This window comes from Microbispora sp. NPDC088329 (genome assembly GCF_040685655.1).
Lineage (GTDB): Bacteria > Actinomycetota > Actinomycetes > Streptosporangiales > Streptosporangiaceae > Microbispora.
In genome coordinates, this window is the sequence record NZ_JBFBIP010000027.1 from 1 (window position 1) to 55498 (window position 55498).

The 55498-nt window shown below is 72.7% G+C and carries 53 protein-coding genes and 1 pseudogene (1 of these 54 cut by a window edge); 28 read left to right on the top strand and 26 right to left on the bottom strand.

Annotated features, from left to right (window positions below; all coding sequences use genetic code 11):
- Positions 1-549 precede the first annotated feature (549 nt).
- From AB0O28_RS34530 to AB0O28_RS34545, 4 genes and pseudogenes are all read right to left on the bottom strand, one after another.
- The gene (locus AB0O28_RS34530; protein ID WP_363646777.1) at positions 550-1764 is read right to left on the bottom strand and encodes a Dyp-type peroxidase; all 1215 of its coding nucleotides are present in this window, start codon (positions 1762-1764) and stop codon (positions 550-552) included.
- Positions 1757-2299 carry a copper chaperone PCu(A)C gene (locus AB0O28_RS34535; protein WP_363646778.1) on the bottom strand — a complete coding sequence of 181 codons (543 nt, stop codon included), beginning with the start codon at positions 2297-2299 and terminating at the stop codon, positions 1757-1759. The genes AB0O28_RS34530 and AB0O28_RS34535 overlap by 8 nt, the downstream gene beginning before the upstream one ends.
- A 218-nt stretch (positions 2300-2517) precedes the next feature.
- Entirely contained in the window at positions 2518-3084 is a 567-nt protein-coding gene (locus tag AB0O28_RS34540) for an MFS transporter (protein WP_363646779.1), read from the bottom strand.
- Between the two features lie 190 nt (positions 3085-3274).
- Positions 3275-3451 (bottom strand): annotated as a pseudogene (locus AB0O28_RS34545) (cupin domain-containing protein); the annotation flags it as partial.
- Between the two features lie 428 nt (positions 3452-3879).
- Here AB0O28_RS34545 and AB0O28_RS34550 point away from each other — a divergent pair.
- The 9 genes from AB0O28_RS34550 (at position 3880) to AB0O28_RS34590 (ending at position 13523) form a co-directional block, all read left to right on the top strand.
- On the top strand, positions 3880-4104 hold the full coding sequence (locus tag AB0O28_RS34550) for a hypothetical protein (protein ID WP_363646780.1): 225 nt from the start codon (positions 3880-3882) through the stop codon (positions 4102-4104).
- An 84-nt stretch (positions 4105-4188) separates the two neighbouring features.
- Positions 4189-5187, top strand: coding sequence for a BadF/BadG/BcrA/BcrD ATPase family protein (locus AB0O28_RS34555; RefSeq protein WP_363646781.1), 999 nt, complete (start codon positions 4189-4191; stop codon positions 5185-5187).
- Positions 5184-6647 carry a glycoside hydrolase family 3 N-terminal domain-containing protein gene (locus tag AB0O28_RS34560; protein ID WP_363646782.1) on the top strand — a complete coding sequence of 488 codons (1464 nt, stop codon included), beginning with the start codon at positions 5184-5186 and terminating at the stop codon, positions 6645-6647. Before AB0O28_RS34555 ends, AB0O28_RS34560 begins: the two co-directional genes overlap by 4 nt.
- A gap of 149 nt (positions 6648-6796) precedes the next feature.
- Positions 6797-8617: an ABC transporter substrate-binding protein gene (locus AB0O28_RS34565; RefSeq protein ID WP_363646783.1), complete on the top strand. Its 1821-nt coding sequence runs from the start codon at positions 6797-6799 to the stop codon at positions 8615-8617.
- Positions 8614-9648, top strand: coding sequence for an ABC transporter permease (locus tag AB0O28_RS34570; protein ID WP_363646784.1), 1035 nt, complete (start codon positions 8614-8616; stop codon positions 9646-9648). The genes AB0O28_RS34565 and AB0O28_RS34570 overlap by 4 nt, the downstream gene beginning before the upstream one ends.
- Positions 9645-10577 (top strand): ABC transporter permease, encoded by a 933-nt coding sequence (locus AB0O28_RS34575; protein WP_363646785.1) that lies wholly within the window; start codon positions 9645-9647, stop codon positions 10575-10577. The genes AB0O28_RS34570 and AB0O28_RS34575 overlap by 4 nt, the downstream gene beginning before the upstream one ends.
- A gap of 5 nt (positions 10578-10582) precedes the next feature.
- On the top strand, positions 10583-11611 hold the full coding sequence (locus AB0O28_RS34580) for an ABC transporter ATP-binding protein (RefSeq protein ID WP_363646786.1): 1029 nt from the start codon (positions 10583-10585) through the stop codon (positions 11609-11611).
- The gene (locus AB0O28_RS34585) at positions 11608-12615 is read left to right on the top strand and encodes an ABC transporter ATP-binding protein (protein WP_363646787.1); all 1008 of its coding nucleotides are present in this window, start codon (positions 11608-11610) and stop codon (positions 12613-12615) included. Before AB0O28_RS34580 ends, AB0O28_RS34585 begins: the two co-directional genes overlap by 4 nt.
- Complete coding sequence (locus AB0O28_RS34590; protein WP_363646788.1) at positions 12612-13523, top strand: GNAT family N-acetyltransferase; 912 nt, start codon at positions 12612-12614, stop codon at positions 13521-13523. Before AB0O28_RS34585 ends, AB0O28_RS34590 begins: the two co-directional genes overlap by 4 nt.
- Before the next feature lie 2 nt (positions 13524-13525).
- On the opposite strand, the gene AB0O28_RS34595 is transcribed toward AB0O28_RS34590, so the two are convergent.
- On the bottom strand, positions 13526-14632 hold the full coding sequence (locus tag AB0O28_RS34595; protein WP_363646789.1) for a DUF1343 domain-containing protein: 1107 nt from the start codon (positions 14630-14632) through the stop codon (positions 13526-13528).
- Between the two features lie 24 nt (positions 14633-14656).
- Between AB0O28_RS34595 and murQ the strand changes: the two genes are divergently transcribed.
- The 3 genes from murQ to AB0O28_RS34610 all read left to right on the top strand — a co-directional run bounded on the left by murQ (position 14657) and on the right by AB0O28_RS34610 (position 17495).
- Complete coding sequence (murQ, locus tag AB0O28_RS34600) at positions 14657-15559, top strand: N-acetylmuramic acid 6-phosphate etherase (protein WP_363646790.1); 903 nt, start codon at positions 14657-14659, stop codon at positions 15557-15559.
- A gap of 7 nt (positions 15560-15566) precedes the next feature.
- The gene (locus tag AB0O28_RS34605; RefSeq protein WP_363646791.1) at positions 15567-16604 is read left to right on the top strand and encodes a serine hydrolase domain-containing protein; all 1038 of its coding nucleotides are present in this window, start codon (positions 15567-15569) and stop codon (positions 16602-16604) included.
- Between the two features lie 78 nt (positions 16605-16682).
- Positions 16683-17495, top strand: a complete 813-nt coding sequence (locus AB0O28_RS34610; protein ID WP_363646792.1) for a DUF1206 domain-containing protein — start codon at positions 16683-16685, stop codon at positions 17493-17495.
- 16 nt (positions 17496-17511) lie between these two features.
- On the opposite strand, the gene AB0O28_RS34615 is transcribed toward AB0O28_RS34610, so the two are convergent.
- Positions 17512-18099: a helix-turn-helix domain-containing protein gene (locus AB0O28_RS34615; RefSeq protein ID WP_363646793.1), complete on the bottom strand. Its 588-nt coding sequence runs from the start codon at positions 18097-18099 to the stop codon at positions 17512-17514.
- A gap of 154 nt (positions 18100-18253) precedes the next feature.
- On the opposite strand from AB0O28_RS34615, the gene AB0O28_RS34620 reads away from it, so the two are divergent.
- Entirely contained in the window at positions 18254-19198 is a 945-nt protein-coding gene (locus AB0O28_RS34620; protein ID WP_363646794.1) for an SDR family NAD(P)-dependent oxidoreductase, read from the top strand.
- Positions 19199-19229: 31 nt separating this feature from the next.
- On the opposite strand, the gene AB0O28_RS34625 is transcribed toward AB0O28_RS34620, so the two are convergent.
- Positions 19230-20222 (bottom strand): helix-turn-helix domain-containing protein, encoded by a 993-nt coding sequence (locus AB0O28_RS34625; protein ID WP_363646795.1) that lies wholly within the window; start codon positions 20220-20222, stop codon positions 19230-19232.
- Between the two features lie 185 nt (positions 20223-20407).
- Between AB0O28_RS34625 and AB0O28_RS34630 the strand changes: the two genes are divergently transcribed.
- The 3 genes from AB0O28_RS34630 to AB0O28_RS34640 all read left to right on the top strand — a co-directional run bounded on the left by AB0O28_RS34630 (position 20408) and on the right by AB0O28_RS34640 (position 24118).
- Positions 20408-20956: a helix-turn-helix domain-containing protein gene (locus tag AB0O28_RS34630; RefSeq protein WP_363646796.1), complete on the top strand. Its 549-nt coding sequence runs from the start codon at positions 20408-20410 to the stop codon at positions 20954-20956.
- A gap of 23 nt (positions 20957-20979) precedes the next feature.
- Positions 20980-23139: an MMPL family transporter gene (locus tag AB0O28_RS34635; protein WP_363646797.1), complete on the top strand. Its 2160-nt coding sequence runs from the start codon at positions 20980-20982 to the stop codon at positions 23137-23139.
- A gap of 118 nt (positions 23140-23257) precedes the next feature.
- Positions 23258-24118 carry a universal stress protein gene (locus AB0O28_RS34640; protein ID WP_363646798.1) on the top strand — a complete coding sequence of 287 codons (861 nt, stop codon included), beginning with the start codon at positions 23258-23260 and terminating at the stop codon, positions 24116-24118.
- 111 nt (positions 24119-24229) lie between these two features.
- Here the strand turns inward: AB0O28_RS34640 and AB0O28_RS34645 are convergent, their stop codons facing one another.
- From AB0O28_RS34645 to AB0O28_RS34665, 5 genes are all read right to left on the bottom strand, one after another.
- On the bottom strand, positions 24230-24574 hold the full coding sequence (locus AB0O28_RS34645) for an RNA polymerase-binding protein RbpA (RefSeq protein ID WP_030509898.1): 345 nt from the start codon (positions 24572-24574) through the stop codon (positions 24230-24232).
- 126 nt (positions 24575-24700) lie between these two features.
- Positions 24701-26050, bottom strand: a complete 1350-nt coding sequence (locus tag AB0O28_RS34650) for an MFS transporter (protein ID WP_363646799.1) — start codon at positions 26048-26050, stop codon at positions 24701-24703.
- Positions 26051-26115: 65 nt separating this feature from the next.
- A complete protein-coding gene (locus AB0O28_RS34655; RefSeq protein ID WP_363646800.1) occupies positions 26116-26913 on the bottom strand; it encodes a glycerophosphodiester phosphodiesterase in 798 nt (265 codons plus the stop codon).
- A 73-nt stretch (positions 26914-26986) separates the two neighbouring features.
- On the bottom strand, positions 26987-27982 hold the full coding sequence (locus AB0O28_RS34660) for an AMP-binding protein (protein ID WP_363646876.1): 996 nt from the start codon (positions 27980-27982) through the stop codon (positions 26987-26989).
- A gap of 39 nt (positions 27983-28021) precedes the next feature.
- Positions 28022-28651 (bottom strand): SDR family oxidoreductase, encoded by a 630-nt coding sequence (locus AB0O28_RS34665; protein ID WP_363646801.1) that lies wholly within the window; start codon positions 28649-28651, stop codon positions 28022-28024.
- A gap of 97 nt (positions 28652-28748) precedes the next feature.
- On the opposite strand from AB0O28_RS34665, the gene AB0O28_RS34670 reads away from it, so the two are divergent.
- Positions 28749-29312, top strand: coding sequence for an EF-hand domain-containing protein (locus AB0O28_RS34670; protein WP_363646802.1), 564 nt, complete (start codon positions 28749-28751; stop codon positions 29310-29312).
- A gap of 18 nt (positions 29313-29330) precedes the next feature.
- Here AB0O28_RS34670 and AB0O28_RS34675 read toward each other — a convergent pair whose 3' ends face one another.
- Both AB0O28_RS34675 and AB0O28_RS34680 read right to left on the bottom strand, forming a co-directional pair.
- Positions 29331-29882 carry a TrmH family RNA methyltransferase gene (locus AB0O28_RS34675; protein ID WP_363646803.1) on the bottom strand — a complete coding sequence of 184 codons (552 nt, stop codon included), beginning with the start codon at positions 29880-29882 and terminating at the stop codon, positions 29331-29333.
- Positions 29883-29905: 23 nt separating this feature from the next.
- The gene (locus tag AB0O28_RS34680) at positions 29906-30523 is read right to left on the bottom strand and encodes a methyltransferase (RefSeq protein WP_363646804.1); all 618 of its coding nucleotides are present in this window, start codon (positions 30521-30523) and stop codon (positions 29906-29908) included.
- Positions 30524-30651: 128 nt separating this feature from the next.
- Between AB0O28_RS34680 and AB0O28_RS34685 the strand changes: the two genes are divergently transcribed.
- The 3 genes from AB0O28_RS34685 to AB0O28_RS34695 all read left to right on the top strand — a co-directional run bounded on the left by AB0O28_RS34685 (position 30652) and on the right by AB0O28_RS34695 (position 33866).
- Entirely contained in the window at positions 30652-31212 is a 561-nt protein-coding gene (locus tag AB0O28_RS34685; protein ID WP_363646805.1) for an RNA polymerase sigma factor, read from the top strand.
- A complete protein-coding gene (locus AB0O28_RS34690) occupies positions 31212-32090 on the top strand; it encodes a hypothetical protein (RefSeq protein WP_363646806.1) in 879 nt (292 codons plus the stop codon). The genes AB0O28_RS34685 and AB0O28_RS34690 overlap by 1 nt, the downstream gene beginning before the upstream one ends.
- A gap of 282 nt (positions 32091-32372) precedes the next feature.
- The gene (locus AB0O28_RS34695; protein ID WP_363646807.1) at positions 32373-33866 is read left to right on the top strand and encodes a hypothetical protein; all 1494 of its coding nucleotides are present in this window, start codon (positions 32373-32375) and stop codon (positions 33864-33866) included.
- Here AB0O28_RS34695 and AB0O28_RS34700 read toward each other — a convergent pair.
- Genes AB0O28_RS34700 through AB0O28_RS34710 form a run of 3 tightly spaced genes read right to left on the bottom strand, consistent with a single transcriptional unit; the run spans position 33781 to position 36685 of the window.
- Positions 33781-34728: a VWA domain-containing protein gene (locus tag AB0O28_RS34700; protein WP_363646808.1), complete on the bottom strand. Its 948-nt coding sequence runs from the start codon at positions 34726-34728 to the stop codon at positions 33781-33783. The two genes, AB0O28_RS34695 and AB0O28_RS34700, sit on opposite strands and share 86 nt — an antisense overlap.
- Positions 34725-35645 (bottom strand): DUF58 domain-containing protein, encoded by a 921-nt coding sequence (locus AB0O28_RS34705; protein WP_363646809.1) that lies wholly within the window; start codon positions 35643-35645, stop codon positions 34725-34727. Before AB0O28_RS34705 ends, AB0O28_RS34700 begins: the two co-directional genes overlap by 4 nt.
- On the bottom strand, positions 35642-36685 hold the full coding sequence (locus tag AB0O28_RS34710) for an AAA family ATPase (RefSeq protein ID WP_363646810.1): 1044 nt from the start codon (positions 36683-36685) through the stop codon (positions 35642-35644). Before AB0O28_RS34710 ends, AB0O28_RS34705 begins: the two co-directional genes overlap by 4 nt.
- A gap of 125 nt (positions 36686-36810) precedes the next feature.
- Between AB0O28_RS34710 and AB0O28_RS34715 the strand changes: the two genes are divergently transcribed.
- Entirely contained in the window at positions 36811-37587 is a 777-nt protein-coding gene (locus tag AB0O28_RS34715; RefSeq protein ID WP_363646811.1) for a hypothetical protein, read from the top strand.
- A 60-nt stretch (positions 37588-37647) separates the two neighbouring features.
- Here AB0O28_RS34715 and AB0O28_RS34720 read toward each other — a convergent pair whose 3' ends face one another.
- Positions 37648-38871: a beta-ketoacyl-[acyl-carrier-protein] synthase family protein gene (locus AB0O28_RS34720; RefSeq protein ID WP_363646877.1), complete on the bottom strand. Its 1224-nt coding sequence runs from the start codon at positions 38869-38871 to the stop codon at positions 37648-37650.
- Positions 38872-39093: 222 nt separating this feature from the next.
- Between AB0O28_RS34720 and AB0O28_RS34725 the strand changes: the two genes are divergently transcribed.
- Positions 39094-39390: a hypothetical protein gene (locus AB0O28_RS34725; RefSeq protein ID WP_363646812.1), complete on the top strand. Its 297-nt coding sequence runs from the start codon at positions 39094-39096 to the stop codon at positions 39388-39390.
- A gap of 615 nt (positions 39391-40005) precedes the next feature.
- Here the strand turns inward: AB0O28_RS34725 and AB0O28_RS34730 are convergent.
- Both AB0O28_RS34730 and AB0O28_RS34735 read right to left on the bottom strand, forming a co-directional pair.
- Complete coding sequence (locus tag AB0O28_RS34730) at positions 40006-40935, bottom strand: AfsR/SARP family transcriptional regulator (RefSeq protein WP_363646813.1); 930 nt, start codon at positions 40933-40935, stop codon at positions 40006-40008.
- 28 nt (positions 40936-40963) lie between these two features.
- Positions 40964-41626 carry a hypothetical protein gene (locus tag AB0O28_RS34735; RefSeq protein ID WP_363646814.1) on the bottom strand — a complete coding sequence of 221 codons (663 nt, stop codon included), beginning with the start codon at positions 41624-41626 and terminating at the stop codon, positions 40964-40966.
- Between the two features lie 177 nt (positions 41627-41803).
- Here AB0O28_RS34735 and AB0O28_RS34740 point away from each other — a divergent pair, with 177 nt between their 5' ends.
- Entirely contained in the window at positions 41804-43924 is a 2121-nt protein-coding gene (locus AB0O28_RS34740; protein ID WP_363646815.1) for a histidine kinase, read from the top strand.
- Positions 43914-44570 (top strand): response regulator transcription factor, encoded by a 657-nt coding sequence (locus AB0O28_RS34745; protein ID WP_363646816.1) that lies wholly within the window; start codon positions 43914-43916, stop codon positions 44568-44570. Before AB0O28_RS34740 ends, AB0O28_RS34745 begins: the two co-directional genes overlap by 11 nt.
- A gap of 42 nt (positions 44571-44612) precedes the next feature.
- Here AB0O28_RS34745 and AB0O28_RS34750 read toward each other — a convergent pair whose 3' ends face one another.
- A complete protein-coding gene (locus tag AB0O28_RS34750; protein ID WP_363646817.1) occupies positions 44613-45944 on the bottom strand; it encodes an alpha-amylase family protein in 1332 nt (443 codons plus the stop codon).
- Positions 45945-45972: 28 nt separating this feature from the next.
- A complete protein-coding gene (locus tag AB0O28_RS34755; RefSeq protein ID WP_363646818.1) occupies positions 45973-46131 on the bottom strand; it encodes a hypothetical protein in 159 nt (52 codons plus the stop codon).
- 81 nt (positions 46132-46212) lie between these two features.
- Between AB0O28_RS34755 and AB0O28_RS34760 the strand changes: the two genes are divergently transcribed.
- Complete coding sequence (locus AB0O28_RS34760; RefSeq protein WP_363646819.1) at positions 46213-47097, top strand: DUF2268 domain-containing putative Zn-dependent protease; 885 nt, start codon at positions 46213-46215, stop codon at positions 47095-47097.
- 50 nt (positions 47098-47147) lie between these two features.
- Positions 47148-47915: a TSUP family transporter gene (locus AB0O28_RS34765; protein WP_363646820.1), complete on the top strand. Its 768-nt coding sequence runs from the start codon at positions 47148-47150 to the stop codon at positions 47913-47915.
- Positions 47916-49764: 1849 nt separating this feature from the next.
- Here the strand turns inward: AB0O28_RS34765 and AB0O28_RS34770 are convergent.
- From AB0O28_RS34770 to AB0O28_RS34785, 4 genes are all read right to left on the bottom strand, one after another.
- On the bottom strand, positions 49765-50799 hold the full coding sequence (locus tag AB0O28_RS34770) for an alcohol dehydrogenase catalytic domain-containing protein (protein WP_363646821.1): 1035 nt from the start codon (positions 50797-50799) through the stop codon (positions 49765-49767).
- A gap of 90 nt (positions 50800-50889) precedes the next feature.
- The gene (locus tag AB0O28_RS34775) at positions 50890-51573 is read right to left on the bottom strand and encodes a DUF3618 domain-containing protein (RefSeq protein WP_363646822.1); all 684 of its coding nucleotides are present in this window, start codon (positions 51571-51573) and stop codon (positions 50890-50892) included.
- Positions 51549-51947, bottom strand: a complete 399-nt coding sequence (locus tag AB0O28_RS34780; protein ID WP_079319590.1) for a phage holin family protein — start codon at positions 51945-51947, stop codon at positions 51549-51551. Before AB0O28_RS34780 ends, AB0O28_RS34775 begins: the two co-directional genes overlap by 25 nt.
- Positions 51944-52942 carry a hypothetical protein gene (locus tag AB0O28_RS34785; protein ID WP_363646824.1) on the bottom strand — a complete coding sequence of 333 codons (999 nt, stop codon included), beginning with the start codon at positions 52940-52942 and terminating at the stop codon, positions 51944-51946. The genes AB0O28_RS34780 and AB0O28_RS34785 overlap by 4 nt, the downstream gene beginning before the upstream one ends.
- A 669-nt stretch (positions 52943-53611) precedes the next feature.
- Between AB0O28_RS34785 and AB0O28_RS34790 the strand changes: the two genes are divergently transcribed.
- Positions 53612-54931: an extracellular solute-binding protein gene (locus AB0O28_RS34790; protein ID WP_363646825.1), complete on the top strand. Its 1320-nt coding sequence runs from the start codon at positions 53612-53614 to the stop codon at positions 54929-54931.
- Between the two features lie 269 nt (positions 54932-55200).
- On the top strand, positions 55201-55498 hold the start of the coding sequence (locus tag AB0O28_RS34795) for a sugar ABC transporter permease (protein ID WP_363646826.1). It continues 710 nt past the right edge of the window; only the first 298 of its 1008 coding nucleotides appear in the window; the start codon lies at positions 55201-55203; its stop codon lies beyond the right edge, outside the window.

Here is a 55498-nt window from a genome sequence, read left to right on the forward strand (position 1 = left end):
CCACCGCAAGCCACCACACGACCAGCGGCGAGACAAGCAGCCGAACAACCCACCGGACGGATGAGCAGGCCGGCGGCAACACAACAGAAACCACCTTCACAAACGACCTCGAAGTACCGCCGTTCTGAACCACCACCCGCCCCCGGCACCCCCATCCGCTCCAGCACCGCACCGCCGGGGACACCGACATCGGCGGCTCAGCCCGTGACCCACACGACGCCGACCCACACGACGCCAACCCACACGACGCCGACCCACACGACGCCGACCCACACGACGCCGAGCCGCATGACTGTGAGTGGCGGGAGTCGCGCCGCGCGTCCTGCCGGCGTGGCCGAGGCACGCCGGTGCGGTGCGCACTGTGGCGCACGGGTTCCATACGCGGCTTGGCGAAGCCGCATCGCTCGCTGAGGTCATCGCTCACACGCGCCGACGGAACGGAACGGGATGGAACGCTAGGCCGTGTACCGGCGTGCGGGGTGTGCCTCGAGCGGGGCCCGGCCCGGACCCCGTGCAGGATCCGGGCCGGACCGCCGGGAGGTACGGCTGTCAGGACAGGAGGGTCTCGCCGATCCAGCCGTCCGGGGAACACCCGGGCGGTACGGCGAAGACGGCCGATCCGATAGGGGTGATCCACTGATTCAGCAGGTCGACCTCCGCGAGCCGTCGCTGGACCGGGACGAACTGCCGTGCCACGTCGGCCTGGTAGGACGCGAACACCAGGCCGGCGTCCGGCCGTCCCTCGGGGCTGAGGCCCTCCTCGTAGTTGTAGGTCCTGCGCAGGATACGCATGCCCGGGTCGGCCACCCGGGCGCGGCGGATGTGGGCGTACTCGGAGATCACCGGCAGGCCAGACGGGCCGAGCTCGGCGAAATCGGGCTCGTCGGTCTCGGCCCGGCCGGTGAGCGGAGCACCGGTGTCCAGGCGCCGTCCGACGCTGAACTCCTTGGCCGCCCGGTCCGCGGCGTCCCACTTCTCCAGGTCCATCCGGATGCGGCGCAACACCAGCGTGGTCCCGCCGCGCAGCCACCCGTCGCGCACCCACACGGCCCGATCGAAGTCCGCCGACCCAGGGTGGGGGTTGACGGTGCCGTCGAGCTGGCCCATCAGGTTGCGCTGCGTCGTCCCCGGGGCGCGCACCTGCGGGCTCTGCCGGAATCCGTGCTGGGTCCACCGTACGGTCGCGAAGGAACGGGCGTCCCTGACGAGCACGCGCAGCGCGTGCGCCAGCGTGACGCGGTCGTCCGCGCAGACCTGGACCAGCAAGTCGCCACCGCTCCAACGGGGCTGGAGGGCGTCGACCTTGAACGCCGGAAGTGGGCGTGGCGCCAGGTGCCCGGCCCCCGCCGCCTTGAACAATCCGGCGCCGAACCCGAGGGTGACGGTGAGCCGCGCGGGCAGCAGCGCCAGCTCGGCGTCGGTGTCGGCGAGGGCGGGCTCGCCCCTGGTGAGACGCCGCGCGTCGTCGGTCAGCAGCCGCAGCAGGCGCGCGAGCGCCGCGCGGTCCGTCCCCGGCAGCAGGTCGAACCCGGCGAACACCGCGAACGTCTGTGGAGATGTCGCGATGCCGGCCTGGTGGACGCCGTGGAAGGGTTCGACGGCGTCGCCGGCTGGGAGGGGCGCGGGCCCGGCCGGTGCGCGCCCGGCCGTGTCCGTTACGGCGGAGGCCGGGGCGCAGGCCGCCGCCGCGGCGGCGACGGCTCCTCCCGCGAGCAGGCCCCGCCGGGTCAGGCGCCGTCCCGCCGGGAAGTCGTGCTCACTCATGGGGGGCATAGGACTCGTTGGCGCCAGCGAAGTCCTTGGCCACCGCGGTGAAGGAGACGGTCCTCCCGTCCTTGAGGGTGAGCGTGAAGGGCACCTCGGCACCGGGCTCGACGGCCGTGCGCACGTCCATGAGCATGATGTGGTCGCCGCCGGGCTGGAGCACGTGCCGGCCGCCGGCCGGAATCGCGAAGCCGCCCTGCTTGCGGCGCATGGTCGTGGCGCCGCCGTCGCCGACGACTTCGTGCAGTTCCACGGACGGGGAGACGGGCGTGCTCGCCGCGACGACGGTCACCGGCTCGCCGGTGGTGTTGACGAGGGTCGCGAAGGCGGCGCTCATGCCGGAGCGGGCCGTCTTCACCCACGGATCGGTTATCGACAGCGGGGCGGCGGTGGCGGTTCCGGTCGCGGTCACGCTGCCGGCTCCGGTTGCGCTCACGGTTGCGGTCACGGTGCCGGCCGGCGCGGCACAGGCTCCGGCGGCCAGGAGGGCGGCCAGCGCCGCCGGAAGTATGCGATTGACGGGCGTGGTGCTCATGCGAAGCCTTCTCTCGGTGGTGCGGCGGGCATGCGGACGTGTCCCGGGCATGCGGCGGCGGTCCGTCGGCGATGGGCGGTGAACGGGGCCCGCCGCGACCGGACATCGGGCACGCAGGACGGGCGCGGCACTGCCGGGGCCGGGCATGCTCCGCCGAAAATGATCATTGACGCGCTCCCGGGCCGTACGCGACCGGGAGCGGGGTGACAAGCGCCGTCTCAGGCGGACGGCTGGAGAAGGCGGGGTGGGCCGCGCCGGGTTACGCAGTGACGCGGCGCGACAAAGCGCGGCAGGCAGGGTTCGTCCGGGTGCGGCGACGCCGGCGGCGTGAACACCGGCGGCGCCGGATCGGCCGCGATCCGCGTGAGCCGTACGGCGAGCCGTCGCAGCAGCGCCCACAGGGCGGCCTCGCCCCTGGCGAGCCACAGTGCGGTCAGCGCGACCGCCCAGCCGTGGGCGAGCAGCATTCCGAAGCTCGGTGTGGCGTGCGTGTGCCCGGCCATGGCGTGCCCGGCGAGGACGTGCCAGGCGGACGACGGGGAGGACAGGGCGAACAGCACGTGCAACGCGACCTGCAGGGCCGCGAGCAGGGGCAGGATCGTGCGCAGCGTCCGTTCCCGGCCGGTCAGAGGCAGCGCGGCGGCGAACACCGCAGGCAGCCCCAGCGCCAGCGCGCCGGGGGCGACCGCGCCACCGCCGAACAGGTGCGCCACCACGCCCAGGCCGAGGCACACCGCGGTGAAGGCGGCGGCTCGGGCGAGGCGGAGAGGCAATGGCACCGGCATGGCACAGCCAATATCGCACGCCGCGGGCCCGGTCCCCGTTTCGGACGCCGTGCCGCTCGCGGACGTGCTCGGCGACGGTCCACGGGTGGGCGGGCTGGGCGTGCATGGACCGCAGTGCCGCCGCGACCACGGGCTCGGCGAGACCGGCGAGCCACCCCGACACCGCACGGGGCTCGCGGGCGAGATGCACACGCAGAACGTGGATGAGCATGACCGCGGCGAGATGCTCGGCCACGAGCGTCGAGCCGATCGGACGCCCCCGCAGCTCGGCGTCGATCTGACCGAGGGCCCACCGCATCGCGCTCGCCTCGCCGGTTTCCGCGGGCACGTGGATGACCGGTGGCAGCCCGTCGAGCAGGAGCTCGCGCGCGGTCGCAGAACGAGAAGCGGCCGCCTACGAGGAACATGTCAACACCGTCGCCGACGTGGGGGAGGCGGTCCCGGGCGGCCGCCCACAAGGGCCCGGCGTCGACCGGGACGGCGTAGGGGTCGCTGGAGAGAGTGAAGGCGAGGGGGTGCGTGAGCAGGAAGCAGTGTGCGCCCTGGTGCCCAGCAGTGCGAGCACGTCCTCGAGCGGATCCATCGGCCTCCCCCGGGCGATCGAATCGTGTGGACGATCGATGCTCCCTTCCACTCCCACGCCACGGCCGCCGAGGTCGTCGAGGGGGTGGATCTGTCCGGGCGGCGCGTCGTCGTCCTTGTGGGACTACGCGAGCACCGTGCTCGCAGCGGCTTAGGAAATGGGCCGTTTGGGCACTTCAAGAGGTATCGGGGGCGTGTTCGATGGGGGGAACCATGGCTGTATCTGCGGACCTGGCGAAGCTGCTCGACCGCGAGTACGAGGACAAGACCCTGGACGAGATCATCAAGGCGCCGGTGGACGCGCTGGCCGGGGTGAGCGCGGAGGACGCGGAGCTGCTGAAGAAGGCCTTCCACATCAAGACCGTCGGAGACCTCGGCCGGAACAAGTTCTTCCGGGCGGCCACCGCGCTCGTCGATCTCACCGACAGCAGGGAGTAGTCGACAGTCCCGCCTGGCGACGGCCGTTGTAGAAGATTTCCATGGCCTTATAGGTTGATGGAGGGTATCTACAAGGGAGCGGTCGTGGGGGCTCTGTTCGTCGGCGTGGACGGGGGAGGCACCAGCACGCGCTGCGTCGTGGTCACCGAGTCGGGCGAGATCGCCGGGCGGGGCCGGGCCGGTGGCGCCAACGCGCTCTCGGTCCCCGACCCGGCCGCCAACCTGCGCTCCGCGCTGCTCGGCGCGCTTGAGGGCCTGGAGCCGGCACGGGTCGCCGGAGGGGTGTTCGGGCTGGCCGGGGCGGCCCGCGCCGCGGAACCGGCGGAGCGGGCCTGGCGGGAGGCCGGGCTCGCCGGGCGGCCCGTGGTGGTCGCCGACGTGCTCGTCGCCTTCGCCGGGGCCACCGACGAGCCGGACGGCGCGGTTCTGGTGGCCGGCACCGGCGCGATCGGCGCCCGCATCCGCGACCGCCGGGTCGTACGGCGGGCCGACGGCCTGGGCTGGCTTCTGGGCGACGAGGGCTCCGGCGTGTGGCTGGGCCGCCGGGCCGCCGCCGCCGCGCTGAACGCGATCGACGGCAGGGGCGGGCCCACCGTGCTGGTCGCCCGGGTGGCCGAGGCCGTCCTGGGGCCGGGAACGGCGGGGGAGGACGACGGGCCCGCGCTCGCCCGGGCCCTGGTGGCGGCCGTGTACGCGCGGGTCGCCGAGTCGGGGCCCGCCTGGCTCGGCACGCTCGCACCCGTCGTGGACGCCGCCGCGCGTGAGGGTGACGAGGTGGCGCGCGGCGTCGTCGCGGAGGCGGCCCGCAGGCTCTGTCGTACGGCACGGGTCGTCGTCGGCGAGGGGCCTCGTGAGAGGCGGGCGCAGCGAGGCGGAGGGCCGCTGGTGCTCGCGGGGTCGCTGCTGACGGAGCCGACCGAGCTCGCCCACCTGGTCCGGGCCGAGCTGGGCAGGCGGGCCGTGCTGGTGCGTGCCCGGGACGGTGCGGCGGGCGCGGCGGCACTCGCGGTGCGCGCCGCCTTCCCCGGCGACCCGCGCGCCGCCGAGGCGCACCGCGCGCTGATCCGGCAGGGGGGCGCATGAGTGAGCTGGACCGGATGGCGATGGCCGTGCTCCAGCCCGGGTTCGACGGACTCGAGCCGCCCGGCTGGCTGCGGCGGGCGCTCGCGGACGGCCTGGGCGGGGTGGTCCTGTTCGCCCGCAACGTCGCCGGCCTCGACGGAACGGCCGCCCTGGTGGCCGAGCTGCGCAGGGAACGGCCGGACGTGGTGGTCGCCGTGGACGAGGAGGGCGGTTCCGTCACCCGGCTGGAGGCCGCCACCGGGAGCTCCTGGCCGGGCAACATGGCGCTGGGCGTCGCCGGAGAGGAGTCGCTGACCCGCAGGGTGGGGCGGCAGATCGGCCGGATGGTCGCCGCCGCCGGCATCACCCTCGACTACGCCCCCGTGGTGGACGTCAACGCCGACCCGCGCAATCCCGTCATCGGCGTGCGGTCGTTCGGCTCCGACCCCGAGGCGGTCGGCCGCCACGGCGCCGCGTGGATCGAGGGGCTGCAGAGCGCGGGGGTGGCCGCCTGTGCCAAGCACTTCCCCGGCCACGGCGACACCGTCACCGACTCCCACCTGGCGTTGCCCGCCGTACGGGCCTCCCGGGAGGTGATAGAACGGCGCGACCTGCCGCCGTTCCGGGCCGCCGTCGCGGCGGGGGTTCGCGCCGTGATGTGCGGGCACCTGCTCGTCCCCGCCGTCGACGTGCTCCCCGCGACGCTGAGCCGGGCCGTGCTGACCGGCCTGCTGCGCGAGGAGCTGGGGTTCGAGGGGCTCGTGGTGACCGACGCGATCGAGATGCGGGCGGTCGCCGCCCTGCATCCGCCCGGTGAGATCGCGGTGCGCGCGCTGGCCGCCGGGGCCGACGCGATCTGCGTCGGGGTGTCCTCGGCCAGGGGGGAGAGCGTGTACGCGCTGCGCGACGCGATCACCTCGGCGGTCCGCGAGGGGCGGCTGGCGGAGGAGCGCCTGGCCGAGGCGGCGGGCCGGGTGCGGGACCTGGCCGCGTGGTACGACGCCCAGGCGGAGGCCAGGGAGGCGGTGGCGCGCGACGCCGACGAGGGCCTCGGTCTGGCGGCGGCGACGGCGGCGCTGCGCGCGACCCCCGCGGAGCCGGCGGGGTCGCTCACGCGGGCGCCGCTGGTGGTGCGCATGGCGGCCCGCCCCAGCCAGGCGGTCGGCCGCGCGACCCCCGTCACCCTGGGGGAGGCGCTCGGCGAGATCCTCCCCGGGACGGCGACCATCGAGGTGGACGACGACGGGCACCTGCCGGATCTGAGCGAGGCGGGGCGTCCGCTCGTGATCGCCGTCCACGACGCCGTACGGCACGCCTGGATGCGGCGGCTTCTCGACGAGGCCCTACGGGCCCGCCCGGACGCGGTGGTGGTCGAGACCGGGGTGCCGGGACCGCCCGCCGGGCGGCTGTACCTCGCCACCCACGGCAGCTCCACGGCCTCGGCGCGGGCGGCGGCCCGCTGGCTCACCGGCGCTGCCTGACCGGTCCTTCGGCCCTCCCCGCGGGACGTCTTCCCTGGTAGCGGGCCTGGGTAAAAATTAACTCCATCGCGACGTCTGTCCGTGGAAAAAATTGACGGCCCCGCGAGAGCGCCCGTATTGTCCAGGCAATCGGGAACCAGGAGCAGCCCATGAAGCGACTCGCAGCGATCATGGCGGTGGCGTCCATCGCCACCGTGACCGCCTGCGGCACTACCGGGACGACGGACACCGCCCAGCAGGGCGGCGGCGTGTACACCACGATCGACGGCAGCAAGCAGATCAACGCGAGCGCGCCGATCAACCCGTTCAACCCCGTCGGATCGGTCTTCTCGGGATACAACGGCATGGCGCTGGCGTGGCCCAAGAACGACCCTACCGATCCCAACCAGTTCTACCCGGCCATCGCCAGGAGCTGGAGCGTGTCCCCGGACCGGTCGGAGGTCGTCATCCACCTGCAGCCGGACGCCAAGTGGTCCGACGGCGAGCCCGTCACCAGTGAGGACGTGCGCGTCTCGATCGGTCTCGCCTACACCCAGGGTGGCACGGCGTACGCGCTGGACCCGAAGGCGGCGGGCGCCGCCGCCGACATCCAGGTCGTCGACACCAAGACGATCAGGGTGACCCAGGGCGCCAACCGCAGCTCGACGTTCCTCGCCAACCTGCTGTCGACCGTGGTCGTGCCCGCGCACGTCTTCGGGAAACTGCTGCCCGCGGACTTCTGGCAGACCCTCAAGGTCGCCCAGCACGGCCAGGGCGCGGCGGCCGAGAAGGCGAAGAACCAGATCACCGGGCTGGCGGAGAAGGTCATCGCCTTCAACCCCGGTCACGACGTGTCGGCCGGGCCGTTCGTGCTGGAGCGGGTGAACCCGGGCGCGGCGCTGCTCAGGCGCAACCCCTACTTCTACGCCCGGCAGAACATCGCGCCGGACAAGGTGAAGATCCTGAACTACACCGGCAACGAGCAGATCTGGAACTACCTGATCGCCGGCCGGCTGGACAACGCCCCCTTCACCTCCGTGCCCACCGCCGTCATGGACCGGATCCGCGACGCGAAGGGCAGCAAGGTGGTCAAGGGCTACTCGCCGGTGGCGGTCTCCCTCGCGTTCAACCAGGCGCACAAGCCGTACGACAACGTGCACGTGCGGCGGGCGATGGCCTACCTGATCGACCGCGCCCAGGTCACGAAGATCGCCTCGCCGGAGGGCGGCACTCCCGCCGCCACCACCTCGGGCATCCACGCCAAGGCGGCCCGGGCCTGGCTGGGCGACGCGTTCGACACCCTCGAGCAGTACCGCGTGAACCCCGCCAAGGCCGACGCCGAGCTGAAGGCGGCCGGCATGACCAAGCGGAACGGCCACTGGGCCCTGCCGGACGGCAGCCCATGGAAGGTACGCATCCACGTGCCCGCGTCGTTCTCCGACTGGGTCGCAGCAGGTAAGTCGATCAGCAGCCAGCTCAGCGACCACGGCATCGACGCGAGCGTGGTCACCGCCGCCGACTACACGCTCTATCTTGGAGAGCTGGCCGAGGGCAAGTACGACCTCGGGTTCTGGCTGATCGGCCTCGGCCCCTCGCCGTACAACATCTTCCAGCGGCTGTTCGGGCAGGCGAACGGCTGGCAGATGTTCGGCGGCCGGCTGCGGCACGTCGCGCCGGGCACCGAGGGCAACTGGATGGGCGGGCCGGAGAAGGTCGACGCCGGCGCCGCCGGCACGGTCGACCCGGGCGAGCTCACCAGCAAGCTGAACTACGCGTCCCACGACGAGCAGCAGCGCATCGTCGGCGTCCTGGCCAAGGTCGCCAACGAGCAGCTCCCGGTCGTCCAGCTCTGGGACTACGTCAACACCCAGTTCGTGAACACCTCCCGGTTCACCGCGTTCCCGCCCGACGAGGACGAGTCCCTGCGGCTGTCGTCCGGGGTGTGGATGCAGCTCGGGATGATCAGAAAAGCGGAGAAGGGGCAGGCATGACGCACGCCGTTCCGGGGCGTCCCCGGCTGGGCGCCATCGCCAGGAAGATCGGCGGCCACCTGGTCCGCGGCCTGGCGATGATCTGGGTCGTCGCCACGATCAGCTTCGTCATCATCCGGGAGATCCCCGGCAACCCCGTGCTCGGGCAGTACGAGAGCCTGATCCAGAAGGGAATGTCGCCCGAGCAGGCCGAGCGGGCCACCGCCGTCCTGTACGGCTTCCTGCCCACCGGCAACCTGTGGCAGCAGTACGTCGGCTACATGGGCTCGCTGCTCCACCTCGACCTCGGGCGTTCGCTCAGCACGCCCGGCGTGGACGTGACCACGCTCATCGGTCACGCGGCCCGGTGGACCGTGCTGCCGGTCCTCGCCGGCACGCTGCTGAGCTTCCTGCTCGGCGTCACGATGGGCGTCTACGCCGCGATCAAGCGGTCGGGCAAGCTGGGCGACCTGCTCGCGCTGTCCGGATCGCTGCTGCACGGCGTGCCGGTGTACGTCATCGGCCTGCTGCTCACCGCGATCTTCGCCACCCTGTGGCCGATCATGCCGTCGGGCGGGCCGGTGGACGTCGAGTTCGTCCCCGGCTTCAACGCCGGCTACATCGGCTCGCTGGTGCACCACGCCGTGCTGCCGGTCGTCACGTACACGCTGGCCAGCTACGGCGGGTGGATCCTCGCGATGAAGTCCAACGTCGTTGCCGTGCTCGGCGACGACTTCATCCTCGCGGCCGAGCTGCGCGGCCTGCGGCGCGGCTTCGTGTTCCGGTATCTCGCGCGCAACGCGATCCTGCCGCTGTTCACGATCCTCGCCCTGTCGATCGGCATGCTGTTCGGCGGCTCGATCTTCATCGAGGAGATCTTCAACTACCCGGGCCTCGGCCTGCTGCTCGTCAACAGCATCAGCAGCCGCGACTACGCGCTGATGGGCGGCACGTTCCTGGTGATCACGGTGGGCATCGTCGTCGCCAACATCGCCGCCGACCTGCTGTACACGGCGATCGACCCCCGGGTCAGGAGCGGAGGCGTGGCATGACCGTCATCGTCAACCCGGAGGGGGCGATCAGCCCCGAGGCCGCGCCGGCCGGGACCACGCGGGCCACGCTGCGGCGCAACTTCTGGCGCGGCGTGTGGCGGGTGCTGCGGCGCAAGCCCAGCCGCATGGCCGGGGTGGTCATCGTCGTCCTGTTCGCGGTCATGGGCGTGGCCGGGCCGCTGCTCTACCCGGCGCAGCTGCCGCGCGACGACGACGCCCTGTACGCGCCGCCGAGCCTGGCACACCCCTTCGGCACGGACTTCGAGGGCACCGACGTGCTCGCGCTGGTCGTCACGGGCGCCCGCTACGTGCTGCTCACGGGCCTCGCCACGGCCGTCATCACGGTCGCGCTCGGCACGGTCATCGGGCTGGTCGCGGGCTTCCACCGTGGCCGGTGGGACATGCTGCTGATGCGGCTGACCGACATGAACCTCGCGATCCCCGGCCTGCCGCTGCTGCTCGTGCTGTCCACGGTGTGGAAGTTCGAGAGCCCGCTGGAGATGGGCCTGGTGCTCGGGGTGCTCGGCTGGGGCGGCATCGCCCGCGCCGTGCGGTCGCAGACGCTGTCGCTGCGCGAGCGCGGCTTCATCGAGGCCGCCCGCGGCCTCGGCCTGCCGACGCGGCACATCATCGGCCGCGAACTGCTGCCGAGCATGGCGCCGTACATCGCGATGAACATGCTCATCGCCGTCACCGGCGCGGTGTACGCCCAGGTGGGCCTGTTCTTCCTCGGCGTGCTGCCGTTCGAGTCGAACAACTGGGGCGTGATGCTGAACCTCGCGGTGTTCAACGGCGGAGCGCTCACCACTCCGGCCGCGCTGCCCTACCTGCTGGCCCCGCTGATCGCGATCCTGTTGCTCACCCTGGGCATCGTGCTGATCGTGGACGCGATGGACGAGATCTTCAACCCCCGGCTGCGGGAGGAATAGCCCCTATGACCGCTCACACGGCCGCACCTCATCTAGCAGCACCGGGGGTCCGGATCCGGGACCTCACGGTCGTCTACAAGACGCCCGCCGGCGAGCTGCCCGCCGTACGCGGCGTCGACCTGACCCTCGCCCCCGGCACGATCACCGGCGTCGTCGGCGAGTCGGGTTCGGGCAAGTCGACGCTCGCGCTGTCGCTGCTCAACGCCGTCCAGCCGCCCGGCAGGATCGCGGCGGGCAGCGTCGAGATCGACGGCCTCGGCGACGTGGTGACGCTGCGGGGCGAGGACCTGCGCCGCGCCCGCGGCCGCCAGGTCGGGTACGTCTTCCAGGCCGCGCAGAACTCGCTGAACCCGCTGAAGACCATCGGCAAGCAGTTGCTCGACCTCGGCCGCTCCCACGACGTGGAGGACCTGCGGGCGCTGGTGCGCGACGCCAAGGAGCTGCTGGCCCGCATGGGCATGGACGGCGCCCGGGTGCTCGACTCCTACCAGCACGAGCTGTCCGGCGGCATGCGCCAGCGGGTCGGCATCATGCTCGCGCTCGTCCTGAACGCCAAAGTCGTCGTTCTGGACGAGCCGACCACCGCCCTCGACATGATCACGCAGGCCACGATCCTGCGGATCATCCGCGAGGTGCACGAGGAGCGGGCGCTCACCACGCTCGTCATCACCCACGACGTGGGCGCGGTCGCCGAGGTCGCCGACAGCCTCGCCGTCATGTACGGCGGACGCGTGGTCGAGCACGGCCCGGTGACCGAGGTGCTCGGCGACGCCCGGCACCCGTACACACAGGGGCTGATCAGGGCGATTCCGCGTCTGACGGGCGACCTGTCGCTGGCCCGGGCGCTGCCCGGCCGCCCGCCGACGCTCGGGACGCTGCCCGCGCAGGGCTGCGTGTTCCGCGAGCGCTGCGATCGGCGCATGGAGGTGTGCGAGACCGACGAGCCGATGTCCGTCAACCGGGACGGCCGCACCGTCGCCTGCCACGCCACCGACCGCCACCTCACCCTGGTCAAGCGGAAGGAGTTCGTGTGATCACGGGAACCGGGATCACCAAGATCTTCAAGCAGCGCGGCGGCGTGCTCGGCGCCCGCGAGGTGCCCGCGCTGCGAGGCGTGGACTTCGCCATCGCCAAGGGCGGCGCCGTCTCGTTCATCGGCGAGTCGGGCAGCGGCAAGACCACCCTCGGCCGGATCATCGCCGGGCTGGAGACCCACGACGCCGGCGAGATCGTCATCGACGGCGTGCCGATGTCCACGCTCAGCCATCGCGCGCGGCAGCCGTACTTCCGCCGGGTCCAGCTCATCCACCAGGACCCCTACTCGGCGCTCAACCCCACCCGGACGATCCACCAGACGCTGGAGGCGCCGCTGCGGCTGCGCGCCAAGCAGACGGGCCGCCCGAGGTCGTGGGTCGACGGGCGGGCCGCGGAACTGCTGGCGATGGTCGGCATCGACCCCGGCTACGTGCTCCCGCGCTACCCGCACCAGCTGTCGGGCGGCATGCGCCAGCGTGTGGTGATCGCCCGGGCGCTCACCATGGACCCCGAGGTGCTCGTCGCCGACGAGGCCGTCTCGATGATCGACGTGTCGCTGCGCCTGGGCATCCTCGCTCTGCTGAAGGACCTGCGCGAGCGGCTCGACGTGGGCGTGCTGTTCATCACCCACGACATCGCCACCGCCCGCTACATCGGCGACGACGGCGAGTTGTACGTGCTCTACCGCGGCCAGGTCGTCGAGCGAGGCGCCACCGAGAAGATCATCGCCGACCCGGTCCACCCGTACACGCAGTCGCTGCTGTCGGCGATCCCGGTGCTGCACGGCCTTGAACGGCCGGGCGCCGAGCGGGTCGTGCCGCGGGAGATGCAGCGGGAGGGGCTGCCCGACGGCGGCTGCCTGTTCGCGCGGCGCTGCCCGTTCAGCACGGAGCGCTGCGAGAGCGAGATGCCCGTGTTGGGCCGCGACGGCGACACGGACCAGGAGCACGCCTGCTTCCACCCCAGGCGGCGCAGCGTGATCCCGGTGGGGGTGGGCGAGTGACGGAGATCCTTCCGGCCGAGGTGGACGAGCGGCTGGAGAACCTGGCCGCCGCCGCGCTGTGGGCGGACGCCGAAGACGCCGCGCTGGTCGTACGGCGGCTGGCCGACCCGCCGGGGGAGCGGACGTGGACGGTCCTGGCCACGCCGGACCGGGACGGCGTGGTGTTCGCCTCGATCGGCGCGGACGGCCCGGACAACAACATCACCGGTCACATCGACCTGATCGCCGTGGACCCCGCCGCCCAGGGCAGGGGGATCGGGCGGGCGCTGGTCGGCGCGGCCGAGGAGTGGATGCGGGCGCACGGCGCGGCCGAGGCGAGGTTCGCCGGCAACCCGCCCTGCTACGCCTGGCCCGGGATCGACGTGCGCTACACCCCGGCCGCGTGCCTGGCCGAGCGCCTGGGGTACGAGCGGTACCGCGTGGCCTGGAACATGACGGCCGGCCTGCCGGCCCGCTACGACGAGGCCGAACACGAGGCCGATCTCGCGAAGCTCGCCGCCGCCGGCGTGACGGTCGCGGCGGCGCCCCCCAGGGAGCGGGAAGCGGTTACGGCCTTCGTCCGCGAGCAGTGGAACGACAAGTGGGCCTGGGAGGCCGAGCAGGCGACCGGCCTGCACTATGCCTATCGCGACGGGGCCTATCGCGACGGGGCCTATCGCGACGGGGAGATCCTCGGCTTCGCCGCCTGGGGCGCCCGGCCGCTGTGGTTCGGCCCGATGGGCACGGCCGAGGCCGCCCGCGGGCTCGGCGTGGGCCGGGTGCTGCTGCGCCGCTGCCTCGACGAGCAGGCCGCCGCGGGGCAGACGTCCGCGCAGATCGGCTGGGTGGGCCCGCTTCGCTTCTACTCCCGGGCGGTGGGCGCCCGCGCCGAGCGGGTGTTCTGGCTCTACCGCCGCGCCCTGGACTGATGTCAGCAGTACAGCAGTTCGCCGGTGGGCGGGTCAGGCGGGGGGCACAGCCCCCGAGGGTCGCGGCCCGCCTCCAGGTGCTCGCGCAGCGACGCCGAGCCCCACAGCAGGTCGAGGAACGGCTCGCAGGCGAAGTCGCCCGGATAGAGGGTGCGCAGCACGTGCAGGACCGACACGCCCGTCAGCACTGGCAGGAAGACCTGCCGGCCGGTCACGTGCAGCTGCGCGCCGCGCACCACGACGCCCGCGTGCCTGCCGAACGTCGGGGTGAACCACGTGTCGCGGAAACGGACGCCGGGCAGGCCGAGGTCGTTCAGCGCGGCGGCGAACCGGCCGTCGGCGTACGGCGCGCCGACCAGCTCGAACGGCCGGGTGGTGCCGCGGCCCTCGGCGGCGTTCACGCCCTCCAGCAGCCCGGTGCCGGGGTAGACCAGGGCGGTGTCGAGGGTCGGCATGTTGGCCGACGGCATCACCCAGGGCAGCCCGGTGCGGTCGAAGTGCCACTCCCTGCGCCAGCCCTCCATCGGCACGATCTCCAACTCGGCGCCGATCGCGCGGTTGACGGACAGCGCGATCTCGCCGGGTGTGAGGCCGTGCCGTACGGGCAGGGCGGCGCGGCCGACGAAGCTCGCGAAGGCCGGGTCGAGCACCGGACCCTCGGCCACCGCGCCGCCGATCGGATTGGGCCGGTCGAGCACGGTGAACCGCAGCCCGAGCCGGGCCGCCGAGCGCATCAGGTCGTACATCGTCCAGACGTAGGTGTAGAAGCGCGCGCCCACGTCGCACACGTCGAAGACGAGCGCGTCCACCCGGGACGACGCGACCAGCGCGTCGAGGTCCGCGCCCGACCGCTGATAGGTGTCGAGCACGGGCAGGCCGGTGACCGGGTCGACGGTGTCGCCCTCGCCGCCGCCCGCCTGGGCCGTGCCGCGCAGGCCGTGCTCGGGGCTGAACAACGAGGTCACGGGCACCCCGGCGGCCAGCAGGGCCGGTGCGGCTGCGGTCAGATCGGGCAGGACTCCGGTGGGGTTGGTGACCAGGCCCACCCGTTCCCAACCGGCCTTCGGCGCGCTCACCAGTAGCTCGAGCCCCGTACGCACGCGATCCATAAAGCACTCCGAAGCTGAGGAATCATGACGCAACCACTTGCCGCTCTCGCCACAGAACAGAGCGATCCCCGCTACAGCGGGATCGACACGCTCCCGACGGAGGAGATCGCGCGGCTCATGAACGCGGCCGACGCCGCCGTCCCGGCGGCGGTGGGCCGGGCCGTCCCGGCGATCTCCGCGGCCATCGACGCGATCGCGGCGCGGATGGCCGGAGGGGGCAGGCTTCTCTACGTGGGCGCCGGCACCTCCGGACGGCTCGCGGTGCTCGACGCCTCCGAGTGCCCGCCGACGTACGGCACGCACCCCGATCTCGTCCAGGGCATCATCGCGGGCGGCGAGGCCGCGCTGGTTCGCTCCGTGGAGGGCGCCGAGGACGACGCGGAGGCGGGCGCCGCCGTGATCCGCGACAAGGCCGTCGGCCCTCGCGACTCCGTCGTGGGGATCTCCGCCAGCGGGCGCGCGCCGTACGTCGTCGCGGCGGTCGAGCAGGCCCGGCGGCTCGGTGCGCTGACCGTGGGCCTGGCCTGCAACACCGGCACCCCGCTCGCGCGGGCCGCCGAGCACGCCGTCGAGGTCATCGTGGGACCCGAGGTGGTCACCGGCTCGACGCGGCTGAAGGCCGGAACGGCCCAGAAGCTGGTCCTCAACATGATCTCCACGATCACGATGATCAAGTCGGGCCGCACGTACGGGAACTACATGGTCGACGTCGTCGCCAGCAACTCCAAGCTCGTCGACCGGGCCGCCCGCATCGTCTCCGACATCACCGGCGCTCGGGTGCCGGACGCCCGCGAGGTCCTGGAGAGCGCCGGGCGGGACGTGAAGACCGCCGTCGTCATGATCGAGCGCGGGGTGGGCGCCGACGACGCCCGCGCGCTGCTCGCGGCGCACGGCAACCGGCTCGGCCCGGCCCTGCACAGTGCCTGATAACGCGGTGCCTGACGGGGTGTCCGCGCTCGAAGACGTCCTGCGGGCCGCGGTGCCCGGGGTCGCCTCGGCGGCGGTCGCCGAGATCGCCGTGGACGGGCGCACGGTCGCCGCGGCCGCCGTGGGGGAGGCCGTGCGATACGCCGACGCGTCCGGGGAACTGCTGGCGGAGCGGCCGCCCGTGACGATGGACGCGCTGTTCGACATCGCCTCCCTGACCAAGATGTTCACGGCCGTGGTGCTGGTCTCGCTGGCCCAGGAGGGCGCGCTCGACCTCGACGAGCCGGTGGCCGTCCGGCTGCCCGGGTTCTACGGGCACCGCCCCGAGATCACCGTGCGGCACCTGCTGACGCATTCGGCGGGCCTGCCCGCGAGCCGCCGGGTGGAGAAGGAGCCGCAGGAGACCCGCTGGGACCTGGTCCTGTCCACCCCCGTGCAGGGGCCCCCGGGCACGCATCTGTACTCGGACGTCGGCATGATCACGGCCGGGCGGGTCGCGGAGGCCGCCGGCGGCGCGCCGCTGGACGTGCTCGTGCGCGAGCGGGTCACCGGGCCGCTCGGGCTCGGGGCCACGGCGTACGGGCCGGTCGAGCCGGGCCGGGCCGTCGCCACCGAGTTCAAGCGCGGCACCTGCGTGCGGGGAGAGGTGCACGACGAGACGGCCCACGCGCTGGGCGGCGTGGCGGGGCACGCCGGGCTGTTCTCCACCGCCGCCGACCTGGTGCGTTTCGGCGAGGCGCTGCGCACCGGCGGCGGCCCGGTCCTGTCTCCCGCCTGGACCGCCGAGATGCTGCGCGACCAGGGGGTGCCGGGCGCGGCCTTCCGGCAGGGGCTCGGCGTGCGCATCGGCGACCCGGCCATCGTGGGGCCGCTCGCGGACGCGTTCGGCCACTCGGGCTTCACCGGCACGTCGCTGGTCGTCGACCCCGCCCGCCGGCTGACCGTCGTGCTGCTCACCAACAACGTCCACCCGCTGCGGGGCCGGCCCGGCATCCGCGACCTGCGGCACGCCGTCGCGGCCGAGGCGCTGCGCCTGGCCGGCTGATGTTTGATCGTCCTCGTCCGGGTCAGTAGGGAGACGGTTCAGGCAGACCGATCCGTCCCCCCAAGGAGAGGAGCCGTGATGACGACCGCGCATCAGGCGGGCCGGCGGCTGGAAGGCACGGCCCGGAGAGCGGCCGACCATCCTGTCCTGGAGAAGCTCGCCAAGGTCGGGTTCGCCGCCCGGGGCGTCCTGTACGCGATCATCGGCCTGATCGCGATCCATATCGCGTTCGGCGGCGGCGGGGAGGCCGACAAGAGCAGCGCGCTTCAGATCGTCCGCGACGCGCCCCTGGGCGACACCCTGCTGTGGATCATGGCCGTCGGCCTGGCCGCGCTGGTGATCTGGCAGATCTCCGAGGCCGTCTGGGGCCGGCCCGGGGTCAAGGAGCGCGTGGAGGCCGTGGCCAAGGCCGTCGTCTACGCCGCCCTGGTGTTCTCGATGGTGGCGCTGCTCACCCGGAACAAGTCCGCCTCCTCGTCCGACAGCCAGTCCCAGGACGCCACCAAGACGCTGTTCGAGCTGCCCGGAGGCCAGTTCCTGGTCGGCCTGATGGCGCTCGGCGTGATCGCCCTCGGCGTGTACTGGATCTACGAGGGCTGGACCGAGAAGTTCATGAAGGACATGCACGTGACCGAGCCCCGGGCCCGCGGGGTCGTGGTCAAGCTCGGCAAGGCCGGTTACATCGCCCGCGGCGTCATCGCCCTGGCCGCCGGCGCCCTGATCGGCCAGGCCGCCCTCACCTACGACCCGGACAAGGCGGCCGGCATCGACGGCGCGCTGAAGGCGCTGGCCGGCACCCCGGCCGGTCCATGGCTGCTCGTCGTGGTCGCGCTCGGCCTGGTGCTGTTCGCCGTCTACTGCTTCGCCGAGGCCCGCTGGCACCGCGTGTGAGCGCCGGGGCGCCGCCTCAGGAAGGCGCGCCCGGCGCCCCGTGGCGCAGGCCGTCCATCAGCAGGTCGAGCAGGCGCCCGGCCTGCTCACGCCGGCCGGGCTCTCCCGTGGCCAGGCAGATGCCGTTCATCCCCACCAGCAGGTCCTCCGCCGTCACGTCGCCCCGCAGGATCCCGGCCCCGGCCCCGGCCCCGAGCAGCGTGCCGATCGCGCCGAGCAGCAGGTCGCGGCTGTTCTCGTACGGATTCGCGCCCGCGGCGATGACCACCCGCAACGCATCGGCCATGCCGCGCTTGGTCGCGAGATAGTCGGCCGCCCGGTCCATCCAGGCGCGCAGCGCCCGGTCGGGCGGCATCTCGTTCGCGAGCTCGGACGCCGCGTCGCACAGCTTCGCCAGCTCGTTGCGGTAGGCCGCCTCGATCAGCGCCTCCCTGGTGGGGAAGTGGCGGTAGAGCGTCCCGATGCCGACGCCCGCCTCCTTCGCGATCGCGTCGAGCGTGACGTCCGGCCCGTTCCGGGAGAACGCCCGCACGGCGACGTCGAGCAACCGCTCGCGGTTGCGCCGGGCGTCGGCGCGCAATGGCTTGGGTCCGGGGGCGGACACGGCTCCTCCACGTGGTCATGCGTTGCAAACCGGAGGGTCCTCCGGTTAAAGTCGCGGCATACCGGAGGTTCCTCCGGTTTTGCTGATTGTAGCGGCACGGGCTTCCAAGGAGCCCCTGCCGCCGTACGGGACGGGGACGGACATGACGACGAACATGACTCAGACCACGCGCATCACCACGCCGTTCACCGGGCAGAGCACCGCGGCCGAGGTCCTGGAGGGGGTGGACCTGCGCGGACGCCGGGCGGTCGTGACCGGCGGGGCGTCGGGAATCGGCGTCGAGACGGCACGGGCGCTGGCCGCGGCGGGCGCGGAGGTGACCATCGCGGTCCGCGACCTCGACGCGGGCAGGCGGACCGCACAGGACATCGCCGCAACCACCGCGGGCGCACCCGTCCTCGTCGCGCCCCTGGACCTCGCCGACCGGGCCTCCGTCGCGTCGTTCGCCGCAGGCTGGGAGGGACCGCTGCACATCCTGGTCAACAACGCCGGGGTGATGGCGTCCCCCGAGACGCGGACGCCCGAGGGCTGGGAACTGCAGTTCGCCACCAACCACCTCGGTCACTTCGCGCTCGCCACCGCGCTGCACCCCGCGCTCGCGGCGGCTGGCGGCGCCCGCGTCGTCTCGGTCAGCTCCAGCGCCCACCTGTACTCGCCGGTCGTCTTCGACGACATCCACTTCCGGGAGCGCCCGTACGACCCGATCCTGGCGTACGGGCAGTCGAAGACGGCCAATGTACTGTTCGCGGTCGAGGCCGCCAGGCGCTGGGCCGGTGACGGCATCGCGGTCAACGCACTGATGCCCGGCGGCATCCCCACCAATCTGCAGCGGCACCTGGAGCCGGGCTACCTCGAGCGCCGCCGGGCGTCGGGAGAGTCGGGCGACGTGACCTGGAAGAACACCGAGCAGGGCGCGGCCACCTCCGTGCTGCTCGCCGCGTCGCCGCTGGTCGAGGGCGTCACCGGGCGGTATTTCGAGGACAACCAGGAGGCGGAGATCGGCGAGCCGGGCGGTCGCCGGGGCGTCGCGGCGTACGCGCTCGACCCGGAGGCGGCCACCCTGCTGTGGCAGGTGTCGGTGGACCTGCTCGCCCTCTGACCGGGCGGCGGTCTCCCTCCGCGGGGCCCGCTCAGGGTCCACTCACCGCAGGTCCCGTCGCCTGCGCCGAATTACGGTGCTCGCGTGGTGAGATGCCGTAGGCGGCGCGGAAGGCGCGGCTGAAGGTCGAGGCGTCGGTGAAGCCCCAGCGGGCGGCGACGGCCTGGATGGGAAGGGAGCGCTGCCGGGGGTCGGCGAGATCGCGGTGGCACCGTTCCAGCCGGCATCGGCGGATCCAGGCGGCCACGGTGAGGCCCTGTTCCCGGAAGAGCGTGTACAGGTGCCGGACGGAGATCTGGTGTGCCGCGGCGATCGTCTCAGGGGTGAGGTCAGGGTCGCCGAGCCGCTGCCGGATGAAGTCGTGGATCAGCGACAGCAGGGCCTGACGCCGTGACTCGGGTGACAGCAGGGCGGTGGCCTCGACCCGGTCGGCGCAGGCGGCGGCGATCAGGTCGAGGGTGACGGCGGCCACCGCCTGCTCGTCGCGAGGGGTGAGTGCCTCGGCGTTCTCCGCGAGGTGCTTGAGGTGCCCGGCCAGTACGCCGGTGATGCCCTGCCGGACGGGAAACTCCGCGGCCACGAGCTGCCCGACGACGTCGGACCGCAGGCCGAGCGCGGCCCGGGGAAACTGGACGATCAGTGATTTCGCGGGATTGCCGTGAGCGCCCCGCCATCCCCGCAACGGCCGCGAGGAATCGATGAGGAGCAGCTGCCCCGCCTGGAAGGCGACATCCCGTCCCGCCTGAGTCATGCGGCCACGGCCCTTGAGAATAAGGTGCAACTGGAAAACTTCCGGATCCGACTGATGGATGAGCTTCGCGGGCCGGCTCGCTTGCAGCAAGTGGTGGTTCATCACCGACAGCTGCAGTGCGCCGAGATCGAATGCCTGTGCCGATCCAGCGAAGCGGGCGGGATGATCGGTGGTCAACCGCACGGGCACGAGCGTCCGCGACATGGTGTCGTCCCAATAGGAAAAACGATCCCGGACGGCCAGGTCTCTGGTGCTCCAATCGAAGATTTTCACAGGTGTCCTCGGCGGGTCGTCGTTATGGAAGGGCTGGTTGCCTCCGGCGCGAAGCGGTCGGCGCCACGTTGATATCGCGGCTGCGATGAGGAACTCGCGGTGTGTCAGAACGGAAAGAGGTCAGAACACCGCGGACTACCCCCACGCACCCGTCACTGGCCGATCGGTCAGCTAAGGTGTCTTCCATGGCACGTTCCGCAACCACCATGCGCGCCGACATCCTGGACTCGGCCCTGCGGCTGTTCGCCGCGCACGGCTTCCGCGGCACCTCCCTGCAGGACATCGCCACGGACGCGGGCTGCTCCAAGGCGTCCTTGCTCTACCACTTCACGAACAAGGACGCCATCTTGACCGAGCTGCTGGCGCCCGTCGGGCCGGAGTTCGCGGCGCTGGAAGGGCGACTCGCCGGGCTCGACGGCGAAGAGGCGGCCCGTGCCGCCGTGACCGGGCTCGTCGACCTGTCCCTTCGTTTCCGGCTGCAGGTGAAGATCCTCCTGCAGGACGTCGACGCGCTGATCTGCCGGCCGGAACTGCCGGACGTGGACGGTATCACCGAACGGCTGACGACCGCCCTGTCCGGCCGCTCGGCCGCTCCTCAGGCCCGCGTATGGGCCTGGATGGCGATGCTGGGAATCATCCTGACCAGCGCCGGGGAGCTCGCGCTCCCCGAGGAGACGCTGCGCGCGGAGCTGACCCGCGGTGCGTTGCGAACGCTCGGTCTGCAGACCGACTGACCTCCCGAAGAAAGAGATCTGCTGTGGCAACCCTGCTGTACCGGCTGGGCCGGTTCTCCTTCCGCAGACGCGGGCGCGTGGCCGCCGTGTGGCTGCTGCTTCTCGTGGTCCTGGGCCTGGCCGCCGCCGCCTTCCACGGCCCGACCGGCGACAAGTTCGCCATGCCCGGCACCGAGTCGCAGCGGGCGCTCGACGCCCTGGCCAAGGAGTTCCCGCAGGCCAGCGGTGCCACCGGCGCCATCGTCGTCGCCGCTCCGCAGGGCCGGAAGCTCGACCCCGCCGCGGTCGCGCCGGTGGTCAAGGAGGCCGCCGGCGTCCCCGGCGTCGTCGCCGCCCTCGACCCGTTCAAGACCGGCGCCGTCTCGGCCGACGGCCGCTACGCCCTGGTCCAGGTGCAGTTCGACCGCAAGGCCCAGGACGTGACCGAGGCCCAGCGCGCGGCGTACCTGAAGGCCGGCTCCTCGGCGAAGGGGCTGCGCGTCGAGCACGGCGGTGAGATCCTGAACGGCGCGCCGGAGGTCGGCGGGTCGGAGGGGATCGGCGTCGTGATCGCCGCGGTGGTCCTGATCGTCACCTTCGGCTCGCTGGTGGCCGCCGGCATGACCCTGCTGAACGCGCTGATCGGCGTGGGGGCAGGCATGGGCGGCCTGTTCGCGCTCAGCGGCGTCGTCGAGCTGACCTCCGTCACGCCGGTGCTGGCGCTGATGCTGGGCCTGGCCGTCGGCATCGACTACTCGCTGTTCATCACCTCCCGCTACCGCCAGTTCCTGGCCGAGGGCGTGACGCCGGAGGAGGCCGCGGGCCGTGCGGTCGGCACCGCGGGATCGGCGGTCGTGTTCGCCGGGGCCACCGTGGTCATCGCGCTCGCCGGCCTGTCGGTGGTGGGCATCCCGTTCCTGAGCGTGATGGGCCTGGCCGCCGCCGGCACCGTGGCCGTCGCCGTGCTGGTGGCCCTCACGCTGCTGCCCGCCTTCCTGTCGTACGCCGGAGCCCGGGTGCTGCCCCGCAAGCAGCGCACCGGCGAGAACGCGGACGCGGGCGGCCGTGGCTTCGGGTACACCTGGGGACGGGTCGTCACCCGGCTGCGCGTGCCGATCCTGGTGGCCGGGGTCCTCGCCCTCGGCGCGCTCACGCTGCCGGCGCAGAATCTGCGGCTGGCCCTGCCCGACGCCGGCACCGCCGCCCCCGGCACCCCGGCCCGCGAGGCGTACGACCTGACCAGCGAGGGATTCGGCGAGGGCTTCAACGCCCGCCTGATCGCCGTGGTCTCCGCCGCGGACCCCGCGGCCACGACCGCCGCCGCCGGTGAGGCCGCCAAGCTGATCCAGCAGACCCCCGGCGTGCTGGCCGTGGCCCCGCCGCAGCCCAACGCCGCGGGCACCACCGCGCTGCTGACCATCATTCCCAAGGCCGGGCCCACCGCGGCGGCCACCGAGGACGCCGTCCACGCCATCCGCGCCAAGGTCGCCGCGATCGGCGGCGCCGAGATCGCCGTCACCGGCGCCACGGCCGTGGGCATCGACGTCTCAGACAAGCTCGCCGACGCCATGCCGGTCTATCTGCTGCTGGTGGTCGGCCTGTCGGTGCTGCTGCTGATGCTCGTCTTCCGCTCGATCCTGGTCCCCGTCAAGGCCGCGCTGGGCTTCCTGCTCACCGTCGGCTCGACCTTCGGCATCACGGTGGCGATCTTCCAGGAGGGGCACCTGGCCGGTCTGCTGGGCGTGGACGTGCCCGGCCCGCTGGTCAGCTTCCTGCCGATCCTGCTCATCGGGATCCTGTTCGGCCTGGCCATGGACTACGAGGTGTTCCTGGTCTCGCGGATGCGCGAGGACTACGTGCACGGCGACACTCCCCGCCAGGCCACGATCAACGGCATGGGGCACAACGCGCGGGTCGTCACCGCCGCCGCGCTGATCATGACGGCCGTGTTCGGCGGCTTCGTGTTCATGCACGACCCGATCATCAAGTCGATGGGCTTCGCGCTGGCCGTCGGCGTGCTCGTCGACGCCTTCGTGGTCCGCATGACCCTCGTCCCCGCCGTGATGTCCATGCTCGGCCGCGCCGCCTGGTGGCTGCCCCGCGCCCTGGACCGCGCGCTGCCCGACCTCGACGTCGAGGGCGAACGGCTGCGCCACCACCTCACCACCGGCGCCGCCCCCCGGGAGCACGCCGAGGTGTCCTAGGGAGTGCCGGACACGACCGGGGCGGGGGCCGGAGGTCCCGCCCCGGCGGGACCTTCGGCGCTCGCACGCCCCGGCGGCGTGGCGGTCTCATGGAAGGACCGGCCGAGGGGAGGGCGTCATGATCGTGGTGGGTGTCGACGGATCGCACGCCGGTATGGAGGCCGCCTGCTGGGCGGCCAGGGAGGCCGGCCTGCGCGGCGTCCCCCTGCGCATCGCCAACGCCATTCCCGCCTGGGCCTGCTCGAGCGCGCGGCAGGGCCGCCACGCCGGCGTCGCGGCGTGGATGCGCGACGGCGCCGCGGCCGTGCTCGGCGCCGCCGCCGAGCGGGTTCACGCGGAGGCGCCCCGGGTGCCGGTCGACACCGCGATCCTGGCCGGCGACCCGCGCCCGGCGCTCGTCGAGGCGGCCATGGACGCCGATCTCCTGGTCCTCGGCAACCACGGGCTCGGCGGCTTCCGCGGCCTGCTGCTCGGCTCGGTCGCGTACGGCGTGGCGGGTCGCGCCCCGTGCGACGTGGTCGTCGTGCGGGAGGTGCCCTCGGCGCCGCGCCCGGAGATCGTGGTGGGCGTCGACGGATCGCCCGCCCTCGCCAAGGTGCTCGACTTCGCCTTCGCCGAGGCGGCGCTGCGCGGGACGGGACTGCGGGCGGTGCACGCCTGCAGTCCGCTCGAGGCGGGCGTCGGCTTCGCCCCCATCCCCGACGACTTCGACGACGAGAAGGTCGAGGTGCGGATGGTCAGGGAGGCCCTCGCCGGGCGCCGCGAGTTCTACCCCGACGTCAAGGTCGTCGAGGAGATCGTCCGGGGCCACCCGGTGGACGTGGTGCGGCACGCGTCGGTGGGCGCCGAGCTGCTCGTCATCGGCTCCCGGGGCCACGGCGAGTTCACCGGTCTGGTCCTCGGGTCGGTCTGCCAGGCCATGCTCCACTACGCGAGGTGTCCCATGGCCGTCGTCCGCGTGCCGGCGCCAGTCGGCTGAGCGGCCCGCGTCGACGGAATCTGTATCGACGGAGTCCGGATCACACGGACCGGACACGCGAACGCCCCCGGCGGCCCTGATCTCCGGGCCGCCGGGGGCGTGATCGGCGTCCTACGCGCTCTTGCGCCGCTGCTCGCGCAGAATGGCGAGGCGCTCGTTCAGCACCTCTTCGAGGTCCTCGATCGAGCGGCGCTCCAGCAGCATGTCCCAGTGGGTCCGCGGGGGCTTCGCCTTCTTCTGCTGAGGCTGCTCCGCGTCCACCCGCAGCGCCGGGCTGCCGCAGTGACGGCACTCCCAGGTCGTGGGGATCTCGGCCTCGACGGCGAGCGGAACGGTGGTGAGATGGCCCTTGGGGCACGTGTAGGACACCTCCTGACGCGGGGCCAGGTCGGTGTTGCGGTCGTTCTCGTAGCTGGTCGCGCCGAGCCGGGTACCGCGAAGTGCACGCTCGCCCATGTCTTTAAGCCTCCTGAGGTCCCCGCCTTCGAGGGGGTTCGTTCGCCACCGCGTACAACGCCTGATACCGTGTGTGGATTCCCAGCCGAGACCTGATCCAATCGCGCTTTTTCCGTCCCTCTGGTCTCAGATATGGGCGGGCACCTCGTTCCCCGCCTCACGGATGGCTCGCGGCAGGTTGACAACGGTGAGCAGAACGAACCCGGCGACGAAGAACACGACCAGCGAGACGATCGCGGTGCGGTAACTGTCGGTGAGCTGAAGCGCCAGCGTGAGCACCAGAGAGCCGAGGAACGCCGAGCCCTTGTCGCTGATCTGGTAGAGGCTGAAGTACTCCGCCTCCCGGCCCGGCGGGATCACCAGGGAGTACAGCGACCGGGACAGCGCCTGCGTGCCGCCCATGACGATCGCGATGGCGAAGGCGATCGCGTAGAACTGGACGGCCGAGCCTTTCTGCAGGAAATAGGCCACGCCCACCACCGCGGTCCACACGACCAGGCTGGCCAGGACCGTGCGCTTGGTCCCGATGCTGGCCGCGACCCGCGCGAGCCCGAGTGCGCCGCCTACCGCGATGAACTGCACCATGAGGATCGCGCCGATCTGGTGTGTCTGGCCCAGCCCGAGCTCCTGGTCGGCGTACGTCGCCGAGAAGGTGATGACGGTCTGCACGCCGTCGTTGTAGATCAGGTAGGCCGCGAGGAACAGCAGCGTGCGGGGGTAGCGCCGCAGGTCGGCGAGGGTCCGGCCGAGCTGGCGTACGCTGCCGGCCACGGCCCGGCCCGCGGTCGACTCATGGACGGGCACCCGACGGTTGCGCAGGCGCAACATCGGGATCAGGGCGAACGCGCCCCACCACAGGCCCGCCGAGGCCAGGCTGATCCGCACCGCCAGGCTCGTCTCGATGTCGGCGAACAGGTAGACCACGAGGTTGAGCGCGAGCAGCAGGCCGCCGCCGAGGTAGCCGAAGCCCCACCCCCTGCTGGAGATCGCGTCGCGTTCCTCCGCCCCGGCGATCTGCGGCAGGAAGGAGTCGTAGACCACGCGCGCCGAGCCGAAGGTCACGTTGGCGACCAGGAACAGCACGCCGCCGAGCAGGTAGCCGCCGCCGGAGACGAGGTAGAAGCCGAGCGTGGCCGCCACGCCCACGTACGCGAAGGCCCCCAGGATCTGCTTCTTGCGGCCGGTGTGATCGGCCAGTGCGCCGACGATCGGCATGATCACGATCTGCAGCAGCACCGAGATCGTCACCAGGGTGGTGAAGTACGCCTTCGGGCGCAGGTCCAGGCCGAGGAACGACACGAAGCCGTTCTCGCCGCCCGCCGCCGTCGTGGCCACCGACGTCAGGTACGGCCCGAGGAAGACGGTCAGGACGGTCGTCTGGAACGCCGAGTCCGCCCAGTCGTACCAGTACCAGCCGCGTTGCTCACGCCGCCGCGCACCGGGGATCTCCTCGTCGACGATCTGGGGGGCGGTCATGATCTCTCCTCGCCGGGGGTGGGCGGACGTGCGGATCGGTCAGGGCTGGCGGGGTTCGACGGACGTCACGGGGCGGCCGGGCGGGGATGCCACTGGCCGCGTGACTTGAGCACGTCACGCAGGCCGCTGACGTTGTCCGTCATGATCCCGTCGACGCCGAGATCGAGCAGGTGGGCCATCGTCACCGGGTCGTTCACCGTCCACACGTGCACCTGCATGCCGATCGCGTGCGCGGTGCGCACGAGGGCGCGGGTGGTCACCCGCAGGCCGCGGAACCCGATGGGCGCCTGGGCGCACGGCACCCCCGCCCGGGCCAGCCCGGACAGCAGCCTGCCGTACCCGCCTCCCATCGCGGCCGTACGCAGGGCGGCCAGGCCGCGTGGGCCGAGCGAGAAGCAGACCTCCCGGTCGATCGCGCGCCGGGCGCGTGCCAGCCGTGCCTCGGAGAACGACGTGAGACACACCCGGTCGTGGGCGCCCGTGCGCTGGATCGCCCGGGCCAGCGGCACGATCGCGGCGCTCTCCTTGACGTCGATGTTGAACCGCACGTCCGGCCAGGTGCCCAGCAGGTCCTCCATCAGCGGGATCTCGTGCCGCCCGCCGATCCTGGCCCCGCGCACCTCCCGGTAGGGCAGCCGCGAGACGCGGCCGGTGCGATCGGTGACCCGGTCGAGAGTGTGGTCGTGGAACGCGAGCAGGACGCCGTCGGCGGTCGCGTGCGCGTCGGTCTCCAGATAGGTGTAGCCGAGGTCGACCGCCCGGGAGAAGGCCTCCATGGTGTTCTCGCGCGCCTCCGCCGCCCCGCCTCGGTGCGCGAAGGCGAGTGGTCCGGGATGATCGAGGAACGCGAAACGGCGGTGCACGAGAGGAGTATGCCGGGTCCCGGCCGTACAGTCAGCGCGCGTAGGTGAACATTTGCGTCACAAGAGTCCCTTGTCATCCGTGGAGGGCCAACCCCAGGTCTCCGGTACGCAGCCAGTGGCCGTGCAGCGCCGGATCCTCGGCCAGAAAGGTGGCCCGGGTCTCCGCCGGGCGGCTCCGGTAACCGAGGGCGACGCTGGGGCCCGCCACCCAGACCTCCCCGATCTCGCCGTCGGCGACGGGGCCGGAGCCGCCCGGGTCGACGATCCGCAGGTCGAGCCCCTGAACCGGTCCGCACGCGACGAGGGGCGTCCCCCCGGCCGCCGGGACCGCCCGATGCCGTTCCAGCGCGGCGGGGTCGAACCGGCGCACGGTCACGCCCTGCCCCTGTAGCGTGCATGTGACCATAAGGGTGCATTCCGCCAGGCCGTAGCCGGGATTCCAGGTGGCCGGGCGGAAGCCCACGGGGGCGAACCGCCGCTCGAAATCGGCGAGCGTGGCGGCCCGGATCGGCTCGGCTCCGCTGAGGGCCATGGTCAGCGTGGACAAGTCCAGGCCGGTCAGTTGCTCGTCGCCGATCCTGCGCGTGCACCACGCGTACCCGAAGTCGGGGGACACCGCCCAGTCCGCGCCGTATCGGCTGATCAGCTCCAGCCGGCGCACCGGCCGTGCGACGAAGGCGGACGGTGACATGAACACCAGGTCGGCGCCCGCGTGGAGCGCCTGCAACTGGAGGCCGACCAGGCCCATGTCGTGGTAGTGGGGCAGCCACCCGGCCAGGCGCCGCACCGGCGTGTTCCGGGCCAGCAGGCGGAACAGTTCCAGGTTGTGCAGCAGATCGCCGTGCGAGACCTCGACTCCGCGCGGGTCGCTCGTCGACCCGGAGGTGTACTGCAGGTAGGCGATGGTGCCGGCGGTCATGGCGGGCGGGGTCCAGGCGTCCGCATCGGCGGTGGCGGGGTCGGCCACGCGGGCCGAAAGAGCGGACAGCTCGGACACGTGGGCCGGATCGGTCGGTGAAGGTGAGCCGGGCCGGAGTGCCGTCGTCCCGCACGAAGACGAACTGACGATCGTCGCTGAGGCGGCTTCGTACGTGTGTGACGAAGTCGGTCATTCGGGTAGCCCTTCACGGACGTACCAGGAGACCAGCCGGTCGAGGACCGAGGGAGTGACGGCGGGCGGGGCCGCCGGATCCCGCCACTCGAAGTCGTAGTGGTGCCGGAAATAGGTCGCGGTGTACTTGGCGCGCATGTTGACCACCGCCTCGAATTGGCTGAACGGCCTGTCGCGGATCTCTTCGGGTGTGGCGGGGACCAGTTCGATCGGCAGCCGGGCGTTGATCGCCTCGAACAGGTCGCGCACCGGCACCGTGGCTCCGTTCACCACATGGGAGACCGGGCGCGCCCGGTCCGAGGCGGCGAGTGCGAGCAACCGGGGGACCGTGGTGTCGACGGGGGCTAGATGGAGGTTGGCGTCCGGATGGCAGGGGAGACGGACCCGTTCCCCCGGTGTGCGCCGGGCGAAGAAGGCGATCACCCGGAGGAAGTCGTACAGACCGTAGTCGGTCAGCGCCCGGCCGGTGCGGGAGTGCCCCGTCATCACGCCCGGCCAGGCCACCAGCGCGGAGCCTTCGCGGACGGACCGCGACCGTGCGAGCGCGAGCTCCGCTTCGCGTTTGGAGTATTCGTAGAAGTTGCGGAACCGGTCCGGCGGAGCGGGCGACGGCCAGTCCTCGGGCACGCGCCCTCGTTGTCGAGCCCGCACTGGTAGGCCGTGCCGACGAAGACGTAGCGCGAGCCCGGCCGATCGCTCACGGTAACCGAACTCGGAAGGGTCCATGCTCAACGACCTGCAGCAGCGCAAGCTGGCGCATCTGTTCACGCTCCTGGACGTCGACGATGACGGGACCGTCGACAAGATGGACTACACCGCCTCGGCCGACCGGCTGGTGAACGCGTTCGGGTTCGCGCCGGGCTCCACGCAGTCGCGGCGGGTCCGGGACCGGTACGCGCGGCTGTGGGACGAGGTGACCCTGCCCATGGACGCCGACGGGGACGAGCGCGTCGAGCTGGGGGAGTTCGTGGCCGGGTTCCACCGCTTCGTCGCGCAGCCGGAGGCGGGCTACCACACGCACGTCGCGCCGGTCGCCGGCGCCTTCTACGACCTGATGGACACCGACGGAGACGGGAGGGTCACCCGGACCGAGTACCTGCGGATGGCGGGAAGCGCCTTCCGCATGTCGGAGCCGGACGCCGTGGCCGCGTTCGAGCATCTCGACCTGGACGGCAACGGCTCGCTGAGCCGGCAGGAGCTGCACGTGGCCAACGAGCAGTTCTTCCGCAGCCCCGACGCGGAGTGCCACGGCAACTGGCTGTTCGGCCCGCTCCCGCCGCAGGGCTGAACCGCCGGGTGGTGACGGCTACCCGGCGGTCGGGGCCCATTCCTGCCGCCGGGTCTCCGCCATCGCGATGGCCGCGGCGACCGCCACGTTGACCGACCCGACCCTGCCGACCTGGGGGATGTAGGCCACCGAGTCGGCCGCCTCCAGGCAGGCGGGGGAGCAGCCGTGGTCCTCGCTGCCGAGCACCAGGCAGACGTCGCCGCCGAGCTTGGCCTCGTGCAGAGGCACGGCGTCGCCGGTCAGTTCGACGGCGACCACCCGGTAGCCCTCCTCCCTGGCGGCGCGTACGGCGTCGGTCACCGGGACCGGCTCGTGCCACTCGACCAGCCGGTCGGTGCCGAGCGCGGTCTTCTGCACCTTGGGGTTGGTCGGCGGGGTGGCGTTGCCGGCCAGCCAGATCGTCTCCACGCCGAAGGCGGCGGCCGTACGGAAGATCGACCCGACGTTGAAGGGGCCGGTCACCGATTCGAGGATCAGCGCGAGACGGCCCTCGGTGTTGCGGCGCCAGGTGCGGTTGAGCCGCTTGACGTCGGTCGGCTTGAGCTGCCTGCGCGGGTTGGGAGTGCTCATCGGGCGCTCATCGCTCCTGCTCGTCATTCCTGGGTCTGTGTGTCGGAGGCGCGGGCGTCGACCCGCAGGACGCGGTAGGCCGACCGGGAGGCCAGCCGTGAAGTGGGCCGGCCCTGATCGCTCAGCCAGCGCTGCAGGGAGTCGGAGCCCAGATGCTTCTGCACGACCAGGTAGGCGCTGCCGTCGGGCGTGAGCCGGTCGAGCCACCGGGTGAGCATCTCGTGGAGCGCGGCCTTGCCGATCCGGATGGCCGGGTTCGACCAGATGGCCCGGAACCTCACGTCCTCGGGCATCTCGTCGACGTGAACTGACCTTACTTTGTCAAGGCCGGCGCTCTTGGCGTTCCGCTCGCACAACTCCACCGAGCGCCGGTTCACGTCCACGGCCCAGACCGTCGCACCGGGCGCCCGCGACGCCATGGTCAGCGCGACGGGTCCGTAACCGCAGCCCAGGTCGAGGAGGTCGCCCTCGGCCGGGGGCGGCGGGACGGTCTCCAGCAGCACCCGGGTCCCCGGATCGATCCGTTCGGGGGAGAACACCCCGCGGTCGGTCTCCAGCCGCAGATGCAGGTCAGGGAGGACCAGGGTGACCGAGCCCGGCCGGCTCGCCGCCTGGGGGCTCTCCTCGAAGTAATGGGCCACGTGCCCAAACGTACCAACGCCGCGGACCGCTGATCTCCGCGCCCGCGAGGATGTGAGAGGGCTGAAACACTTCCGGCCTTCCGGACACGTACGAGATGACGGAGAAAGCGGGTTAAGGGGGAGTTTCGTTGGCCCGGTCGGACCTGAGGCGTCGTTTCGAGGAGATCTATATGGCGCATTACGTGGATCTCCTCGGATACGTGCGACGACGCACGGAAACCCCCGAGGACGCCGCTGACGCTCTCGCCGAGACCTTCGCCACGGCGTGGCGGCGCATCGGCGACGTCCCGGCCGGGTCGTCCGCCCGATTATGGCTGTACGGCGTCGCCCGGCGGGTGCTGGCCAACGGCCGCAGGGCCGAGACCCGCAGGAGCGCGCTCGTCGAGAGACTCGGCGCGGAGCTCGGTCAACGGGACGAGCACGATCGGCCGCCGGATCATGAGGACCTCGACGCGGTACGTGCGGCGTTCGGGCGTCTCGGCCGCGACGACCGCGAGGTGCTGGCGCTGGTGAGCTGGGAGGGGCTGGGATCGGCGGAGATCGCCACGGTGCTGGGCTGCTCGCGCGGAGCCGCCCGACTGCGGCTGCACCGGGCGCGCAAGCGCCTCGCCAAGGAGTTGAGCTCCGCGGGAGTGGACGTGGCTCGGTACGGCGCGCGGATGCCGGCGCTGGCGGGAGGGGAGGCGTGATGATGCACGACCGCGATGACCTGCACCGGCTCGTCGCCGGGATCGCCCCGGACCGGGGCCCGGGGATGACGCCGGCCGCCCTGGACCTGCTGGAGGAGATCGTCTCCGGCCCGGTTCCGGAGAGCCACCGCCGACGGGTGACGGAGGCGGTCACCGGGGCCGCCCGGACCATCCTGCGCAGCCCCCGGCTGGTGCCGGTGATCGTCTCGCTCACCGCCGTCCTGCTCGCCGTGGGCTGGATCGTGCCCGGGGCGGCCGGCCTCGGTCCCGCACCCGCCTCCGCCGCGCTCGACATCAGGCGGGAGGGTGACCACTACGTCGTCATGGTGCGGGACCTGTTCGCCGCCCCCGCGTCCTACCAGCGCGAACTGCGCGAACGCGGCCTGGACGTGGAGGTGCGGCTCGTGCCGGTCTCGCCCGCCTCGGCAGGACAGGTGATGTATTTCGACGGCACCCGGCATCACAGTGAGATCACGGCGATCAAGGCGCGCGGCGAGTGCACGCGCTTCGGCGGCTGCGCGATCGGCTTCCGCATCCCGGTGCGGTTCCACGGGGAGGCGATCGTGCTCCTCGGCCGCGCCGCACGGGCGGGGGAGCGCTACGGCATCCTGGAGGCCGTCGACATGGAGGGCCAGCCCTTCCACTGCGTGGACTACGTCAACAAGACCGTCGCCGAGGTCCTGCCCCTGCTGCGGGAACGCGGCGTGCGGGTGGAGTTCACTTCGTACGCGACCAAGGGGCCCAGGCCGTCCGCCCCCGCCGACTGGTATGTCTACGAGGGGGTGATGGTCGCAGACGGACAGGCGCTCATGCTGGTCAACTCCACTCCGAACCCTCAGCCGCGTCCCAAGGACGCCTTCTGCACTGAACGTCCGTAAAACCCCGGCGTCACTGAGAACGCTTGTTGAGAACGGCCACTGAGAGTGGCCACGCGGTCCGCGCCCCGATCGCGGCGCGGACCGCGCCGGGCACCGCCCTGCGCGCCGCGCATGCTGCCAAGGCGGCGGCCTCGCGGCCGAGTCCGGCGCGGCGCCGCTGTCTTCACCTCCTCCCTCACCGGCCGGCCTCCCCGCGCTGACACCGGCGTGCCCGCAGCCGTGCCCGGCTGCCGCGCGCGTGCGCCGCCCGGCCGGATCTCCCCCTCAACGAATGGTTTCGTCATGCCCGCATACGCTCGTGCCCTGCTCCCGGTGCCCGCCGGGATGAGGCGCCACCGGGCCTTCACGGTCGTGCTCACCGCCGCGGCCGCGCTCAGAGTGGTCACGATGCTCGGCTACCCGCCCGCCCGGCTCTACTGGTACGACTCGTTCAGCTACCTGCACAACGCCGTTCATCTGCGGCCCGAGCAGGGGTTCCACCCCATCGGATACCCCCTGCTGCTGCGTGCCCTGCTGCCCTTCCACAGCGTCGAGCTGATCGTCGTGCTGCAGCACGCGATGGGGCCGGCGACGGGCGTGATCGTCTACGCCGTGCTCCGCGGCAGGGGACTGCCCGCCTGGGCTGCCGTGGCCGCCGCGGCCCCGGTGTTGTTCGACGCGTCGTTCCTCCGGCTCGAGCATGCGGTGCTGTCCGACTCGCTGTTCATCCTGCTGGTCGTCGCCGCCACGGCCCTGCTGGTCCGCCGGCCGGTGCCGTCCGCGCGCGCCGCCGCGACCGCCGGCCTGCTCCTCGCGGGCGCCACCCTCACCCGCACGATCGCGCTGCCACTGATCCTGCTCGTCCTGCTGGCGCTCGCCGTCCGCCGCGTGCCCTGGCGCCGGATCGCCGCGTACGCGACGTGGTACGGCGGCGTGCACGGCCGGTTCGGCGTCGGCGGCCTGGACGGAGTGGCGTTGTGGGCCCGTTCGATGACCTTCGCGGACTGCGCGGTCATCCAGCCTCCGCCGGATCTCGCGCCGCTGTGCCCGAACGGGACCGTCTCAGACGCGGCCGGAGAGTACGTGTGGGCGAAGGACTCCTCCCTCAACCGGCTCCCCGGCGGACACGTCGCGCTCAACGACCGGGCGCGTGCCTTCGCGCTGCGCGCCATCGCCGCCCAGCCGGAGGATTACCTGCGCGATGTGGTGAAGGACACCGCGCTCGCGTTCGCCTGGACCCCGTCGCCCACCCCGCGCGCACCGTCCCCGCGTTCGGCTTCACCCACGGAACCTGGCCGATCCCCGCCGATCAACCGCTCGTCGAGCAGGCCAGACGGGAGTACGACCCGGATCTCGCCGGGATGCGGTCCGTCCGGCCGTACGCCGACCTGCTCATCGCCTACCAGTACCCTGCCTACCTGCGCGGGCCGATGCTGGCCGTCATCCTGCTGCTGGGCGCCGCGGGCGCGCTGCGGCGACCTCGGACGGCGGCGCTGCCGTGGATGGTCGCGGTGGCACTGCTGGTCGCACCGGTGGCGGTGCTCGACTTCGACCACCGCTACGTGCTCCCCGTCGTGCCCGTGGCGTGCCTGGCGGCCGGGCTGGCGTTCGCCCGGCCTCCTCGGCGCGAGGAGACGGACAAGGCCGGTGCGCTGCCCCGCGAAGCGCCGGTCGGCTGAACGCGCCGGGTGGCACGGTCAAGGGGATGGGGTCAGGGGATGCGGGCGCCCAGCAGCATCGCCGCGGCGGCGGCCAGCAGGCCCGCGACGATCGCCGCCACGAGGAACCGCTGGGTGATCTCCTGGTGCACGATCTTGTAGCCGAGCGACGTGCCGATCTGCGCGTACACGTCGCGCAGCTCGCTGCCCGACTCCGCGGTGTACGCCCGGCCTCCGGTGCCGTCCGACAGCGACTTCAGTGTGGTCTTGTTGACCGGCACCTGCACCGGTCGGTTGTCGATCGTCACCGTGCCCTCGGGCGTGCCGTACGCGATCGTGGACACCGGCACCTTCGCGCCGACCGAGGCCTCGATGGCCTCGTTGACCGACCGCCCCGAGGTGTTGTCGCCGTCCGACAGCAGCACGATGGCGGACGGGGGCGGATCGGTGACCGCACGCTGGTCGAACGACCTGATCGAGTCGAGCGAGTTGAACACGGCCTCGCCGATGGCCGTGCCGGGCCGGGTGGTCAGGGTGGAGATCGCGGTGTTGACGGCGGCGTGGTCGGTGGTCGGGGAGATCACCACGGCGGCCGACCTGGCGAAGGCGACCACGCCCACGTTGAACCGTTCGGGCAGGTCCTTCACGAACTGCTGGGCGGCCTGCTTGGCCGCGACGAGCCGGGACGGCGGGACGTCGGACGACTCCATCGACAGCGACACGTCCACGGCGACCATGATGGTGGCGCGGTCGCGGGGCACCTTCACCTCGCCCGCCGGCCGGGCCGCGCCGAGGACCAGCAGGCTCATCATGACGAGGAACAGCACGGCGGCAACGTGCCGCCGCCAGGTGGGCCGCTCGGGCGCCACCAGCGACAGCAGCGCGAGGTTGGTGAAGCGCACCGTGTAGCGGCGGCGGGCGAACTGCGCCGCGACGTACGCCGCGACCAGCACGGCGACCAGGACGAACAGCCAGAGCCAGCCGGGGGACAGGAAGGTCATGCGCCCGCCCTTCTGTTCGCGGCCCTGCGCAGCAGATGGGAGGCCCGCCGCTGGCGCAGCACGAACTCGGCGATGTCGAACACCCAGTCGCGGTCGGTGCGCAGCACCAGGTGGGAGGCCCCGGCCCGGCGCAGCGCCGCCCGGGTCGCCAGGCGCTGCCCGGCCGCCGCCTCGGCGTACCGCTCCCTGAGCGCGCGCGACAGGCGGACGTCGCGGGAGCGCCCGCTCTCGGGGTCGGCGAGGGTGACGAACCCGACGTCGGGCAGTTCGAGCTCGCGGGGATCGATGATCTCCACGGCGAGCACCTGGTGCCGCGTGGCCAGGCGGCGCAGCGGCGGCTCCCAGGAGTCCGGCGAGTCGAGGAAGTCGGAGACGATCACTCGCAGCCCGCGCTTGCGGTGCGCCGTCGCCATCATCTCCAGAGCCTCCCCGAGGTCCACCGCGCCCTGCGCGGGCGGCGCGCCGAACAGCGAGTGCAGCAGAGCGTACAGCCGGGGCCGGCCGGGCTTGGCCGGATAGCGGTGCACGGCGTCGCCGTACAGGATGTAGGCGCCGAACCGGTCGCCGACCCGGCTCGCGAGGATCCCGACCGCTCCGACGGCGCTGACGACCAGGTCGCGCTTGGACATGTCGGCCGTGCCGAACTCCATGCTGGCCGACAGGTCGGCCAGCACCCAGGTCTCCAGTTCCCGGTCGGCGATCAGGTCACGCACGTGCGGGACCGTCGTGCGCGCGGTCACCGCCCAGTCCATGCGGCGCACGTCGTCCTCGCCGGGCACGTACACCCGGGTGTCGCCGTGCTCGCTGCCGGGCCCGGGGATCAGCCCCTGGTGGCGGCCCTGCAGCAGCCCGTCCAGCCGCCGCACCACGGTCAGCTCCAGCCGCCGCAGCGCCTGGTCGGGATTCCCGCCGCTCATCGCATGCCCTGGTTCCACACGACGAGCGGCGGCGGCACCGCCTGCAGGACCCGGCGTACGACGTCGTCGGGGTCCACCTCGTCGGCCAGCGCGTCGAAGGTGAGCATCAACCGGTGCGACATGACGTCGACCGCCACGTCGCGGACGTCGTCGGGCAGCAGGTAGTCGCGCCCGCGCAGCAGGGCCAGGGCCCGTCCGGCGGAGACAAGGCCCAGCGTCGCCCGCGGGCTCACCCCGATCTCGATCGTGTCCTGCAGATCGGCCAGCCCGTAGTCGGCGGGGGTGCGCGTGGCCATGACCAGCCGTACGACGTAGTCGGCCACGAGCTGGTGGACCGAGACCTCCTCGGCCAGGTCCTGCAGCCGCACCAGCGTGGCCGGGTCGAGCACCGGCCTCGGCACGGGCGGGCGCACGCTCATCCGCTGCAGGATCTCCAGCTCCTCGTGCGCGCTCGGGTGGGACACACGCACCTTGAACAGGAACCGGTCGCGCTGCACCTCCGGCAGCGGGTAGACGCCCTCCGACTCGATCGGGTTCTGGGTGGCCAGCACGATGAACGGCCGGGGCAGCGGGTGGGTGCGCCCGGCGAGCGTCACCTGCCGCTCGGCCATCACCTCCAGCAGGGCCGACTGGACCTTCGCCGGTGCGCGGTTGATCTCGTCGGCGAGCAGGAAGTTGACGAACACCGGCCCGAGCTCGACGTCGAACCGCTCCGAGCTCGGGTGGTAGACGCGGGTGCCGACGATGTCGCTGGGCACCAGATCGGGGGTGAACTGGATGCGGGCGAACGTGCCGCCCACGACGGTGGCCAGCGTCGAGGCGGCCAGCGTCTTGGCGACCCCCGGGACGCCTTCGAGCAGGCAGTGTCCCCGGGCGAGCAGCGCCACCAGCAGCCGCTCGACCATGTGCTCCTGTCCGACGATCACCCGCCGGACCTCGGCAAGCGCCTCCCGCAGGGCGTCCAGCCGGGGTTCGGCCTCCTCCTGCTCCGTCACGCCCTCGCCGGGCTCCGGGTCACTGCGTTCATCGGCAACGGTCATGCTCGTTATTCAATCGTGACTCGGCTGGAGAATCCATTTCTCTCCCATTTGCCCGTCCCGGCGCGTGCCACACCCCCTGCCACGGCCGGGTGTCTCGGATACCGGGGTGTGTTTTGATGTGGGAGATGGTCACTCCGCTGCAGTACGGCGACCCGCCCCACGTGGGGCCGTTCGTGCTGCAGGCGCGTCTGGGGACGGCCCCGGCCGGGCTGGTCTACCTGGGCCAGGCGCCCGACGGCCGGGTGGTGACGGTTGCCGTCCTGTCCAGCGGCGCCGCCCTCGACGCCGCGGCCAGGGACCGGTTCGTCACCGCGATCAAGGACGCGCAAAGCAGCGCGATCAGGGACACACAGGGCCGGACGGGAGTACGCGGGTGGGGCGCCTCTTTGGTGGACCGGGTGCGCGGCCGGGTGCCCCCCGGCACGCCGCCCGTGCTGGCGATGCAGGACGGGCCCGCGCCCTGGGTGGCCGTGCCGTACGTGCCGAACGGCCCGGGAGCCGAGCGGTTCCTCGAGCCGGTCCCGGTGTCCGGCACGCTGATCGGGCAGCGGCACGGGCCCGACTTCGCGCACTACTGGCTGGGCGACCGCACCCCCGCGCTGCCCGCCCCGCCCGCGCCGCCCCCGCCGCCGCTGGGCACCCGGCGGTCGGTCGTGCTCGCCTCGACGCTGCTGGCCACGCTCGTGCTCGCGTTGCTGCTGGTCACCTGGATGCTGCTGTTCCGCGGAGAGGAGGATTCGGAGCCGCCCCGGCCGCTGCCGAACACCCAGTTCGTCCCCACCCCGCCGCCCGAGCCCGCCACGCCCGAGCCACAACAGCCCACACCCGGCCCGTCCGGCAGCGGCGACGGCAGCGAGAGCCCCTGGCCTGACGACCTCTTCGGCGGCCGCGGCCCCATCTGAGGCCCGCGCCTCTCCAGCGAGCCCGTGCCTCCGCCTGCGCCGTGCCCGCTGCGGGGGCGCTCAGGCGGTGGTGAACACCAGGGACGCGTTGTGGCCGCCGAAGCCGAAGGAGTTCACCAGCCCGGCCGTCCACCGCCCCCGGCGCGGCGCGCCGGTCACGACGTCGAGCTTCACCTGCGGGTCGAGGTCGTCCAGGTTGCGGATCGCGGGGATCACCCCGTCGCGGAGGGCGAGGACGGTCGCGATCGCGCCGAGCGACCCGGCCGCCCCGCACAGGTGCCCGGTCATCGACTTGATCGCGGTGACCGCGGGATGCGTCCCGACCGCCTCGGCGATCGACGCGTTCTCGGTCAGGTCGCCCGAGGGGGTGGAGGTGGCGTGGGCGTTCACGTGCCCCACGTCGAGAGCGTCCAGCCCGGCGTCGGCCAGGGCGAGCCGCATCGCCCGTGCCTGTCCGGCCGCGTCGGCGGCGGTGATGTGGTGGGCGTCGGAGGTGACCCTGGCGCCGGCGAGGGTGGCGTGCACCCGGGCACCGCGGGCGGCGGCGAACTCCGCGCGCTCCAGCACCACCAGCGCGGCCCCCTCGCCCAGCACGAAGCCGTCGCGCCCCACGTCGAACGGCCGCGACGCCTCCTGCGGCGCGTCGTTGCGCGTCGAGACGGCCTTGGCCTGGGCGAACCCGGCCAGCGTCAGCGGGTGGACGCACGCCTCCGCCCCGCCGGCGACGACCACGTCGGCGCGGCCCAGGCGGATGAGGTCCAGGCCCATCGCGATCGCCTCGGCGCCGGTCGCGCAGGCGCTCACCGGAGTGTGGGCGCCGCCCCGCGCGCCGAGCTCGATGCTGACGACCGCCGCCGGTCCGTTGGGCATGAGCATCGGCACGGTGTACGGCGAGATCCGGCGCGGCCCGGACGCTTCGAGGATCTCGTTCTGCGTGAGCGTGGTCAGCATGCCGCCGACGCCCGTGCCGATCACGACGGCGAGCCGCTCGGGCTCGACGCCGGGCGATCCCGCGTCCGCCCACGCCTCCCGTGCGGCGACCAGCGCGGCCTGCTGGCAGCGGTCGAGCCGCCGCGCCGTCACCCGGCCCAGCACCTCGGCGGGGTCCACCGGCAGCCGGCCGGCGATCCGTACGGGCAGGCTCTCGGCCCAGTCGTCGTCGATCAGGCGGATGCCGGACCGTCCTTCCAGCAGACCGGCCCAGGTGGTGGCCACGTCGCCGCCCAGCGGCGTGGTGGCGCCCAGCCCGGTGACCGACACCTGCGCCCTGATCCCGTCTCCCATCGACGACCCCCTGCTCTGCGATGGCCGCACCGACCGGTCCTTCATGGCGGTGCGCTTTCCGGTTGTCACGCTGCCAAAGCGCCCTCGCTTCGGGCAGGCGTGATGATCGACCAAAAAGCCGTGGAAGATTTGTCGGCGCCGCGCAGCCCGCCGCCGCTTGTCACCGGTTCTCTCAGGGCCGTCTGTCACTCACGCCCGTGCGGCAGCGCGGGCGAGCCCGCCGTGCTCCTCGTCGAAGTGCTCTTCGTGCCCACACACGTCGATCACGAGGAGTACGTCGTGTCCACGATCCACTGGACCGAATCCCGCATCGCCCGATCCGCCCGCTGGCACTCCGAGAGCGCCGCCCCGCCACCCAGGCGGATCGTCGTCGCGGACGACCGGATGAAGGCCGGAACCGCCTACCGGCTCGCCCGCGAGGGCACAGCGCTGCTGTGGAGAGGCGACTACCACAACGCACGTCAGCTCCTGCGCAATGAGCCGCCGCATCGACCGGAAGCCCGTCCCTTCGGGGAATGACGCCCGTGAGACCTTCCGCGTTCACCGCCGGGCCCGCGGCGACCGCGCCCGGGTCCTGGGCAGGCTCGTCGTGGTGCTGGACGCTACGGCGTCTTCTCCCCGGTCAGAAGGGAGTACGTCGACCTGGTCGCCGGGGCTCCGCTCGGCCGCGCCCGCCGCACGGCGTTCGACCTCGGCACGGGGACCGGAGTGCTGGCAGCCGTTCTGGCCCACCGGGGGTGGATCAGATCGTCGCCACCGACATCAACCCGCGTGCGCTGGCCTGTGCCCGTGACAACGTCCGTCGGCACTCAGGACACGCGGTCACCTGCCGGCCCTGATCGAGGCGGCGGGCCTGCGCGTGGTGGACAGGATCGACGCCAGGCCGCGGCATCCACGGGCGACGGACGGCGCCGATCTCCTCCACGTCGCCCGCGCCGCGGAGATCACCTCGCTGTGGCGGCTGGCCGGAACGGGAGGAAACCGGCGGAGATCAGCCGGTCCAGCAGACGCTTCCAAAGCCACAGCGGGGCCGACCCGGAGGTCGGGGGGCATCGGATGAGCGCCACGGCGTGCCCGCGGTCGCCGGCACGGACGGCCAGACGTTCGCCCAGATGACTCCTGCCGATGCCGGACTCACCCGTGATAGGGGCGAACGGGTGGCGGTGCGGCCGGTGGGCCCGGCGGACGGGAACGGATCCGGCACCGGGACGAAGGGGGGACCGGCAGCGAGCTGCGGGTGCCCGGGGGCCGCAGGTGGGGAGACTGGCGGAGGATGTGCCGTTCCAGCTCGCGCAGCTCGTCGCCGGGGTCGATGCCGAGCTCCTCGGCCAGCGTCCGCCGCACGGCGCGCAGGACCTGTAGTGCCTCGCCCTGGCGGCCGCACCGGTACAGGGCCAGGGCGCGCAGGGCCCACAGCGGCTCGCGCAGCGGATGCTCGTGCGTGAGCGCCTCCAGCTCGCCGACCACTTCCCGGTGCCGCCCCTGCCTCAGGACGGCCGAGACACGCAGCTCGCGGGCGCGTTCCCTGGCCTCGGTCAGCCGCGCGACGGCCGCGGCCACGTACTCCTGTCCGCCCAGGTCGGCGTACGGCTCGCCGCGCCACAGCGCGAGGGCCCCGGCCGCCGCCCGCTCCACGGCACGGGGATCGGCGGCGTGCTCGGCCTCGGCGACCAGAGCCAGGAAGCGGGTGACGTCGACCCGCTCGCGAGCGACGGTGAGGCGGTATCCGGCGGAGTCGAAGGTGAGCACCCGGCTCGGGGTGCGGGGGAGGCGCCCGGGCTCCAGGAGCCGCCGCAGGTGGGAGACGTACACCTGCAGCGAGCCGAGCGCCTTGGCCGGTGCGCGCGGTCCCCAGATGCGGTCGACCAGCGTGGCCGCCGTCAGCGGGCGCCCCTCGGCGAGCACCAGGATGGCCAGCAGCGTCCTGACCTTGGGTGCGCCGAGGAGGAGGGGGAGACCGTCGCCGCCGGTGACCTCCAACGGGCCCAGCACGCGGATGTCCACGCTCGCGGGCCCGCCGCCGCCGGCGGCGGGCGTCGTGGCCGGCGGCATCAGCTCAGCCATGAGAACCTCCTGTCACCGGGTGGGCGAGTCAGCGGCCGTTCTCGTCGTCCGCGACCGTCAGTTCGGGACGCCGGGTGAGCAGCAGCCCGAGCAGCGCGTAGCCGGCGACGAGGTGGCAGCCGCCGACCCAGTTCGCCAGGGGGTCGCCGAACACGAGGTAGGTGGGGACGGTCGCCACCGCCCAGGTTTCGGCGACAAGCGGCCACCAGCGCAGCGCTCCCCGCCACCTCGCGGCGATCGCGAGCTTGACGCCGATCACGAACATGCCGAACATCGACAGCGGCCAGAACACGTCCACGAACCCCAGCCAGGTCTGGTCCCGCAGGTTGTCGGGCAGGACCCCGTGCAGCAGCGACCAGACGCTCGCCACCCCGAGCAACACCGCCTCGACCCGAAGCCCGATCACACCGCCGCGTGAGACGCCGATCGCCCGTGTTCGCGTCTGCACCCACAGCAGGCAGAACACGCCGAGCTGAAAGGCCAGGCCGGTGAGGTCGTGGATGCGCCCGCCCATCCCCTGGGCGTCGGTGCCGAAGACGAAGATGCTGGCGGCCCAGGCCAGCGTCCCGATAGTGAGCGCGGCACCCGCCAGGCGGACGGAGCCGAGGCGGGAGGCGCCGGCGGAGGGAGCCTCGGGCGGGGTGAGATCCGTGCGTGCCTTGGGGGCTTGCCTGGTGACGTGCGTGTCCATGTCATTCCTTCCGTGGTACGCGGCGCCGGTGCGCCGTGCGGATCCACCATCCGCGCCCGCCGCCCCGGCCCCACAGGGCCGCCGGTCCCGGATCCGGCCCCCACCGCCTGGCACCCGTTCCGGGACAGGAGTCCCGGGACTCCCGTCCCGGGACAACGGGGCGGCGAGCAGAGGACAATGCCTGTCGTGGTTGACGTGGAGGCGGCTGAGCGTCCGGCGACGGGCCGGGCGGCCGCGTGGACGGCACCGGCCGCTGCCGCGGTCGCGCTCGCGCTCGCGGCCGGCACGGTGGTCGTGGACATCCGCAACAGCGGAGTGGCGGCCTCGCCCGGTGCCGACCTCGACATCGCCAACTGGCCGTCGGCCATGGCCGGCCTGGCGCAGGCCCTGCCCGGCGCCCTGCTGCTGCGCCGGCTGCCGCGGCATCCCGTCGCCTGGGTGCTGATCGTCTCCGGACTGGAATGGGCGCTGAACGGCTTCCTCGGCGCCTGGTCGCTGTACGCGATCTACACGTCGCCGGGCGCACCGGGCGCCTCGGCCGTTTACTGGTGGTTCGAGCGTTTCGGAGCGGCGCTGCTGATGGGGCTGCCGCTGCTGATCCTGCTGTTCCCCCACGGACGGCTGCCGGCAGCCGGGGCATGGCGGTGGTTGTCCGTCGCCAGCCTCGTGCTGACCGCCTTGCTGCCGGCGTTGCTGCTGGTCGTGCCGATGGATGTGATGGCGCGATACAACGCCACCACCCTTCCCGCGGAGATCTCCCGTCTCGCGCTGGATCCCGTCAGCATCCCCCTGCCGTACGACGTCTGGGCGCCCGTGCTGGCCGTCGCGTACGCCGCCGAGCCGGTGAGCCTGGTGGTGCCGTTCGCGGTCATGCTGCGCCGATACCGCGTCGCCGACGCGGAGCGGCGTGCCCAGATCCGCTGGCTGACCTGGTCGGCGCTCGTGAGCATGTTCGTGCTGCTGCTCCAGTTCGTGGCGCCCGTCGAGGTCACGGCGATGCTCTTCTGCTTCGCGGTCGCGCTCACCTCCGCCGCCGTGCTGGTCGCGGTCACCAAATACCGGCTGTACGACATCGACCGGCTGCTGCCCGCGACCGTCCTGTACGGCCTGCTCGCCCTGTCGGTGGTCGGCATCGACGTCGCCGTCTTCACCGTCGCGGGGAGCACGCTGGGGGAGCGTGACTCGGCACTGGCCGCGATCGCGATCGTCGCGGTGGTCTACGCGCCGCTACGGGGCTGGTTGTGGCGGGCGGTACGCCGGCTGCTGCGCGGGGGGCGCGACGATCCGTACGGCATGGTCTCGACACTCGCCGAGCGGCTCGAACTGGCCACCGACCCGGACGACCAGCTGCTCGCGCTGGCCCGGACGGTGGCCGACGCCTTCCGGCTCCCCTACGTCAGGGTGGAGATCGAGCGGGACGGCGGCGCCCGGTCGGTGGTCGAGCACGGCTCCCCGCACGGGCCGTCGCTGTCGTTGCCGGTGGCCTACCGGGGAGAGGTGGTGGGCCGCCTCATGCTGTGCCGTGCCGACCTGACCGAACGCGACCAGCGGCTCCTCGGCGATCTCGTACGGCAGGCCGCGGCGGCGGCCCGGGCGAGCGAGCTCAGCGCCGACCTGCAGCGCATTCGCGTGCAGCTCGTCGGCGCGCGGGAAGAGGAACGCAGGCGGCTTCGGCGCGACCTGCACGACGGGCTCGGGCCGAGCCTCGGCGCCGTGGCGCTGCGCATCGAGACCGCGCGGAACCTGGCCCGCAGCGCTCCGGAGCAGTCCGATCGCATGCTGGAGCAGGCGGCCGCGGACGTCGCCGCCGTCCTGGCGGACGTCCGGCGGCTGGTGCACGACCTACGCCCGCCGGCGCTCGACGAGCTCGGCCTGCGCCGCGCCGTCGAGCAGCAGGCGGAGCGCGTCAGGTCGGGCCGGCTCCAGGTCGCCGTGTCCACCGAGGGAGATCTCGGCTCGCTGCCCGCCGCGGTCGAGGTGGCGGCGTACCGCATCGTGTCGGAGGCGCTGGCGAATGTGGTCCGGCATTCGGGCGCGGCGCGCTGCGCCATCACAATAGGCGTGCGGGAACGAGCGCTGGAGGTGACGGTGCGGGACGACGGCTCGGGCATCGGGGCCGATGTGACGGCCGGGGTGGGGATGCTCTCGCTGCGGGAGCGCGCGGCCGAGCTCGGCGGCGGCTGCGAGGTAGCCTGCCCGCCCGGTGGCGGGACGCTGGTCCGCGCGCTGCTGCCTCTTCAGGAGGCGACCGGAGCGACGGAGACGACGGAGACGACGGAGGCGGCGGGTGTCCGATGATCTGATCCGGGTGCTGCTCGCCGACGACCACCCGGTCTACCGTGAAGGGCTCGCCATGCTGCTGGCGTCGATCCCCGGCATCGAGGTGGTCGGCACGGCCGCGAACGGCCGGGAAGCGGTCGAGCGCGCCGCGGAGCTGCAGCCGGACATCATGGTGATGGACGTCACGATGCCGGAGCTGGACGGGATCGAGGCGACCAGGCGCGTCGTCGAGGACAGCCCGCACATCGGGGTCGTCGTGCTGACGATGTCGGAGGAGGACAGTACGCTGTTCGCGGCCATGCGGGCCGGAGCCCGCGGCTACCTGCTGAAGGGCGCCAGCCAGGCCGAGATCACCCGGGCCATCGTGGCGGTCGCCCACGGCGAGGCGATCTTCGGCCCTGCGGTCGCGCTCCGCGTGGCCGAGTTCTTCGCCGGCCCGTCGCCTGCGTCCCAACTCACCGCGTTCCCGCAGCTCACGCCGCGCGAACGCGACATCCTCTCGCTGGTCGCCGCGGGACGGTCGAACGCGCAGATCGCGAGCACGCTGTTCCTGTCGCAGAAGACCGTGCGCAACAACGTCTCGAACATCTTCGCCAAGCTGCACGTCGCCGACCGCGCCGAGGCCATCGTCCGCGCGCGCGACGCCGGACTCGGTCGCACCTGACCCAGAAGGGCCCGGCATCGCGGCGCACGCCGTGCCGTCCGGTCACGGCCTGTGGACGAGCACCCGCCACCCGTGCGCGGGCACGAGAGCGGGATCCTCGTCCGGGCCGACCGCCCCGGCCCGGCTCTCCACACCGACACAGCTGTCCGCGACGGTCAGACGGGAGACGTCCACGGGGAAGCGGTAGGCGTCGTCGCCGATGTTGAGCAGCGTGACGACTTCTTCCGTCCCCGCCTGGCTGCGCAGCGCGAGGGCCCTGTTGGTGATGTGCTGGGCCTCCGTACGTGCCCGGACCAGCCAGGGGTGCCGGCGGCGCAGCCCGGCCAGCCGCTGGTGGAGCCGGTAGACGGGCATGCCGTGCGGCGCCAGGTCGTCCGGGCCGTCGGGGAAGGCGGGCCGGATCGCGTCGTCGCCCCCGGCGCGTTCCTCCTTGACCCCGAGGAAAGCCTGCTCGTCGCCGTAGTAAAGGCTCGGCACCCCGCCCACCGTCATCAGGACGGCCAGCGCGTGCCCCAGGTGCCGCGGATCGGTGAGCCTGCTGGCCAGGCGCGTCACGTCGTGGTTGCCGACGAACGTCATCGGCGCGAACACCTCCAGCAGCCTGTTGTGCCGGTCGAGCGCCCAGGCGAGTTCGAAGAAGTTGCCGTCGTTGAGCGAGCTCCAGACGGCCTTCCACAGCTCGTACTGCGTCACCGAGTCGAGCCCGCCCTCGGTCACGTACGCCGCGTAGTCGCCGTGGATCACCTCGCCCACGAACCAGGCGTCCGGATGCTCCCGCCGCACCCGGGTGACGGCCTCCCGCCAGAAGGCCCGTGGCACCGCGTACGCCGCGTCGAGGCGCCAGCCGGACGCGCCGCGGCCGAGCCAGTGGCCCATCACCCGTACGACGTGGTCGAGGACGGCGGGCTCCGCGTGGTTCAGCGCGACCAGGTGGTCGTGACCCTCGAACACGGCGAAGCCGCCGGCGCCGCCACCGGGACGGAACCAGCGGGCGGCGGGGGAGTGCGGCCCTTCCGCGAGCGCCCGCGCGAAGACCGGAAACCCCCTGCCCACATGGTTGAACACCCCGTCGAGCAGCACCCGCAGCCCGCGCCGCCGCGCCTGCGCCACCAGGTGGTCGAAGTCGTCGTCGTCCCCGAGCCGGGGATCGACGCGGAAATGGTCCACCGTGTCGTACCCGTGCGTCTCGGACGCGAAGATCGGGCCGAGCTGGAGACCCGAACAGCCGAGTTCGACGGCGTAGTCGAGCCAGCTCTCCAGACGCCGCAGCCGGTGCCGGCCGGGCACTTCCCCGGACGCCGCCGTCAGCGGGGCGCCGGTGAAACCCAGCGGGTAGACATGCCACCAGATCGCGTGGTCGCTCCAGGACGTCACATCCGCTCCTCATCGTTCGTCCGTCTGGTCACAGTGTCGTCGCCGCCACCCCCTCTCGCGCCGCCACCCCCTTTCCGGGCCGGCGGCCCTCGGCGCCGGCGTGCCGTACGAAGGCGGGACGCCTCCGCCGGCCGAGGGCGACCGCGACGTTCGGTCCCGTGCCGAGGACGCCGGCCGGGACCAGCATCACGCTCCCCACGAAGGCGGACCCCGCACGGGGGAAAAGTCGCTTGAGCCTCACGTGGCGTGAGCTTCTAGCGTCGGCGGCATGGAGATCATCGTTCACGACACGGCCACCGCGATGGCCGATCTGCTGGCCGCCCCCCTCGCGGAACGGCCCACCGCGCTCACCCGCATGCTCCGCCCGATGTGGGACGCCGTGCCCTGGATGCCCGTCGCCGACGTCGTCGGCATGCACCACAAGGGCTTCGGTTTCCGGGTCGACCGGGACGACGAGCGCTACCCGGCCGCGTTGCGGCGGATGCGCGACGCGGGGGTGTGGGAGCAAATCGGCGACGCGCTCACCGCCGCCTGGAAGCACCAGCGCGAGGCCGTGCCCGGCATCCGGCACCCCGAGACGCTGCAGGTCTACATCGTGCTCGGCGACCCCGACGCGGAGCACCTGGTGCGGCGCAACCACGGCTACCTCGGCATGAGCGGCAAGGGCCTGGTCTACCTGCTCGTCTGGCCGACGGAGGACAACGTCGGCCGCCTCGGGCACTGCGCCGTCCACGAGCTCAACCACAACATCAGGTACTCGAACGTCGTCTGGGACCCCGCCACCGTCACCCTCGGGGAGCAGGTCGTCTCCGAAGGGCTCGCCGAGGCGTTCGCCCGCGAGTTGTACGGGCCGGAGGGGCTCGGGCCGTGGAGCACCTCCCTGAACGGCTCCGCGTTCGACGTCGCGTACGCCACGATCACCGGAGCCTTGAACCTGACCGGCATGCACAACTTCGCCGCGTACGTGCACGGGGACGCCACGGCGGAGTCGATGGGGCAGCAGCCGGTCGGCCTGCCCGACCACGCGGGCTACCCGGTCGGGCTGCGGATCGTCGACGCGCACCTCGCCGCCTCCGGCCTGACCGCGGCCGAGAGCACGACGTTGTCCCTCGAGGAGATCCTGGCCAACGCCGGGTTCCCCGCCGCGCGCTAGGCTCGCTCGTCGGACCATGGTCAAACCGGTGCAAAGGGGGACGGAGCCGTATGGGTGCCGGACAGGTCGTGCTCCTGCTCCTCGCCGCCGTGGCCGCCGGATGGGTGGACGCCGTCGTGGGCGGGGGAGGGCTGCTGCAGCTTCCGGTGCTGCTCCTGGCCGGTCTCACGCCGGTCCAGGCGCTGGCGACGAACAAGTCCGCCGCCATCTTCGGCACGGGGTCGGCCGCCGTCACCTACGCGAGGAGGACGAAGCTCGATCGGGCGGTGGCCGTGCCGGCCGCGGCGCTGGCCGTGGCCTTCGCCGGGCTCGGCGCCGCCTCGGCCGCCCTGCTCGACGCGAATGTGCTGAAGCCGCTGGTGATGGTCGTGCTGCTGGGGGTGGGGGCGTTCGTGACCCTGCGGCCGGGGTTCGGCCGCCTGCCCCACCCCCACCTGCGTACGCGGGCGCGGGCGGTGACGGGGGTCGCGGTGGCGGGTGTCGGCATCGCCTACTACGACGGCATCGTCGGGCCGGGCACGGGCACCTTCCTGCTCATCGCGTTCACCTCGATCCTCGGGATGGACTTCGTGCACGCCTCCGCCACGGCGAAGGTCGTCAACACCGGCACCAACCTCGGCGCCCTCGTCGTCTTCGCCGTGCAGGGCCACGTGGTGTGGGCGCTCGGCATGGCCATGGCGGTCTGCAACATCGCCGGGGCGCAGATCGGCGCGCGGATGGCGCTCAACCGCGGCGCGGGGTTCGTCCGCGTCGTCCTGCTGTGCGTGGTGGCCGCCCTGGTCGCCAAGCTCGGGTACGACCAGTTCTTCAGTCGATGAGATCGCACAGGCCGGGGCCGAGGTCGTCGTCCACCATGCGGAAGCGCGGTCTCCGCCCTCGACGCGAGCGCGAGCGGGGGTATCCCGGCCACCAGATGGGAGTGCGTGATGCGGTCGAGGGCCGCGCCGACCAGCGGCGCCGTGACCCGGAGGGTGGCGGGAAGCGCGACGCCGCCGGTGGAACCGCCGTGGAGCACGATGTTGCGGCACCGGTACAACCGGCGCAGCGACACCTCCAGGTAGCCGCGCACCCGCCCCAGCACGTGCCTGCGGTCGGTGAGCAGCGCCTTCATCCGGAAGACCGACGCCACGTCGCTGCCGGTCCGCCAGGACCGCACGAGCGGGAGCCCGTCCCGGCTCTCCAGCTCTGCCGCGACGAGAGTGGAACGTTCCCGGTTGGACGCGCAGGCCGCCAGCTTGTCCGCGAGAGCGTCACCCGGCACCTCACGTATCCGGTAGGAGAGCGCGGTGAGCTCGGCACGCGGCCAGGAGCAGGCGACGAGGGCGGCGGCGCGGGAGGCGGCCACCACCTTCTCCCGCTCGTCGGGGTCCCTGGCCTCGGTCAGCAGGGACTCCAGAGCCGCCCAGCCTCCCGCGATGGCGGGCGCGAGCGGCCCCTGGTTGAGCCCGGAAGCGATCTCCAGGGCCTCGTCGACCGTGCTCCTGGCCTGCTCGCCGAACCGCTGCACGTCCTGGCCGACGACGTACAGCTGCCGCTCGGCGGCCAGCGAGAGCACCTGCGCGCCGCGCGAGGGCAGCAGGAGGGGGAGCGGCCGGTCCTCGTCTTCGATGTACGCCTCGCCCAGCGGGACCACCACCCCCGCGGCCGTGAAGCGCGCCCGTGCCTGAAGCCGTTCGACGAGATCGGAGACGATCTCCACGGCGCGTTCGGCGTCCCTGGCCTCGACGGAGTAGGTGAGGCCGCCCACCACCTCCCGGTGCCGTTCGACGCTCGCGCCCGCCATCAGGGACCTCGTCTGCTCGGCCGTCAGCCAGTTGGGCAGCCAGCCGGCCAGCTCCTCGTGCCGGCTCAGCGCGCGGAAGGGGACGACGACCCGCCACTGGCGCGGCGGCCGGGCCAGCAGGGCGGACGCCTCGGCGATCAGGTCCGTGGCCGACAGGTTCAGATGGCCGGCGCGGAGCCAGCGCTGGACACCCGCCAGGCTGTGCCCGCTGTCGAGCAGGTGCGCGGCGACGGCCCGGGCCACGCGTTCGGCCCGGGGCGGCTCCTGCTCGGCGGCGCAGGACGACCAGCGGCCGAGGTAGCCGGGCCGCCCGATGTTGATGAGGTGACGCAGCTTGCGGCGGCCGTCGCTGGCCAGGGTGAGAGTCGTGCACAGGACCTCGCGCAGCTCACGGCGGTAGGCCACGGTGCCCAGGGCGGGGTCGTCGCCGAGCAGGCGCTCCAGCGCGTGGAGCTGCCAGTCGACCGCCGCCTGCGACAGCACCCGCCGGTCGACCCACACCCCGGCCTCGTACAGCTCCTCCAAGGCGAGGAAGGAACTGACGGTCCACAATCGGCGCGCCCATGGGGTGGCGGCGCTGGTGAAGTCGAGCAGCCGGGTGGTGACGTGCCGGGAGTAGGAGGACCGGGGGTCACGACCGGCGGGAATCGCATGCATGCTGACGCAACCTCGGGGGGTGTGCGGGACATCGGGGGAAATAAAGAGGGCGCGGCCCAGAAAGACCGCGCCCTCGGGGGCTACTGCCCCGGATTAGCCTGTGCTCGCTTGCGCGATGTTCAGAAGATACCCCGTGCCGCGCCCGCCGCACCGGGATTTCGCGAGGACTTTGACGCGTGTCGTGGCGTCTCTGTCGGTGCGGCTGTCAATTCGGCCATGTCTGCCCGTTATGGCGCGTCGGATCCTCGGCCGTGGGGTTCCACCACGACCTTGAGCCCGCGCCTTTTGACGGCGGCGGCGAAGGCGTCCGCCGTTGCCTCGAGCGGGAAGCGCTCGGTGACCAGCGACGACACGTCCACCGAGCCGCCGGCGACGAGGCGGATCGCGCGGGGATAGGTGAGGTTCATCCGCCGGACGAGTGCGAGTGTCAGGCCCTTGCGCCGGGCCAGGGAGGCGGAGAACGAGATGCGGTCGTCGTCGGGAATGCCCGCCAGTACCACCCGGCCCCCGGGCCGTACGGCGGTCATGGCGACGCGTACCGCGTCGTCGACGCCCGCCACCTCGAAGGCCACCCGTACGCCGAGGCCGTCCAGCCCGTCGATTCCGGCCCACGCGGCCGGTCCCGCGTCCTCGGGGGAGAGGGCGTGGCCGGCGCCGAACCGCAGGGCGGCGGCGCGGCGGTGCGGCAGGGGATCGACGGCGACGACCACCGAGGCGCCGGCGAGCCGGGCGAGCCGGACCACCAGCAGGCCGATCGGCCCGCAGCCGACGACGGCGACGGGCGCCCCGAGCCCCAGATGTCCCAGGTCCACGGCGTGGATCGCCACACCGAGCGGTTCGAGCATGGCCCCGTCGCTGTCGGAGAGCGCGTCGGGCAGCGGGTGGAGCAACTCGTCGGGCCAGGCGAGGAACTCGCGCAGGCCGCCGTCGAGCGTGCCGTGCCCGGCGAAGCGGACGTCCGGGCACAGGTTGCCGTATCCCGTCGCGCAGACCGCGCAGCGGCCGCAGGGGATGGCGGGGTCCACCGCGACCCGGGTGCCGTGCCGGGGGCCGCCCTCGACTACTCCGGCGATCTCGTGTCCCACGACAAGCGGCTCGTCCAGCACCGCGTCGCCGATGCCGCCCTCCGAGTACCAGTGCAGGTCGGAGCCGCACAGGCCGACGGCGGTGACGCGCACCAGGCTCTCGCCCGACCCCGGGACGGGCCGCGGCTCGTCGGCCAGCCGGATGTCGCCCGCCTTCCGCAGCCGGGCGGCCCTCACGCCCCCGCCCCCAGCGCCATCGCCGCCCCCTCGGTCGGTCCTTCACCTTGATCGTATCCCGGCCCTCGGTACGTTCCCACGGACCCCGCGCTATGAGCGGGCCTGCCCGGTCATCTGCCGCGCCTGGTCACGCGTCTGTTCGGTGACCTGCCGTGCCTGGTCGCGTGCCTCCTCGCCGGTGGCCCTGGTCGCCTCCGCGGCGGTGTCGCGCACCTGCTGGACAGCCTCTCTGGCGTCCTCGCCCACACGCTGCGCGGTCTCCTGAACGGCCTGCTTGACCGGCTCGACCATCCCTCCGGCCCGGTCCTTCACCTGCACGGCCGCGCGTTCCTCGGCGGAGGTCTTCGGCAGCAGGCTCGCGGCCAGCAGCCCCGCGCCGAAGGCGATCAGCCCCGCGGCGAGCGGGTTGCCCTGGGTGCTTCGCATGGCCTGCCGAGGCGTGTCGCGTACGGTCTGGGCGGCCTGCTGGGCGCCGTGCCGGACCATCTCGCCCGCCTCGGCCGCGGTCCCGCGGACGGCCTCGCCGGCGTGCGCCGCGGCCTCGCGCATGGTTCCCGCGGCCTCACCGGCCTGGTCGCGAACCGTCTGGGTGGCGTGTGCGGGCACTCCCATCACCTTCTCCCTCACCGACTGCGCCGTCTGGCGCAGACTGTCCGTACGGCGCCGCACGATGCGCGCCGGGCTCGTCCGGTCGGCGAGCCGGTCAACGTCGGCGGCGAGCTCCGCCCGCGTGACCTCGATCTCGGCCCTTATCTCCTCTGGGCTCGCGCCCATCGCACGTCCTCCTTCAGCGTCTCGATGGTCTGCTCGGGCGTGGGGTTCACCTCGCGCATGCGCTCCTTGCCCCGGGCGAACAGCACTCCGCCGATCACCGCCCACACGGCAGCGACGATGAGCGCGGCCCAGGCCAGGTCCATGACGTTGCCGAGCCCGAACACGACGGCCAGCGTGACGAGGAGCGCCACCATGTAACCGGCGAAGCCGGCGCCGCCGAGCATGCCCGCCGCCTTGCCGGCCTTGGCGGCCTCCTGCCGGATCTCGGCCTTGGCGAGCTCCACCTCCTGGCGGAACAGCGTGGACAGGTCCTCGCCGATCTCGCCGACCAGCTTGCCCAGTGAGGGCTCGGCCGGTGGGCTGGGGTAGCTCATCGCGGCCCACCTCCGTTGCCCGGCGTGCCGCGGTGGCCGTCGGTGTACCCGTCCGCGTGGCCGTCGGGACGGCTGTCGGTGCGGCCGTCCCGGATCTCCTCCGACGGGTGGCGCGCGCCGCTCGGGTAGCCGGTCCCGGTGCCGTTTCGCGTTCCGTCATCGGCCCGATATCCGTTGCCGTACGACGGCGAAGGGGTCACACCGGTTCCCGCGCCGTACGCCGGCGGGCGGCTGCCGTACGAGGCGGGTGCGGGCGACCCGGAACCGTATGCGGTGCCGCTTCCGTCACCGGAGGCGGAGCCGTATGCGGCGCCGCTTCCGTCACCGGAGGTGGAGCCGTATGCGGCGCCGCTTCCGTCACCGGAGGCGGAGCCGTATGCGGCGCCGGAGCCGAACCGCCTCGCGTCGCCGTCCGCCGTGACGTTCGTGTGCGGGTCCTCGGCCGAGGCGACGGCCTTGACGACCCGTCCCACGAGGAAGCCCGCCACCGCGGCCCCGGCGAGGAACAGCCCCGGACGGCGGCGAGCGAAGTCCTGCACGTCGCGCACCGCGCCGTGCAGGCCCTTGGTCTCCAGGTAGTCGGCGGCGCGGTGACCCTGCTCCGCGACCTGCTGCACCACACCCCGCATGGGGGAGTCGGGCGTGGCGTTGTCGCCGATCGCCTCGAGTTCGCCGGTCCACTGCCGGATCGCGCCGGCCGCGCGTCTGCTCTGGTGCCGCGCCTGCTCGTCGGTGTGCCTGCGCAGCTGGTGGAGGACGTGCCGGGTCTGCTCCCTGGCCTCGTCGGCCACCGAACGCGCCTGGTCCTTGGCGGTCACGGCCACCTCGCCGGCTGCCGTCCTGGCCTCGTGGGCCGTCTCCTGCGCCGCCTGCCGGACCTGCTGCGCGGTCCCCTGTTGCCCGGATTCCTGCCGTCCGGCCTGCTGCCGGCCGGAGTCCTGCGGCAGCTCGCTTCCTCCCACGTATGTTCGCGTCTCGCTATGGAAGTCGCTCACTGAAGCCTCCTTGGGTCGAAATCGTCCCTGGAGCGGCGAGCTACCCGTGAAGCTCGAACGGACGCACAAATTGCCCAAAAAAGTAAAAATGACCCATTGGCCAGGTCAAGTCCCGTGCGTACCGGCGGTAACGGCCGGGCCATGAGGGTCCGGGCGGTGGGAGACCGGGACCTGCCCGGCGTACGGCTGGGGGTCACTACCTCACTTGAATCGGGGACCGGGAATGTGGAGAGCGCTTTCCCGGAGCCTGGACTTCGTCGGAGCGGCTGTCAAGCCGGATCCGCGACTTCGCCGAAACCCCCCAGCTCACCCGGTGGTTCCCGGCGTAGCGACAGCCGCGCGCGCAATGCTTGGGGGGCGAGAGGGAGGGTCGCCCCTTGACACTCTTCGCCTTCCGCGCCACTCTCTCGTTGGAGAGCGCTCTCCCATCTGTGGCAGCGAGGAGAGCCCTGCTTCCGTGACGCTGCCGGCCACGTGCGGTGACGCCCGCACAGTCCGGCGGCGTCCGTGCCGCGCTGTCGGAAGACGGCGCTGTCGCAGGATCGCGCCGCCGCCCGTGCTGCCGCACAGCCGCACAGCCGCGCTGTCGCGGCGCACGGACCGTTCACCCCCCAGGCCGCCGCCCTCGACGGGCGGGCGGTCGCACCCGCAAGAGTGAGGACACCACACGTGCGCAGACGCAAGCCATATCTCTTCGCCGTCGCCGGAGCCCTCGTGCTCGCCGCGACGGCCTGCGGCGCCGACGACTCCTCGTCCACGGCCGGATCGGCCGGTGGGAGCGCGGCCCAGACGATCACCTACTGGGCGTCGAACCAGGGCACCAGCCTGGAGAACGACAAGGAGGTGCTCGGGCCCGAGCTGGACAGGTTCACCAAGGAGACCGGGATCAAGGTGAACCTGGAGGTCGTCCCCTGGGCCGACCTGCTCAACCGGATCCTCGCCGCCACCACGTCGGGCAAGGGCCCCGATGTCGTCAACATCGGCAACACATGGTCGGCCTCGCTGCAGGCGACCGGGGCGTTCGTGGCGTGGGACGACGCGCTGCTCAAGACGCTCGGCGGCAAGGAGCGCTTCCTCGGCCCCAGCCTCGCCGCGACCGGCGCCCCCGGCCAGCCGCCCACCGCCGTGCCGATCTACGGCATGACGTACGGCCTCTTCTACAACAAGAAGATGTTCAAGGAAGCCGGTATCGACAAGCCGCCGGCCACCTGGGACGAGCTCGTCGCGGACGGCAAGAAGCTCACCAAGGACGGCACGTGGGGGCTCGCCGTGGAGGGCGCGAGCGTCAGCGAGAACGCCCACCACGCCTTCATCTTCGGTCAGCAGCATGGCGCCGATCTGTTCGACGCCTCCGGCAAGCCGCACTTCGACTCCGACCAGGAGGTCGCGGCCATCAAGCAGTACCTCGACCTGCTGGCCGTCCACAAGATCGTCAACCCGAGCAACGCCGAGTACGCCAACGGCACCGAGGCGGTGCAGGACTTCGTCTCGGGCAAGGCCGGCATGCTCATGTGGCAGTCGATCGCCACGCAGCTCAAGCAGGCCGGCTGGAGCGAGGACGACTACGGACTCGCGCCGATCCCGCTGCCCGACCCGTCGCAGGGCGGCAAGCAGGTCAACGCGATGGTCGCCGGCATCAACCTCGCCGTGTTCAAGACGGCCGCCAACAAGGACGGGGCGCTGAAGTTCGCCCAGTTCATGACGTCCAAGCAGACCCAGCAGAACCTCAACAAGGCGTACGGCTCACTGCCGACCGTCACGGACGCCTACGACGACCCGGCGTTCGAGAGCGAGACGATCAAGACGTTCCAGCAGATCCTGTCCACCACGGCCGCGCCGCTGCCGCAGGTTGCGCAGGAGAGCCAGTTCGAGACGCTCGTGGGCAACGCGATGAACCAGTTGTTCGCGGACGCCGCGAGCGGCAAGCCGGTCACCGAGGAGGCCGTCAAGGCCAAGCTGACCGAGGCCAACCAGCAGATGGGCGGCTGAAGCCCCGCTCGTCCCGGCGCCGGGCGGATCCTCCGCCCGGCGCCCCCACGCGCCCCGGACGCCGCTGTCCGCGAGAGCCCGCGGCTGCCAAGCTCCCCTGACCGCGAGAACCACCGCCCTTCCAAGCTCCCGGCTCATGAGAGCCCCGGACCCGCGAAAGCCCCGGCTCGCGGAAGTCCCCGGAATCGCTCTGCCCGCAAGGCCCCCGCCCGCCAGGGCGCGCCCGCCTCGGCGGGCTCGTGCCCGACATCGAGAGGAAATTGATGGTCGTGTCCACCACGTCCCGGTCCGGCGCGGGACGGAGACCCGCGTCTCCTGGTGGCCCTCCGCCTCCGGGTGACCGGCGGCGCGGGATCGCCGATCGCGTCCCCGCGCGGCTGCGCCGCGTCGCCCTGCCCTACCTGCTGATCCTTCCGGCCGTGCTGCTCGAACTGCTCGTCCACCTGGTGCCGATGCTGATCGGCATCGCGATGAGCTTCCTCAAGCTCACCCAGTTCTTCCTGCGCGACTGGTCGGCCGCGCCGTTCGCGGGCCTCGGCAACTACAGCGTCGCCGTCGACGTCGACG

Excerpts from the sequence above, each read along its gene's own strand:
- AB0O28_RS34730 (WP_363646813.1), bottom strand. The coding sequence starts at position 40,935 with ATGGCTGAGCTGATGCCGCCGGCCACGACGCCCGCCGCCGGCGGCGGC.
- AB0O28_RS34550 (WP_363646780.1), top strand. The coding sequence starts at position 3,880 with ATGGCTGTATCTGCGGACCTGGCGAAGCTGCTCGACCGCGAGTACGAG.
- murQ (WP_363646790.1), top strand. The coding sequence starts at position 14,657 with ATGACGCAACCACTTGCCGCTCTCGCCACAGAACAGAGCGATCCCCGC.
- AB0O28_RS34710 (WP_363646810.1), bottom strand. The coding sequence starts at position 36,685 with ATGACCGTTGCCGATGAACGCAGTGACCCGGAGCCCGGCGAGGGCGTG.
- AB0O28_RS34570 (WP_363646784.1), top strand. The coding sequence starts at position 8,614 with ATGACGCACGCCGTTCCGGGGCGTCCCCGGCTGGGCGCCATCGCCAGG.
- AB0O28_RS34595 (WP_363646789.1), bottom strand. The coding sequence starts at position 14,632 with ATGGATCGCGTGCGTACGGGGCTCGAGCTACTGGTGAGCGCGCCGAAG.
- AB0O28_RS34575 (WP_363646785.1), top strand. The coding sequence starts at position 9,645 with ATGACCGTCATCGTCAACCCGGAGGGGGCGATCAGCCCCGAGGCCGCG.
- AB0O28_RS34715 (WP_363646811.1), top strand. The coding sequence starts at position 36,811 with ATGGTCACTCCGCTGCAGTACGGCGACCCGCCCCACGTGGGGCCGTTC.
- AB0O28_RS34755 (WP_363646818.1), bottom strand. The coding sequence starts at position 46,131 with ATGCTGGTCCCGGCCGGCGTCCTCGGCACGGGACCGAACGTCGCGGTC.
- AB0O28_RS34735 (WP_363646814.1), bottom strand. The coding sequence starts at position 41,626 with ATGGACACGCACGTCACCAGGCAAGCCCCCAAGGCACGCACGGATCTC.
- AB0O28_RS34765 (WP_363646820.1), top strand. The coding sequence starts at position 47,148 with ATGGGTGCCGGACAGGTCGTGCTCCTGCTCCTCGCCGCCGTGGCCGCC.
- AB0O28_RS34670 (WP_363646802.1), top strand. The coding sequence starts at position 28,749 with ATGCTCAACGACCTGCAGCAGCGCAAGCTGGCGCATCTGTTCACGCTC.
- AB0O28_RS34675 (WP_363646803.1), bottom strand. The coding sequence starts at position 29,882 with ATGAGCACTCCCAACCCGCGCAGGCAGCTCAAGCCGACCGACGTCAAG.
- AB0O28_RS34560 (WP_363646782.1), top strand. The coding sequence starts at position 5,184 with ATGAGTGAGCTGGACCGGATGGCGATGGCCGTGCTCCAGCCCGGGTTC.
- AB0O28_RS34650 (WP_363646799.1), bottom strand. The coding sequence starts at position 26,050 with ATGACCGCCCCCCAGATCGTCGACGAGGAGATCCCCGGTGCGCGGCGG.
- AB0O28_RS34705 (WP_363646809.1), bottom strand. The coding sequence starts at position 35,645 with ATGAGCGGCGGGAATCCCGACCAGGCGCTGCGGCGGCTGGAGCTGACC.
- AB0O28_RS34640 (WP_363646798.1), top strand. The coding sequence starts at position 23,258 with ATGATCGTGGTGGGTGTCGACGGATCGCACGCCGGTATGGAGGCCGCC.
- AB0O28_RS34740 (WP_363646815.1), top strand. The coding sequence starts at position 41,804 with ATGCCTGTCGTGGTTGACGTGGAGGCGGCTGAGCGTCCGGCGACGGGC.
- AB0O28_RS34690 (WP_363646806.1), top strand. The coding sequence starts at position 31,212 with ATGATGCACGACCGCGATGACCTGCACCGGCTCGTCGCCGGGATCGCC.
- AB0O28_RS34565 (WP_363646783.1), top strand. The coding sequence starts at position 6,797 with ATGAAGCGACTCGCAGCGATCATGGCGGTGGCGTCCATCGCCACCGTG.
- AB0O28_RS34580 (WP_363646786.1), top strand. The coding sequence starts at position 10,583 with ATGACCGCTCACACGGCCGCACCTCATCTAGCAGCACCGGGGGTCCGG.
- AB0O28_RS34535 (WP_363646778.1), bottom strand. The coding sequence starts at position 2,299 with ATGAGCACCACGCCCGTCAATCGCATACTTCCGGCGGCGCTGGCCGCC.
- AB0O28_RS34540 (WP_363646779.1), bottom strand. The coding sequence starts at position 3,084 with ATGCCGGTGCCATTGCCTCTCCGCCTCGCCCGAGCCGCCGCCTTCACC.
- AB0O28_RS34775 (WP_363646822.1), bottom strand. The coding sequence starts at position 51,573 with ATGGGCGCGAGCCCAGAGGAGATAAGGGCCGAGATCGAGGTCACGCGG.
- AB0O28_RS34610 (WP_363646792.1), top strand. The coding sequence starts at position 16,683 with ATGACGACCGCGCATCAGGCGGGCCGGCGGCTGGAAGGCACGGCCCGG.
- AB0O28_RS34530 (WP_363646777.1), bottom strand. The coding sequence starts at position 1,764 with ATGAGTGAGCACGACTTCCCGGCGGGACGGCGCCTGACCCGGCGGGGC.
- AB0O28_RS34695 (WP_363646807.1), top strand. The coding sequence starts at position 32,373 with ATGCCCGCATACGCTCGTGCCCTGCTCCCGGTGCCCGCCGGGATGAGG.
- AB0O28_RS34700 (WP_363646808.1), bottom strand. The coding sequence starts at position 34,728 with ATGACCTTCCTGTCCCCCGGCTGGCTCTGGCTGTTCGTCCTGGTCGCC.
- AB0O28_RS34720 (WP_363646877.1), bottom strand. The coding sequence starts at position 38,871 with ATGGGAGACGGGATCAGGGCGCAGGTGTCGGTCACCGGGCTGGGCGCC.
- AB0O28_RS34645 (WP_030509898.1), bottom strand. The coding sequence starts at position 24,574 with ATGGGCGAGCGTGCACTTCGCGGTACCCGGCTCGGCGCGACCAGCTAC.
- AB0O28_RS34630 (WP_363646796.1), top strand. The coding sequence starts at position 20,408 with ATGGCACGTTCCGCAACCACCATGCGCGCCGACATCCTGGACTCGGCC.
- AB0O28_RS34760 (WP_363646819.1), top strand. The coding sequence starts at position 46,213 with ATGGAGATCATCGTTCACGACACGGCCACCGCGATGGCCGATCTGCTG.
- AB0O28_RS34780 (WP_079319590.1), bottom strand. The coding sequence starts at position 51,947 with ATGAGCTACCCCAGCCCACCGGCCGAGCCCTCACTGGGCAAGCTGGTC.
- AB0O28_RS34620 (WP_363646794.1), top strand. The coding sequence starts at position 18,254 with ATGACTCAGACCACGCGCATCACCACGCCGTTCACCGGGCAGAGCACC.